Here is a 45,170-nt window from a genome sequence, read left to right as displayed (position 1 = left end):
ACACGGAAGTTAAGCTTCTCAGCGCCGATGGTAGTTGGGACACGCGTCCCTGTGAGAGTAGGACGTTGCCAGGCAAACGAAGGATAACCATTTAAGGTTGTCCTTTTTTATTGGTTTTAAATATACAAAAAAGGGCAATGACCTCAAAAATCATTGCCCTTTTCCACACCTGAACTATCGAAGGCTACCGTTTCAATCTTCTTAATACCTTATCTTCAAAATCAGCCTTATTTATATCCAATCCCATAACTTCATTTCTAAAAGTCTTAAAACGTCCATTTTCTACTTCCAGAGTGAAATATCCTCTTTCACTTAAAAGGTTAATGTCCCCAATAATATTTTTCCTGAGAATAGGATCAAATAAATTTACTAAGTTAGGGTTACTTGGATGAGGTTTGAACACGCATCCTTGTTCCACACATGTTCTTATAATATTTTGGACCTTAGGATGGGCAATACTTTCAATTTTTTTGTTTACTTCGGTACTATACATATTCAATCGTCTCCTTTCCCGTCTTAAAACGATATGCAAATGACTAAACTAATATGCTTACCTAAAATAGCAATATATTAGTCTATGCTTATATTAAAAGGATATATGCTTTTTCATGTTAAAATAGATAAACGCTTGTATTAGATTCTACTTTGGTATGAAGTCAAATTCATAAATTGTACAAAGTCTGTTGGTTAATCTTATTGAAATTTATGATTAATGCGAGGGATGACAAGAAATGAGGTATCGGTATGATTCACATTGTAAACGGGGATGTAGTGGGTAGTAAGCTAGGAAATCTTCCTGGAGATGTTCTAGTTTGGCGGGAAATGTATGATTTTGGTCCATTATCCGAAGATATTTCGGAGGAAAATTGGATCAATCGCAGGGCCGGTTTTTTTGAAAAAAAATTAGCTATTCCTGCTGAGTTATTTAGTCGGAATTGTAAAGACCAAAATCGATACCTTGATGAAATCCCTAGAGAGAAAGAGATTGTACTATGGTTTGAGCACGATCGGTATGATCAAACGATGTTAATGTATTTGCTAAACGAACTATCAAAAAAAGAGTGTATGAACCTTTGGTTGGTGACTATTGATGAGTATGAGGGGGTAGAACCTTTTTATGGGCTTGGTCAATTATCATCTCAGCAATTGGAAGGACTTTATTATCAAAAAAAACAACTAGTAACAGATCAACAAATAATAGAAGCTATTACTGGTTGGAGAGCTTATACATCTAAGAATCCGATAGATATTGAAAAATGGATGGCTTCTTCAAAAGAAAAATTACCTTTTTTAAAACAGGCATTTCAATCACACTTAAGCTACTTTCCCTCAGTGTATACAGGTCTAAATAAAGTAGAAACCTTAGTATTAAACTATCTTGATAATAATCCATGCTCGTTTGGAGAATTATTTCAATCGATAAGTATGCAAAGAATTAATGATGGGATAAGTGATCTTTATTTTGCGACCATGCTAAATGAGCTGATGCATGGACCCTATCCATTGGTGGAATGTGATTATCCATTACTCAACTATCAAAATCCGGAACCCAATGCAAAGCTAAGGTTAACTTCCCATGGTTTAGATGTTTTAACTGGACAAAAAGTTCATTGTGAATTTGTGGAACGTGATTGGTGGATTGGGGGGGTATTTCAAAAAGAGAATAAATGGTTTTGGGATGGGAACAAACTTATTAAAAAGGGTGATTAAAAGTAGTGGGGGACTGACCCTTTCTAGTTAATAACAAAGAGCGAGGCCCACGGCCACGCTCTTTGTGTGTTTATTTTTAAATTATTCTTTAATGAATTCTTTTGTACTTCGTAGGGTATCAATTGGACGAACCAATTTCTCGATTTGTTCCCGTTTTGGTTCTAGGAATGGCGGTAATGATAATTTTTCACCTAGTGTTTCGTAGGGCTCATCTCCCATAAATCCTGGGCCGTCTGTGGCAAACTCAAATAGAATCTGTGGTGCAACTCTTGTATAAAGTGATCCGAAAAAGTAGCGATCGACGAATCCGGATGTTTGGAATCCAAAGCTCTCCATATGCCCAATCCATTCTTCTAGAACGGAACGATCGTCGACACGGAATGCCGCATGATGTACCGTCCCAAATCCTTGGCGTGCCTGAGGAAGAACCGCATTATATTCGACTACTACCTGAGCGCCATTGCCGCCTTCACCTACTTCAAATAAATGAAACGCTCCTTCTTGCACAATCTCTTTAAATAGAAGAACTTTTTCCATCATTTCTTTAAAGTAATCAAAATTAGCGACACGAACAAAGATCGGGCCTAATCCAGTAATCGCATAGTCTAAAGGAATCGGCCCTTTTTGCCAAGGAGTACCGGCTGCAACACCTTCATTATTTTCATCTGAAATCAATTGGTATTGCTGGTCATCAAAATCAACAAACGACAGTGTTTTTTTACCAAATTGCTCTTTAATTCCTGTATGTTTTACCTCTAAACGGTCAAAGCGTTTCACCCAATATTCGATCGCCGCATCCGTTGGGACACGGAAGGAAGTCTTTGAAATTTCATTGGTACCATGGACCCCTTTAGGAATGCCAGGAAAGTCGAAAAAGGTCATATCGGTTCCAGCACTGCCAATATCATCGGCAAAAAATAAGTGATAGGTTTGAATATCATCTTGGTTAACGGTTTTCTTGACTAAGCGCATCCCTAATACATACGTAAAAAACTCATAGTTTTTTTCTGCGCTACTCGTAATGGCTGTTACGTGGTGCATACCTTTTAATCCATTCATAATGAATCCTCCAATTTATCCTCTATTTTGATTATTTATATTCAAATAGACTTATTTATTAAGTATCTTCTAAACTAATTTGAAATATTATCTTTAAACTAATTATCTTTAATTCGAGATAAATATAACATGAAATTAATAAACTGTCAAAAAGTTTTTCCTTAAAGTTTTCTCAATTACCTTGTTACTAATGATGTAAATCACAAACAAACAGTTTTGGAAGTGTTAACTTATTAATGAGAATAAATATCAAAAGTAATTTGCAACAGTGAAGGAGAATCCTGATATGAGTGAAATCATTAATAACCGTGAACAATTAACTAGTGAATATACAGAACGTGTAGCGATACTAAAACAACTTTTTATTGATCTTCATAATGGACGAAATCTTGATGAGGTCAAAGCACATTTTGATGCGTTTATCGGGAAAATAACCATCGATGAAATAACCCAGTTACAACATGATTTTGTCGAAGAGGGAAGTATATCTGCTGCTGAACTTAAGCATATCTACAACCAGCATTCAGCCATTTTTCAAGGAACGATTAAAGAAGAAGACCATCAAAACGGAAGACCTGAAGACCAGGCAGGTCATCCAGTTCATACCTTTAAACTCGAAAATCAAGAGGTTGATAAGCTGTTAACCACCAAGCTTCAAGTACATTTAGAGGAGTTTGTCAAAGAAGATTCAGCTGAAAATATCTATAAGCTAATCGAAGATATAAATCTATTGCTTGATATTGATAAGCACTATAGCCGTAAAGAGAATTTGATTTTTCCCTATTTAGAAAAGTACGGGATCTACGGCCCCACAACAAATATGTGGAGAATCGATGATTTCATCAGAGACTCGATTAAGGACGCCAGACAAAAACTTGCCCATTATCACGGCGACAAGCAGGCTGTTATCGGGGTTTTAAATTATGTCATTCAAGAAGTAGCGGGAATGATTTATAAAGAAGAAAACATTCTCTTTCCTATGGCTTTGAAGAATTTAACAGAAGATGAATGGGTCAAAATTGCCCATGAAAGTGATGAAATTGGCTTTTGTCTGATCGCTCCTGCAGCAGAATGGAAGCCTGAAAGAAAAGCACTAGATGAACAAGCAATCTCTGAAGGCTATATTAAGATGGAAACCGGTATTCTTTCCTTAAAACAGCTAGAGCTCTTATTAAACCATTTACCCGTTGACATCACCTTCATTGACCAAGATGATGTGGTTCGGTATTTTTCACACGGAAAAGAAAGAATTTTTGCGCGGACGAAAGCAATTATTGGTCGTACCGTTCAAAACTGCCACCCGCCTAGAAGTGTCCATGTCGTAGAGGAACTGTTGGCAGATTTTAAGTCCGGCAAAAAAGAGTCTGAGGATTTTTGGATTAAGTTCAAGGATAGGTATGTCTATATCCGTTATTTTGCTGTTCGGGATGAGGACGGGAAGTACATTGGCACCCTTGAATTCACGCAAAATATTGATCCAATCAAAGCAATTGAAGGGGAAAAACGAATTCTAGAATAATATATAAAAACTGTCATCCACCGATGAGATCAATCGTCGAGAAATGGCAGTTTTTTTATAGATTGGTCATATTTTCATTGTTTGAATTTACGACAATTCGAGACAAATACAGAGTTTGCGTCACTCTTAGTGTCGATAAAAAAGCAGGGCAATTTCACAAAGCTGTAACAGGTTAACCGGAAAAATGGAAGAAAACGGAGATAATAAGAGTATAAGAAGTTCCAATGACAGTCTCATTCAAAAAAATTTTACGAGGAGGGGAACAATGAAACAAAAATGGATTGCTTTGCTATTGGCTGGAGGAAGGGGAACAAGATTAAACCTGCTAACAAAATCACTAGTTAAACCAGCAGTACCATTTGGTGGGAAATACCGAATCATTGATTTTGCCTTAAGTAACTGCAAGAATTCCGGAATTGAGACCGTTGGAATTTTAACGCAATACAGACCTTATGTTTTGCATTCACATCTTGGCCATTGCAATTATTGGAACTTGTATAATCGATATGGGGGCCTAACGATTCTCCCGCCATTTCAGCGCAGTAACTCTGGGGTAGAATGGTATGAAGGGACGTCACATGCTGTCTTTCAAAATATTGAATTTATTGAGCAGCATAAACCTGAGCATGTGCTCATTCTATCTGCTGACCAAATCTATAAAATGGATTATTCTTTGATGCTTGAGCAGCATATTGAAACAAAAGCGGACTGTACCATGGCTGTCGTAGAAGTTCCGTGGGAAGACGCGAGCCGCTTTGGTCTCGTAAAAATTGATGATGAAAGCTATAAAATTATCGATTTCGAAGAAAAACCGGAAAATCCGACCACGAATTTAGCATCGATGGGTATATATATTTTCAAATGGTCTGTTTTAAAAGAATACTTGCTACAAGAGGAGCAAAAAGAATTTACTCATCGCGATTTTGGCAAGGATATTATTCCGTCGATGCTAGGTGCAGGAATGGAGTTATTTGCCTATTATTTCAATAACTATTGGAAGGATGTAGGCACCGTTCGTAGTTACTGGGATGCCAATTTAGATCTTTTGCATAGGGAAAGTAACATCTTCCTCCAGAATCCTGAATGGAGAATCCATACCGTCGAAAGTAATGCGCCCCCGTTATTTGTGGATGAGTCGGCTAAGGTTCACAATTGTTTACTGAGTGAAGGCTGTGAAATTTACGGTACGATCGAAAAGTCCGTTGTGTATAGCGGTGTGAAGATCGGAAAGGGGGCGCGAATTAAAAACACAGTCATCTTGCCAAATACCATTATTGAAGAGAACGCATGGATTGAAAATGCGGTCATTGGCAGCCAAACGGTAGTCAAGAATGGTGTCATCATTGTCTCGAAGGATCCCAATGGGCATTTAATGGTTGTGGGAAATAATGTAACAGTCGACCCGTCGATTCATGATATTGGATCCAAAAACAATGTGTTAACCGTATCTTCCTAAGAAAATATCTTGATGCTTGTAACACTCGATTATCGGTTCCCTTCCCTAATAAATGAATAAAAAATTAACAATTATATATTTTCAATTATTAAAATGGTAAACTAGTAAAAATATCTTTTATACAAGGGGAAGTTTACGATGATTAAAGCGATTTTTTTTGATTTAGATGATACACTGCTTTGGGATCAAAAAAGTGTGAAGGAGGCTTTTGCTGCTACGTGTAGAGTAGCTGAGGAACGGTATGGGGTCGATGCGGACCAACTCGAAGAGGCCGTTCGAGAGGCAGCAAGGAACATTTATACTTCCTATGAATTTTACCCTTTTACGCAAATGATTGGGATTAATCCGTTTGAAGGGTTATGGGGTAATTTTTTAGATGATCAGGATGATTTTAAAAAGATGAAGGAAATGGTTCCTACCTATCGAAAGGACGCTTGGACAGCTGGTTTGAAATCATTGGGCGTGGATGACACCGATTTTGGATTCGAGTTAGCGGAACGGTTCCCACAAGAGCGCAGAAACCTGCCGTTTGTCTATGAGGAATCATTTAAAATTCTTGATACGTTAAAAGAGAATTACCAGTTGCTGCTGTTAACAAATGGTTCACCCGATCTACAAAAAACAAAACTAACCATAACACCTGAACTGGTTCCATATTTTGATCAAATTGTTATTTCAGGGGATTTCGGCAGAGGGAAGCCTGATCCGACCATTTTTGAACACGCACTCTCGCTTATGTCGGTTCAAAAGGATGAGGTCCTTATGGTGGGGGATAATTTAATGACAGACATTCTAGGAGCGAATCGGGCAGGAATCAAAACGGTTTGGATTAACCGTCATGACAAAGCCAGAAATGAAGTTATCCCTACTTATGAGATTACCCATTTGGAAGAACTTTTTCCATTATTAGAGGAATTAAAGAAAAAATAGAAAAAACAAACTAGTTGAAGATTGCCGTATATATAGGGAGTTTCCTATATATACGGCAATTTTTTGTATAGATGAAAATGGTGTGCAACAATTTATTTAGTAATCATGTAACATTGTTCCGCTTTTTGGCGACTATATGGCTGAGACCAATAAATTGCCTTTTGGTAAAGGGGGAGATAAGAAATGCGAAACAATAAATGGTTTTATATTATGAGTTCAGCATTGATGATTGGCCTTTTAACAGGATGTGGAACAGGTGCGACTACAAAAGGGAGCGCAGAAGGGACTAAGCCAGCGCTGCCAAAACAGAATGAGATTGTAGCTAAATTTCATGCAACGATTGAAACAAAAGCAGTGAATAATACGATGATTATCAAATACAAGGTTAAAAATCTATCAGGAAAACCACAGAAACTTACGTTTACTAGTGGCTTAGAGGCAGATTATATTGTCTATGACTCAGAAGGGAAAAAAGTCAAACGATATTCCGATGAAGTCATGTCAACGCAAGCCATTAAGGAACTAGAGTTAGCAAATAATCAAGAAATCGCAAAAGAATTTACTATTTCAGATCTTCCCAATGGCCAATATAGAATCGAAGTGTTCTTAACAGCAAAAGAAGAGGAAGCTAAAGTAGTGACAGACTTAATCGTAAAAAATTCGTTTAGCAAAGGAACCGGTGTTCTGGTTGGCCAAATGGATCCCCATACGATTGAAATCGATATGGAGGGCAAGAAGGTAGCCTTCCAGTTAACAGAGGATGCCATAAAGCAATTATCATCTTTAAAGGAAGGTGAACAGGTTTCATTTTTATACAAGGAAAATGAAACTGGGCAAAAGCTGATCCAAAAGTTTATCTTGGAAAAGGAATAAATTAATTAAAATAGCTAAAAGGCCTTTGCTGACTGAAATCAGACAAAGGCCTTTTAATTGATAGGAATTCTATGATAATTATTTTTCTAGAAAAGTATTGATGAGAAAAATGAAAAATATACAATTTTCACAACTTTTTACCAAAGGCTTATAATATAAGTCAATAAATGACATTTTACCTTTCGAAATTATCTAACTAATCACAAAAATAGGTTGTATTTATCTAAAGAGGATAGTAATATTATTCTACGAATATATCATTATATAATTTTTTTTTAGATTCAATTAATTAGGAAGAGAACATCTAGGCGGGAGTAGCTAATATGCAAAATAAATTACCATTTTCAAGGTATTTCGTTATAGGAGTAATGTTGTTTGCCTTGTTTTTCGGGGCAGGGAATTTAATTTTTCCAGCAGCACTTGGTCAAAATGCAGGGTCAAATGTGTGGATGGCGGTGACAGGCTTTTTAATTACCGGAATTGGGCTTCCGTTTCTTGGAATCCTGGCAATGGGGTTCTCGGGGAGCAAGAACTTAGAGGAGCTGGCAAGCAGGGTCCACCCGCTCTATGGGGTTATTTTCACATCGCTTCTTTATTTGACGATTGGGCCATTTTTTGCCGCACCTAGGACGGGCGCAGTTGCCTATGATATTGGGATCTCACCGTTTTTAAGTGAAAGTTTTGGTCAAATTGAATTATTTGTATTCACTGGTTTGTTTTTTATTGTGACCTTGTGGTTTTCATTAAACCCAGCAAAGCTTGTGGACCGTGTGGGGAAAATCTTATCTCCTGCTATTATCATTTTAATTTTTATCTTATTAGTAATGGTTATTGTCAAGCCACTCGGTTCAATTGAGGCACCACAAGCAACCTATGCAAACGGGGCGTTCATGAAAGGATTTATGGAAGGTTATAACACAATGGATGCACTTGCATCGCTTGTATTTGGGATCATCGTTATCAATTCAATTCGTTCGATGGGTGTAACGTCTACACGAGGTATCCTTATAGCATCAGCTAAGTCTGGACTGATTGCGACCATTTTTCTTGGAATCATCTACGTTGGCGTTGCTTATTTAGGGGCGTCAAGCACAAGCGCGTTCGGACTTTTTGATACTGGAGGTCCTGTTCTGGGGAAGGCATCTTCCTATTATTTTGGAACATTTGGTACGGTTATGTTGTCGGTTATTATCATACTCGCTTGTCTAACAACGAGCATCGGCTTGATGACAGCTTGCGGCGAATACTTCCATACACTGGTACCGAAAATCAGTTACAAAATGTGGGTGCTTTTCTTTTCGCTCATTTCGTTTGTTATCGCAAACTTTGGTTTAGCGAATATCATTAATTTTTCCATACCTTTATTAATGTTTTTATATCCATTGTCGATTGCCTTAATGCTGCTGACTTTTTTGTCCAAGCTGTTTAACCATTCACGGATTGTTTATGTATCTGCCATTTCAGTTACCTTTATGATCAGTATTATCGATGGGCTTAAAACATTCTGCGATCTGGTTGGCATCGATTATTTTAGGTGGCTAGCGCAGATTGTTAAGTTTTATGATCGAGTATTGCCTTTTTATAACAATGGGCTCGGCTGGCTGCTGCCTGTTTTGGTTACCATCTTAATAACAGGGATTTTTGTCAGTGTGCAGAATTTCTCCGCACACCGCGTAAAGAATAAGACTGAAAGTGCCTTATAGCATTGTAAAAACATCAAAAAATAAAATTAATCCTAAATACCTATTTGCATTCCTTACTAATCTCTGTTATAGTAAAGAAGAATTATTTTTGTTAGTCGGTAGGATAATAAGTGCTAAACTTTCTGTCTTGAAGATCTGAGCAAGGATAGTAACACAATGTGTGCACAGCACACGAGGAGGAAACAACAAATGGAACAAGGTAAAGTGAAATGGTTTAACGCAGAAAAAGGATTCGGATTCATCGAACGCGAAGCAGGAGACGATGTATTCGTACACTTCTCAGCTATCCAAAGCGAAGGTTTCAAATCTTTAGACGAAGGTCAAGCTGTAACATTTGAAGTAGAACAAGGTCAACGTGGACCCCAAGCTACTAACGTTCGTAAAGCATAATAAGACCCAAAATATAAAAAGACTCTCTTTATGGGAGTCTTTTTTTGTTTGTAAAATTCGGGGCAAATAAAAAACCCTACTCTGCAGTTGAGTAGGGCGGTCTTATGAAAACGTAAAGTAAATGGTAAACAAAGTATAGCATACATTCCTTCCGATCCCTAATTTTTTTAAATTGATAGAAAATTACTAACTATAATTCCTTTATAAGTTCATATAGGATGAATATTTAAGGTGAAGGTTCAATAAGTTAAGAAGTAACTCGGGTTTGTTTTTGATAACGTGTTTTTAAGATTCCTGTTGGCTTTTCCCAAAAGTAAGGCAAGTGGACAGTATTTTGATTGAATATTTCTATTAATTCATAAAAATTCTTCATTTCATATAAATTAAAGGCGACACCATTTTCGGTTTTTACCTGAAAATAACGTGTTGTTGTGTTATTTTCACCTGCAGATTCTCTTTCGTAATAGTGGGTTTCGGTAACTTGCTCCCAGGCGTAGTCGTTTACAAAGATTCCTTTTCGCTTATTAATGATTGTGACAGTGAATCCTTTTTCACGACAGGAAACGGTGGTGTCGTTGCCAAAGTATCGCATCCACAAAAAAATGACAACTCCAATCACAAAGAAAATCGAACCGATCCAAATATTGAGAAACATGAATCCAATCCCTATAACACCAAAAATGATTCCAAAAACAACGGAAGATTTGGAAGACGTTTTATTCGAAAATTCTCTGTTAATGAAAATCCCCCCTTTAGTAAGAAGGGTATGCAGTCCTTGGTTTTAAATGACTGGACGTGCCTTACAGACAATATAAAAATTAAACGACAAAAAACTGCATCCCCCATTTTGAGGTGACGCAGTTGTTTAAGCAGAAAAATTTCAGTTTTTTAATATAGATCGTTGCTCTTCTGTGTTCAATAATTGTAAAAGCTCTCGAACAGCATAGGCAAAACCATCTTCGTCATTAGTCTTTGTGATGATATCGGCTTTTTGCTGAACATGGACAGGGGCATTTCCCATGGCAACTGAAGTGGTAGCTACTTCAAACTGGGCAAGGTCATTGCCGCCATCCCCAAAAGCGAGTATTTCATCAAAAGAAAGATTCAACATTTTTTGGTAACGTAATAGAGCTTTTCCTTTATGTGCTTCGTTTGAAGTGATTTCCACATTATTTGGAAATGAGGATGCGATCGAAATATCAAATTTCCCTGCTAATGCCGCTTTAACCTCTGCTATCATTTCTATTTGCTCTGGGTGTACCAAGGCAATAAGTTTATAGATTTTTAGATTGTCTTTTTCAAGAATTTCATCATAATTGAATTCTTGAAAAAGGGTATCGAGCTCTTGTTTACTTTTCCCATGCAATGGAGGCAATGTCGAGGGAAAACCGCCATAATTGGTGTAAACCAAAATACCAACGCCGAGTTCTTTTAATATCGTAAAAATACTTTTATAGGTTGAAACTGTTAATGTAGCCTCGTACAGCATTTCTCTCGTTTCTGAATATAAAACGGAACCATTGATACAAAAAATCGGAATCTCCATATTTTGAACGGCTTTTAATTTAATAACATCAGCGTAAGCACGACCTGTGTTCAAAATAAGGCAGTGGCCTGAGTCCTTCAATTCGTTTAAGGCCTTCACATTCTCCACGCTTATTTCATGCTGAGAGTTTAATAAGGTACCATCTAAATCGATTGAAATACATTTCATATTTGTCATATTTCCTTTCCATTCCATCATAAAACTACTATAGCAGATTTTAACCCGAAAATGTGTTTCCAAATTTATGTTGGTGCCTGACACCATTTTACACGAAAGGATGTTTGGATATTTACCATGATCGTTGAATTAACTTTTTTATCTTCTATAATGAAAACAATAACTTAATGGAGGATGATTTTTTTTAAAAATCCTCACGTTCCTTTTTCACGAATCGTTTTTACCGATTAAAAGTTAAGGGGTGACTGGTGATGATTTTGAGAAGTAGCGAAATTACTGGATTTCTAAATCATTTTGATAAGTATGCTAATTGGGATGGGACGAAATATTTTCTTACCTTAAATACAGTCAGTCCGAATGGAACACTTACGATTATGAAGTATCCTGATGGAAAGTTTACCTACCACCGAAAAAACGAACATTATTGGGACATTAGAGAAATAGATATTGAATTAGAAATGCTCTCGGACATTATTTGGGGATTTAGGAAAACCATTAATAAACTTATTTTAGAAAGTACGATCGTCCTTTAATTGTTCTGATAAAGCGAAGCCTTTGACCCTTCAAGGGCTTTTTTTCTGATCAAATTCCTTACAGATGGAAAGTATTTTTTCGGGAATTATTGGTTAATATAAAGTCGAGGTGATGGAATGGCTACGGCAAATATTGGCGATGTTATTTCCTTTAGTCGTGAAGGAAAAAATCATGAAGGTGTCGTTTCTGGTATTAGGGAAAATTCTGTTATGGTCCAATATGGTTATTCGAAAGATAAGGATGAACCACTTACTACCATTGTAAACCATAAAAATTACAAAATTAAGAAGTCGAAAAGTTGACCCATCAGGTTTACATAATAGTTTGATATAAACCCCTAAATGTAAAATAAGCCAGAAAAAACCTAAGTGAAAAGAAAAAATGATAAGTACAAAATTCGAGTGAGGGACTAAGTCTCTACTCGATTTTTTTTGTGATGAAAGTAGTTAAATATTAATTCAGAAAAATTAAATTATTAATTGACAAATCCCTATTTTGGGGACAAGAATAGAATTGTGATGTATACATCAAAGGGACCAATACGCGAAAAAATTACCCATCACTCTCATTTAATAAAAGAGGAGTTGGTTATATGTTTTCCCCGTTAACCCCATTAGACTGGAAACGCCGGGCGGTGAAGTATTATCCGAATAAAACAGCCGTCATCGATGGAGAAAAGGAATTTACATATCAAGAATTTGGCAAGCGAGTCGATCAGCTTTCTGCTGCTCTCCTTCAAGCAGGAATCATCCAAGGTGATCATGTAGCAGTCATGTTGCCTAACACGCATTATATGCTGGAGTGCTTTTATGGAATCTGCCAGCTTGACGCGGTCATGGTACCGCTAAATTACAGGCTTACTGCGGATGACTTAGAGTATATCATTCGTCACAGTGATGCGAAAATGTTAATTGTCGATGAAGAATTTTGCGGCCCGATTGAGAAAATAATCGATAATCTTTCCCTCGAACAAATTATAATCGTATCTGTACCGGGACAGGATACTTCTTTAATGGGCATCGATTATGAGGATTTTTTGCAACATACTTTGGAAACGGTTACACTTCCAGAGGTGATTATTGATGAAAATCAACTGCTAACTTTAAATTATACGAGCGGGACGACTTCAAAACCCAAGGGAGTCATGCTTACACATCGAGGGAATTATTTAAATGCTGCTAATTTCATGTATCATCTAGGTGTCAACCATGATGATGTCTATCTCCATACACTACCGATGTTTCATGCAAATGGCTGGGGCGGTGTTTGGGCGATTACGGCTACAGGAGGTACCCATGTATGTCTCAGAAAAGTTGACCCGCCCCTTATACTTGAATTATTTGAAAAGAAGAAAATCACGCTTTTATGCGGTGCGCCAACGGTCGTGAATATGCTGGTCAATGAGCCAAAGGCAAAAGAAATTAAGATTACTACAAACCCACGGATGGCGACAGCCGGCGCACCTCCTGCAGCAGTACTGATTCATAAAGCACAAGAAATTCTGGGTTTAAATATGATACACGTCTATGGTCTAACGGAAACCTCTCCGTTCATCCTTTACTGTGAGTGGAAAAAAGAATTTGATGCAATGACAGCGGATGAACAAGCAGCGATAAAGGCAAGACAAGGGATTGAACTTGCTTTCAATGGCGAAACAAAGGTTGTACATCAAGATGGGGAAGAAGTGGCCTGGAACGGAGAAGAATTAGGGGAAATCATCACGCGTGGTAACGTCGTCATGGCAGGTTATTACAAGGATCCAATTACCACTGCAGCGGCAATCAGGGGCGGCTGGTTCCATACGGGAGATTTGGCTGTCACTCACCCAGATGGGTTCATCGAAATACGAGATCGTGCCAAGGATTTGATTATTTCTGGTGGAGAGAATATCTCTTCTACAGAGGTTGAAGGAGTTCTCTATAAGCACCCGGCTGTCTTGGAAACTGCCGTGATTGCGATCCCGGATGAAAAGTGGGGCGAGGTTCCAAAGGCGATTATCGTGTTAAAACCTGAGGCGAAAGTAACGGAAGATGAAATCTTCCTGTTCTGCCGGTCAGAGTTAGCACATTTTAAAGCACCGAAGGCAGTTGAATTCGTAGAAGCTTTACCAAAAACAGCAACCGGTAAATTGCAAAAATTTCGTTTAAGAGAAATGTATTGGACCGGTCCAAAGAGAGTCAATTAATTAGCTTGAATTTGGAGTTCTTTTCCCTCAGTGAGGGGAAGGACTCCTTTTTTATTAAAGCTTTTTCCGTTATGTAAAAAGTAACAAAACGAATGAACCTACAAATAAGGTTCATAATAAGTAACAAAAAGGAGGGAGAAGTATGGACCAGAAGTATAATACGGATGATGATGCCAATATTGAATTAAAGAAGGCGTTAAGCAAAAGTCAGCCCAGAAGTAATCCAAACATGAGTGAGGCAGAGCAGAAACTAAAATTTCAAAACAAGAAGAGCTAACGGACGATCATAGTGATCGGCCCTTTAACTTGGAGGTGAGACAATGCCAAAGAATAATCCAATTGAATATACTGGGAAAGTTCTAGACCAGAGAAATGACCTTACAGGTCCAGATGAAGGGAAGGCTTCCTATCCAAATCGACCAAAGCATGTTCCAATTCAGGACCCAGCCAGCAATAAAGGTAAATAATTTATGAGGGTAATGAACGGAATTTCTTAGTTAGACTAGAAAGGAGGAATAGATCTTGGAAGCGTCTTTGAATATTGGCGAGATGGCCCCAGACTTTTCATTATCGGCGACGACAACAGAAAAGATTGCCTTGTCTGATTATCGAGGGAAGCAAAACATAGTTGTTGCCTTTTATGGAATGGATTTTACCCCCGGCTGAATTAAGGAAATATCCTCTTGGAAAGAGGATTACAAACGATTCGAGCAATTAGATGCTGAAGTACTAGCTATTAGTGTGGATCATATCCACTCCCATAGAGTTTTTGCAGCGAGTATGGGAACCCTGCCATATCCTTTATTGTCAGATTGGTTTAAACAAACGGTAAAAAGTTACTATGTACTTAACGAAAAAGGCGGAACGGCGATTCGTTCAGTCTTTGTGGTGGGTAAAACTGGCGTGATAACCTACATAAACACCTCATTTAAAGCTGATAAAAAAGAAGATTATGAAGCGGTTTTTAAAGAACTTGAAAAGTTAACAAACCAGTGAATTGAAATAAAGTGTCAGGCACCCAATATGCCTGACACTTTATTATTTCTGCTTAATCAGTAACTATGAAACCTCTTTCAAGGAAACCTTCAATGACTTCACTTATTTGGTAGGAAACTTGAGGCGAATCATAATTTTCAAAGGTATGTTCACAACTGTTTTTATAGTTCATGGTTTCATCATAATGGGCCATATGGCGGGCAATGTCTTGATCATTATCTTTGCGTTCCTTTTGTCTCTTAATAACCGTATCGCGGTCGGCATAAATGAAAAAGCGCATGACACGATCACCATACATCTTCTTTAATTTTTCTGTTCCCTCAGGATTTAATGTTAGGTAGACAAGGGTATGGGATTCAAATGCCTTAACAATATCCTCTTCGCGAATGCCATAGTGTATTCCATCGATGTCAACGCATTCAAGAAATTCCTGGTTCTCTTGCATTTTTTTGAATGTTTCCTCGTTAATAAAATGGTAGTCTTCCCCATTTTTTTCGTAATGACGAGGAGAACGAGTCGTGTAAGAGAGCACCGTTTCCATATCAAACGCGGTCGCAACCATTTTGGCAACCGTTTTTCTCCCTGAACCATCTGGTCCTGTGTAAATGAATAGCTTTTCTTTATTTTTGATTTTATACATAGATAACCTCCTGAAAATGGATTATATAAAAAAGAATCTACCTGAAGGCAAATGCTTTTTAGTATTACACCATAAAATGGTTGGATTGGGATAATTTAATTATAACAGATAGATAGCGAATGGAAAGTTTGACCTTTTTGATTTTTATTTGTGAATTGCGTTGTTCCTTAAATATATTCAATACTAAGCAGTCCGATTGCATCTACGTCTTAAGTCTGAGGGGAAAATCAAGCTCAAGCGCAATTATGAAAATGATTGAAAAAAGGTAAGATGAAATCAAGATAAAGAACGAAGGAGGAAAATAACATGAAAAAATTAGGTTTACTTTTAGCCGGCGGACTTGCAGCGGTCATCTTACTTAAAACAATTGGTCCGATTATAGGGTTACTCGTAAGTCTAGCGATTCTCTACTTCATTTATAAACAGTTTCTGAAGGCAGAATCAACTGGTTGGAAAATTGGGTTAGTCATCATCGGCTTAATTGTCCTTTCAGCAACCATCCACCATATTCCAGCACTCATCGGAGTCGGAGCAGCTTATGTACTGTTCCTTGTTTATAAACAGTGGAATAAAAACAAAAAGCCGCCTGTGAACAAGGAATCCGATCCATTTGAAAATTTTGATAAACAATGGAATGAATTAAAAAAATATTAATTTAAAAGGGGAAAAGTGAAAAATGGCAAACTTATTAACTAAAATTAAAGATCTCATTATTGCTGATTTGAATGAAACTCGTCAACACAAAGAAAAACAAAATCCGATTGATTTGCTCAATCAATACCTTCGCCAATGTGAGCAGGAGACGGAGAAGGTTGGCAAGCTTATCGAACGTCAATCTAGTTTAAAGGAAGAATTTACAAGAGAATATCATCAATCAACTGAGCGAGCAGAAAAAAGAAAGTACCAGGCAGAGATTGCTTCAAAAGCAGGAGAAACAGAGCTTTATCAATTTGCTTCAGCGGAGCATCAACAATATATAGAGCGTGCAGAGCGCCTGAATGCTTCTCTTGCACAAGTGACAGAGCAGTTAACTGAATTAGAAAGAAAGCATGAAGAAATGAAGCAAAAGTTAAAGGATATGCATCTTCGCCGGATGGAATTAATGGGCCGGGAAAATGTAACACGGGCTAATATTAAAATAAATCAGGTATCAGAGTCAAATTCATATTCGGACCAATTTACATCAAAGTTTAAGGATATTGAAAACTATCTGGAACGATTAGAACACAAGGTGAACCATTCCTACTTCCAAAGTACAATTGATGCACGGGTGGAGCAGTTAGAAAAAGAAATGAATAAACAGGATGATCATCCTGTAAACCTAACAAAAGAATAATCATAAAAGGGCAGTGATTTAGGAATTACTGTCTTTTTGTCCACTAAAAGAAGTACACATCCGTTCCATTTGAACAATTGATCCTGATCTGGTTGGGTACTAATTTAGAAAAACCTACGTAAAGTAGTATGAATAATTAAAAATCCCGTTATTTGAAAGGGGAATTTATTTTGTTGCATTATCCCAATAATGTAAATGGTCCTTTTAATATTTATAGTTACTTTGTAGGTTCGAATCCGGTAACTTCCGTAAATCCCACACCAATTTTTCCAAAAATAAATAAAACGGCATTTTTAAGCCCGTTCACCTATATTGTCGGCGACGTTACGATTCGGAATAATACGTATGTCGGTCCCTTCGTCAGTATCCGCGCAGATGAAGGAACGCCTTTCTTTATCGGTAGCAACTGTAATTTGCAGGACGGAGTAATCCTTCATGGTTTGAAAAACAAACATGTAGAGGTTAATAATAGGAAATATTCAGTCTATATTGACGATGAGGTATCCTGTGCCCACGGAGCATTGATCCATGGTCCCTGTCAGATTGATAAAAAGGTATTTATCGGTTTTAAGGCAATTGTTTATCATGCCCAGGTCGGAGAAGGAAGTTTCATCGCATCGGGAGCAGTTGTTACTGGTGGAGTAACGCTGAGACCTGGCAGCTTTGTTCCACCAGGCGCTCATATTGATAATCAGAAAAAAGCCGATTCCTTATCAAATGTTCCTAAAAATGAACAGGAGTTTGCTCAAGAGGTCCAGCGGGTAAATCAAGAATTTCCATCTGCTTATTCGTTTGTTTTTGGAAAAAATCGCTGTACTTGCGGTTTATCGTGCTAATCAATGAATTTAATAAGGGGAAAATTAACTTTTTGAAGGTTTTAGATCATATTTTGTTGAAATAAGTACCTAAAGAAAGAATTTTTGGGTGAGGTGGGAGAATGAACGATATCCAATTCGCGTTTATTGATGAATCTGGTGATTATAGTTTTGATTTTGAAAATAAAGATGTCTCGACCCACTTTATTATCGTTTCTATTCTAGCAAAAGAGTCAAATAAAGAGTTGTTAGAACAGGAAGTTGAAAAGGTGAGACAAAAATACTTTCAAACCGACGAAATGCATACTGATAAAATGGATAACCCTCATCTAAGAATTCAACTATTAAATGAACTGAAAGATTTACCGTTCAATATATATGCATATGTCGTCGATAAAAGAAAAATTAGAGAAGATAGCGGCATCACGTTTGAAAAGACGTTTATCAAATTTATGAATCGGTTAATCTATGATGACTTAAATCGAACGTTTGACCAACTGGATCTTGTGTTAGTGGAACAAGGAACGAAAGAATTCATGACTGAATTTAAAACGTATATAGCAGAAAAAAGTGTTCCAGATTTATTTAATTATTCCACCTTTGGGTTTAATCACAGTAAATCAGAAATACTTCTTCAACTGGCAAATTTAATCGCTGAGACGATTGCAAAAGGTTATGATCAAACCCAGTACTCAGAACATTATCCGCTTTTTCATAAAGTCATCAAAAAGAAAATCATCGCCATTAATTTATGGCCGCAAAACTATAAAAACTATTTACATGATTACATATCAAGGAATCAGGACTCTCAATTTGATGAGGTTATTTTTAAACAATCGGTTAATTTGGCCCTTCAATATCTTGAAAAGAATAAAAAGAGTGAGGATGCGGATGAAAAAATTAGGATAGATTTACTCAAGTTCCTGTTATTTAATCTGCGAGAAAATCCTAATGAATATGTCTATACCCAAGAAATTTTAGATAATTTAAATGCAATCAGAGTGAACAAAATTAATCATCATTACTTTAGATCGAACATTGTTTCCAAACTTCGTGATAGCGGGCTGTTAATTGCCAGCAGCAATAAGGGATATAAACTGCCAGTTTGTTTAACAGACTTATATGATTTTGTTCATTTATCGAGCCTAACCATACACCCGATGATTCAAAGAATATCCAAGTGTCGAAATCAAGTTCTACTTGCCACCAACAATGAAATTGATATTCTCGAAAACAACGAATATGAATATCTAAAAAAAATTATTGAAATGGAAAAATTAGCGGTTACTGAATAAAGGGTCAGTCCCCACAACATCCATAGTTGTGCGGGCCTGACCTTTTTTTAGATTGACCGAATACGACAAATTTGTTATTCTATAATTAACTTTTTTTCTTATAAGAAAACTTTTGAAGATAATTTTTTCATAAATAAATATTACCAGAAGGTGAATAAATTGAAGCTGCAGGCAGATGTTTGTATTGTGGGTGGCGGACCAGCAGGGACATTACTAGGGTTTTTATTGGCTAAAAACGGTGTATCAACTATTTTAATAGAACGTTCTACTGGAGTTAATCGGAAATTTAGAGGTGAACATATAAATTCTGAAACAGAAGCCATTTTAAAAGCACATCAATTGTTTGAAAAGATAGAAGAGCTAGGCATACTTAAAATGAAAAAAGTTGAATTCTTTGCTGGCAAACATATCGTCCAAACAATTATCCCTTCAACCGATGAGGATCACGTAGGAATTCATGTTCCTCAAGCTAATTTACTGAGTGCAATCAACCAAGAATCAGAACAATATAAAAACTACCGTCTTCTTTTTAACACAACAGTAACCGAATTAATGCAGGATGAGCAGGGAGTCTATACTGGTGTGAAAGGAATAAAGGACGGTCATGAAATAATGATTTCGAGTTCCGTTGTCGTTGGTGCGGATGGCCGCTTTTCAACTGTCAGAAAGCTTGCAAAGATACCAACGGTCGAGTTGTTGCATGGATATGACGTATTGTGGGCCAAAATTCCCGCTCCTGCAGGATGGGAGCCAACAACAAGAATGGTGCATGTCAATGGACATCAGCTTGCCTTGTTCACGCAGACGGGAGGATTCATCCAAATTGGCTGGAATATTGAAGAAGGATCCTTTCCTTCGTTAAGAAAACAATCATTACAGCCATTTCTTGAACCATTGATTGAAAGCTTTCCGGAATTGAAAGAGTTGGTCTTACAGCATCTAAGTACCTGGAAGAACTTTGTTCCCTTAAAGGTGCAAAGCTCCCGTTCTGAAACGTGGGTAAAGGACGGATTAATCATCATCGGAGATGCAGCGCACACAATGACTCCTACAGGTGCAATCGGCATTAATTGTGGGATGAAGGACGCGCATGTGCTAGCGCCGATCTTAACCGAAGCCCTTATGGATAAAAACATCACAACACAGAGATTAAAAACATTTGAAGTGAGTAGAAAAACTGAAATTAAAGTACAACAAGAAATGCAAATACAACAAGAAGCGTCATTTTCGGAAAAATTTGCTCAGTTTGCTCTTAATTAAATAATGGACCTTCACCTACATCTTTTAATGGAGTGGGAGAAGGTCTTTTTTTATTTGTGAGAACCTGACCTCAAAGTTGAAAAGAAGGAATGGATTGTTTTACGATAATATCAAAGCCTTGAGAGGAGTTATTAAATTATGATGAATTCTGATTCTAAAGGAGTACAAGCAGTTTATAAGAAACTTTTGGATGCGTGGAATGAACGCAGTGCAGAGGGGATGGCAAAGTTATTTACGGATGATGGCGAGAGTATCGGATTTGATGGAAGTCAATCCATTGGCAGACAAGAAATATTTTCACACCTACAGCCAATTTTTGAACACCATCCAACGGCACGGTTTGTAAGTAAAGTGAAGGATGTACGTTTTCTAAGTTCAGAGATCGCTATTTTGCGGGCAATTGCAGGAATGGTGCCACCAAAACAATCAGACATTAACCCTAACGTGAACACACATCATACGCTTGTTGTTGTAAAAGGAGACGGGAACTGGCGTATTCAATTGTTTCAAAATACTCCAGCTCAGTTTCATGGCAGACCTGAATTAGTGGAAAAAATGACTGATGAGCTGAGAGAGTTATTAAAATAAAGCTGCTTGTTCTTGTACTTAAGTACATAAATGTCACTTATTATTATTACTATAAAAAAGTTTCGGAAAGAAAAGGGTGTCAGGCACCATGTGAAGAATTCACATGGTGCCTGACACCCTTTCCCTGCTAAGCATATATTTTTGATTTATGCCTTCCTATTGTTACTATAGTAGTAATCTCTCTAAGGAAAGGAATTATAAATATGGCAACAATTAATATACCTATATCTGTTTTGAATTTAGCTCCGATCCGGAAGGGACAAAACCCAAGCCAAGCGATCGAGTCAATGGTCGACCTTGCCCAAGCAGTCGAGAAAATGGGCTATCAACGCTATTGGATCGCAGAACATCATAATACAGCTACACTTGTCAGTTCAGCTACATCCATATTAATAAAACATGTATTAGAACATACGAGTACCATTCATGTTGGATCAGGTGGGATCATGCTGCCGAATCACTCACCGCTAGTAGTGGCTGAACAATTCGGTACTATGGCCACGATTTACCCAAATCGTGTGGACCTCGGTCTGGGCCGTGCACCTGGAACAGATATGATGACGGCAAGTGCCCTAAGACGATCGAAAAATGATCCAGTTTATACTTTCCCAAATGATGTCCAAGCATTACTTACGTATTTTGGCCCAGCAGATCAGCAAAGCTATGTGAAAGCCTATCCTGGCGTTGACACGAATATTCCGATTTATATACTCGGTTCTTCCACTGATTCAGCGTATTTGGCGGCAAGTTTGGGTCTTCCTTATGTATTTGCGTCCCACTTTGCACCAAGATATATGGAAGAAGCAATCTCAATCTATCGGAGTCGTTTCCAGCCTTCTGAATATTTGGATAAACCATATATGATGGTTTGTTTAAATGTTATTGCGGCCGAAACGGATGAGGAGGCACAATTTTTATCGACAACCATGCAGCAGTTTTTCCTAAATGTTGTTCGTGGTACACAAAATCCGTTACAACCGCCTGTTGAAAACCTGGATGAGCTTTGGAACTCGATGGAAAAAGAAATGGCGGCATCGAAGCAAAGTGTGACGTTGATAGGGAGCAAGGAAACAGTCCGCCAACAGTTGACTAAGTTCCAGGACCATTATAATGTCGATGAACTCATGGCCGTATCGTATATTTATGACACTGAAAAACAAAAGCGTTCGTATGAAATATTGAAAGAAGTAGTTGACGGCCACTAATCTAAACGAAAAGGACCAGAAGAGACAATGTATCTCTTTCTGGTCTTTTTCGTTTACACAGATTCGTGGGAGGTTTTTGTACAGCCTTATTGAATTCGTATGCTCCCCTTTCTATAATCAATACAATAATACGATGGCAAATTCCAAAATGAATTAGAATAGTTTAGTGCCCTCGATTAATAGTTGTGTCCTTTTTGAGAATATTCACCAACTAGTCAAAATTGAGATAAAGGTTTAAATAGTTGAGTATAGAAATATATTTATGGAGAAACAGGTTGATAATTAGGGGGATGGGAAAATGCGTAATCAAGAGATGCTGCTAATACCCGGGCCAACGCCGGTAGTGGATTCAATTTATGATGCTATTGCACAGGAAACTAGGGGACACACAGACTCGAGATTTGTCGCTATCTACAAAAATGCGATCCAGAAAACAAGGGAAATGCTGAAAACAGATGGTGAAGTGTTTGTTATTTCCGGCTCTGGAACTGTAGCTATGGAAATGGCTCTTGTCAATACAGTTGCCGCTGGGGAAAAACTTTTAGTGATCAGTCACGGTTATTTCGGAGATCGTTTCATTAAATTAGGAAAGGCATTTGACATTGAAGTAGAAGTACTCCAGGCAGAATGGGGTACTCAGGTATCTCCAAGTGATGTCGAAGCGAAATTAGTGAGTGGCAATTTTAAGGCGGTTACAATTACCCATGCAGATACGTCGACAGGAGTAGCTGCCAATTTAGACGTACTTGTGCCGATTATTAAAAAACATGGAGCACTCGTCATTCTCGATGGTGTTTGTGCGACTGCCGCAATGGAAGAAGATATGAGTAGGCAATATCATGGGTCTGATGGGAAAATCGATGTCATTTTAACAGGTTCACAAAAAGCAATTGGCGTGCCGCCTGGTCTAGCCATCGTTGCCTTTAACCAAACTGCTTTAGCTGCACGTACCAAAATGGAACGTGTTCCTGCTTATTATTGTGATATCTATAATTGGATTCCGATTATGAACGATCCAGGAAAGTACTTCGCCACACCTCCAGTCAATCTTATCTATGCATATGACGAAGGGATGAGATTGGTATTGGAAGAGGGGATGAAACGAAGATACCAGCGCCACTCCGCATTTGGAAAAGCGGTTAGATCGGCCCTTGCCGTATACGGGATGAAGGCGTTAGCAATGGAAGAAGTCGCTGCCGCCACACTTAGTTGTATTCTTTATCCTGATGGAATGGACGATGCTGCTTTCCGTTCTTCACTTGCAAAAAAAGGAGTGATTGTAGCTGGATCACTAGCCCATTTGGCAGGAAAGGCTTTCCGGATTGGACATATGGGGAATACGACGGAACAAATGCTCGAAGATGCGGTCGTTTTGATCGGAGAAACGATGAATGAGCTGGGATATCCGGTTGATTCAGAGAAAGCGGTAGATTGCTTTAAAAAGCAAGTGGCTATTCGCATTTAGTGTTCGTTTATAAAGCCTGTTTGACTGGAAAAATCACAACCAAGGTAAGTAAGAGAGGTTTATAAAGCCTGTTTGACTGGAAAAATCACGACCAAGGTAAGTAAGAGCGGTTTATAAAGCCCGTTTGACTGGAAAAATCACGACCATGGTAAGTAAGAGCAGTTTATAAAGCCCGATGAACTGAAAAAATCACCCTCTAAAAAATAAAGAGGGTGATTTTTTCATTAGCTATTTTCTGCTTGGAATTGAATCATAAACTCCTTGAATGCCTTACATGCCTCAATTGGAACAGCATTATAAGCTGATACACGGCATCCGCCGATCGAGCGATGACCGTTTACGCCAACAAAGCCTTCTTGTTTCGCTTGCTCGAGGAATTTCTTTTCTAGGTCTTTGGATGCTAAGTTAAAAGTAAGGTTCATGAGAGAACGACTGTCCGGTTCAGCATGGCCAATGTAAAAACCATTACTTGTATCAATTGTTTCGTAAATCAGACTCGCTTTTTTATCATTAAGCTCAGCAATCGCAGATAAGCCACCTAACTCACGAGCCCAGTTTAAGACCTCGCCCAGCATATAAATGCCGAAGGTTGGCGGTGTGTTATACAATGAATTATTTTTAGAATGTGTACTGTATTTTAACATTGTTGGGATATTTGTGTTTGCTTGTTCAAGCAAATCCTTGCGAATAATCACAACCGTTACGCCTGAAGGACCAAGGTTTTTCTGGGCACCAGCATAAATTAACGCAAACTTGCTGACATCAATCGGCTTAGACAGAATATCACTCGACATGTCTGCGATTAACGGAACATCGCCAGTGTCAGGGAAGTGCTTCCATTGGGTACCATAAATGGTATTGTTGGAAGTTAGATGTAAATAAGCATCCGATGGATCGTACTGTATTTGATCAAGCGTTGGGATGCTGCGGTAGTTGCCTTCTTTCGTGGAAGCCGCATGATAAACATCACCAAATAGTTTTGCCTCCGTGAATGCTTTCTCTGACCAAGAGCCTGTCATTACATATCCGGCTTTTTTTCCAGATTGTAAAAAATTCATCGGAATCATTGAAAACTGAAGACTCGCTCCGCCTTGCAAGAAGAGTACTTCATGGGTATCAGGAATAGAAAGCAGTTCCTTCAAGTTGTAAATCGCTTGATTATGTACTTCTTCATATGCTTTGCTTCGATGGCTAAGCTCCATGACTGACATCCCTGTACCTCGAAAATCAATCAGTTCTTCTTGAGCTTTTTCTAAGACGGAAATAGGTAACGCGGAAGGGCCTGCATTAAAATTATAAGCGCGTTGGACTTGCAGTTTCATTTTTATCACTCCATTTTTCTTTTATATGACTATAACATACTTATAAAATTCCGAAAATAAATTTAATTGTGAAATCGTAAAAATTTTGCTTTTTTTATTAAAAGAAATCAAAAAGGGAAAAGGATGGCCACTGGCGAACCAGAGACAGGTTTCCTTTTTCCCTATACTTTTTGTCAAAAACTCTAGCTTTATTCAGTCATTCTCTGATTACTACGAGACCAGATCACGACTGGGATCAGCAGTAAGGAAAGGATCCCTCCAGCAAATGATAGTCCAGCATAACTCGTTTGTGCAACCACCATCCCGGAAAGCGCTCCCCCGGATGCCCCAGCTAAAGCAATTAAAACGTCTACTGTTCCCTGTGTTTTGGCCCGGTTAGAGGGGGATGTTGAATCGACAATCAGTGCCGTGCCGCTAATTAACCCAAAGTTCCAGCCAAGCCCGAGCAAAACGAGTGCAATGATAAGAACCAGCATGGAATCAGCAGGTGCACTGCCAGCAAGAATACCAGCTGCAAGGAGCGTGGCACCGGAAGCGATGGCCATTGTAGTTCGGCCTATCTTATCTACGAGAATACCTGTTACTAGTGAGGGAAGGTACATGGCACCTATATGGAAGCCGATTACCATTCCGACTTCTCTTAGACCATGCCCATGATGTTTCATGTATACGGGTGTCATTGTCATGATGGATGTCATGACAATTTGAGTTAAAACCATAATGGTCGCAGCAACCACGATTCCTCGTTTATTGATAGCTAGATTACTAGATTGCTTCTCTAAGGGATTACTTCTATGCATTTGCTGTTCAACTGCAATCGCTTCTGCAACCATCAGAGGATCTGGGCGCAGGAAAGCTAATAGGACTAACCCCGCAAGGATAAAGGCAGTCGCGCCAAGTATGAACGGACCGGCAAGAGAAGGGACACCGATTGACGTGGCAAATCGGCCCATTACATCGACCAAATTCGGTCCCGCCACAGCGCCGAATGTGGTTGATACCATGGCAATACTGATGGATGTCGCTCGCTGTGTGGGTTTTGCTAAGTCGGTTCCGGCATAGCGGGCTTGTAAGTTTGAAGCTGAGCCTGCACCATAGACCAGAAGCGAGGCGAAAAGAAGAAAGATATTACTTGTGATGGCCGAAACGATCACTCCAATCGCACCGATCCCACCAGTCAAGAATCCTCCCGCAAGTCCTATTCGGCGGCCGAAACGTTGTGAGACTCGACCGATAAGCAACGCTGCTCCAGCAGAACCCAATGTTAACAATGCTGCTGGGATCCCTGCATAGCTATCCGTCCCTAACATATCTTGGGCAAGAAGTGCGCCAACCGTAATTCCAGCAGCAAGTCCAGCCCCACCGAAAATCTGTGACATGACAACGATCAGTAATGTCCGTCGATATAACTTTTCCTTCTTTTCTGGTGAATCTATGTAACTCTTCAACCAATCTGGTTTTGAATCGACCGGGTTATGTGCCACACGAAACCTCTTTCTGAAGGACAAACCCTTCTTCATTTGATTTTTATTTTATCAAGAAAAAATAGCAGTTTATATAGAAAAATGTCGAAAAAATCAATATTTGTTCATATGAAGTAGGCGGTGATGGAGTTTATTTATGATAGGATAATAGTGGATGTATTACTATATGTTTACAGCTAATAAATTAGAAAAAGGAGTTAGAACATGGGACTTGATATGTATTTAGTTTCTTTACCTATAATATTTTACCAACAAGACCTGGTTGTTTTTTCGGTAACCTCTCTTATGATTCCTATTATTACAGAGAAATTGAAGAGACCCAAGCCTTATTATCAGCCCTCATTAATCACTTCAATATTGAAACCCACTATTTGTTGTACCAATGTTCTTGGTAAACGCACAAACAACCACTATAACTTTACCTTTAACGCACAAAACTAATCGTCAATCACACACCACCCAATCAATAATGCCGATATTACTTTTCCCAATTTCAAATGGTATTAACAATATTTTTCCACTGAACTTTTTTGTGGGTAAGGGAACATTATTTCTGAGTACTTTTGTTGAGGTGAGGGACGATGAAGCATGATGAAGCACGTGATTATATAACGATTGAAGATGACCACGGGAATCTTAAAGAATTTGCTGTTGAAGCCTTGTTTGATATGAAGGATGAATCCTATGCTCTACTAAATGCAGAGGATGAAACCATCGTAATGAAGATTGAGGGTGAGGAAGGTAACCAAGACTTAGTGGGTATTAATAACCCCTCTGAAAGTGAAGCGATATTGGCTGCATACCAAATCGCCGTGGAACATGCTCCGGCAGAATAAAACATAACGCAACGAATGGTACCCCGGATAATAGGGGGTCCTTTCGCTGCGTTTTTTTATCAATAGTAATTAAAGCCAAGATAGATGATATAAATAATGATAGCTGCAATGGCGATAATCCAAACAAGAAACACAGGATTCAGTAAATAAGGATGTCTTTGAGTTTTTTCATTGATTTGCGTATCAAATTCACTTGATCTAGTACTGACCATTCTTCCAGTTCCTAATGTAAAAATTAAACCGCCAATCAATACTAACAATGCAATACCAGACAAAATGAGATGCCAATTACTCATTTATATAACCACCTTTTTTTCATATAATTTGAAAAAAAGTAGAGAAATATGCATTTATCTTTTTGATAATTAGGAATAAATTTTATCAGGTAAACATGATTGATTATTCATTCATTTTTCGATACAGTTAAATAAAGTATTTTGAAAATTCAAAAAAGAAAGGTGTGCATTATAGATTATGTTAAACGTATTAACGAATGAGGACGTATTATGTATAGAAGGAAATGTTCAACAGTCGGGACTCAAATTAGGAACGGTTTATTCTTTTTTGGTAGACGGAATGCTAATTGATTCAGGGCCCCAGTGTCTTGAAACAGAGCTTATCCCTATTTATAAGAATCTTAACTTTGAGATAGTAACATTGACACATAGTCATGAAGACCATTCTGGTTTAGCCCCATGGATTCAGAAGCAAAAAAAAATTCCAATCTATTTACATCCAAAAGGTATTAGTATCTGTAATGAGCCTTATCCCTATCCTAAGTACCGCAAGCTTACCTGGGGAATGCGGACGCCGTTTCAACCCTTGCCGCTTGAGGACGTGATTCAATCTCGTAGTCAAGAATGGAAAGTCATCTATACGCCAGGACATGCCGATGACCATGTCTCTTTTTTTCATGAAGAATCTGGCCGATTATTTTCAGGTGATTTATTCGTAACACCGAAAACGAAGGTCATTATGGACAGCGAATCCATTCCGGTTATTATCGATTCGATTCGCAGGCTGCTCAGCTTTGACTTTCAAGCCCTGTTTTGCTGTCATGCTGGTTATATTAAGGATGGAAAAAGCATGATGAAGCAAAAATTAGATTATCTTGAGAATCTTTCCGGTGAAGTAGGAAATCTCCACAAGCAAGGTCGCTCGATTGATGAAATTACTCAAATGCTTTTCCCGAAAAAATACCCAATCATTTCTTTTTCCGAAGGACAATGGGATTCTCGGCATATCGTCGCTTCCATTGTTTCATCATTTTTAAGGTGAGAAACTAATAAAAATCAAAAGAAAACGGCGGTGATTGCTAAATCACTGCCGTTTTGACCTTTAAGTCATGCTGATTGTAATTTTCTTCTAAAAAGTTTCGTGTTGGTTCCAATATATACCCCGGTTAAAACAAAGGCGGCACCTATCCCTTGAGCAATTGTAAAGGTCTCACCTAAAAAGAAGGTAGCCATCAAGACAGCTGATAACGGCATCACATTAATAAAGATAGAAGCCTTCGCAGCACCAACCTCTTTTATGCCGTAATAGTACATGATAAATGAAACAACCGTTACAAAAATGCTCATATGTGAAATGGCGATCCAGGTTGAAACACTAGCGGTTTGTACATCGTGCCAGGATGTTTCCAGGTATGCAAACGGAAATAATAATATGGTACCAAATGCAACCGCATAAGTGGTGGATTCCACCGCACTGTATTTTTTTAAAACGACTTTACCAACCACACTGTACAATGCCCAGCTTATTACTGCACCTAGTAAAACAAAGTCAATCGTCTCAAAACCGTATTGGAACAGTGAGAGTAGGTGACCATCGGTAATAATGAAGGTAACCCCAGTTAGGGCAATCACCATTCCAATCATATGGTTTTTGGTGATTGTTTCTTTTAAAAATAATCCTGATAAAAGGACAATCAGTACTGGGTTTGAGGCAATAAATAAGGAACTCTTAATAACCGGTGCATGTTTGGTAGCCATAAAAAAACAAATATTATATATTGCAATGCCTGTTAATCCAAGAACGGCAAATAATCCATAATCTTTGAGAGTGGGCTTCTTTCGATTTTTTTCCATCAGCCACATAAGCGGAAACAATAGAATAGCAGCCCCCAAAAAACGTAAAAAAGCAACGGTTGCTGGTTCAAAGTCTTTTACGGCGACTTTACCAGCAAGAAACGCACTTCCCCATATAGCCGTGGCAAAAAATAACATCCCATAAATAAGCCATAGTTTCTTATTCTTATTCATCCAATCCCCTCCAATCTATTTCAATTTAATAAATAGATTTTAACATCTTTTTCGGATTTCGAAATAAATTTTAGTGAAATATTTAAATTATTTAATCAATTAGCTGTTTTAATGGTCATTGTTGATTTTATGGCCAAGTTGATTGGAGTGGAAGGCGCGAAGACTCCTGCGGGAGGACGGGTCCGGGGAGACCCCGCAGGCGCTTAGCGCCGAGGAGGCGGTTAGTACCCGAGGAAAGCGAAGCGCCTGGAGCGGAAATCAACAGCCTAGTTTAACACAGCCACGCATTAAAAAAGCTGGTAAAGGAGTTTTTCCTTTTCCAGCTTTATCTTTTAAGTTAGATTTATTAATTCTGATAAATGAACCAATTGTACATTATGAACACTTTCTATTTCTTTAATCTCGCAGTATCCAGAATCGTACGTATAAAGGATAATATATTTCTTTCCATTGTAAAGAACATGCTCCATAGTATCTCCATCCTTTGATCATGTTAATATTATTGTATATTTGCAATACAGATTAATATATGAAGTTCATTTTAAGATTATGTAAATTTTTTCAGTGCTGTATTGAAAAATAATTGTGTTAAGATATCAATATTAGTGTCAAAGTCATAGGGGGAAGAAAGATGAACAGAAAACCAATTATCGGCATAACGGGTGCCTATGTTAAACATAACGACTATATGGAAGGTGTTTATGTGCACCATGATTACCATAAAAGTGTTGTCGCTAACGGAGGGATCCCTATTATCCTTCCATATATTAACCCCGAAATTTCTTTAGAAACGCTTGGTTTATGTGATGGAATTATCCTAAGCGGGGGAGAGGACGTGGATCCTAAACTTTTTAATCAGGATCCACATCACCACTTAGGTCCAACTACACCAGAGCGGGACTTGGCAGAGATCGCGATTGTTAAATATGCGCTTGAGAACGATATTCCCCTTCTTGCGATTTGCAGAGGTGTGCAAATTTTGAATGTCGCATTGGGAGGAACCTTAATTCAGGATATCCCGAGTCAAGTCATTGAACCAATCCAACACTCTCAGAAGATTGATAGGAGTCAAGATACCCATTGGGTGACCATCTCCAAAAATAGTAGATTGTTTGAAATAGTAGGATCTAATCGAGTCCGAGTCAATAGTCTTCACCATCAAGCAATCGGTGAGGTAGCCAAGGATCTTCGGATCGTTGCACAATCATCCGATGGAATCGTTGAAGCAGTAGAATATACCCATCCAACCACATTTACGGTGGGTGTTCAGTGGCATCCTGAATCCATGGCAAGTACAAACGCTGAGATGAATAATTTGTTCTTAGAATTTATTAAAAACAGTGCAAAGGTCATGGTTTAATCATCGGTTCAGAAGTGGAAGGGAAGGAATCAATCGATGGAAAAAATTTATCTTGATTACAATGCCAGCACACCTATGGCTCCTGAAGTAGTAGAGGCCATGAAACCGTTGCTAGATAATTTTTATGGGAATCCATCCGCCTTACATTGGGCGGGGAGACCTGTAAAAGAATTATTACATAATGCCCGAAAACAAGTTGCTGAGTTAATTGGATGTTCCCCTAGAGAAATTATTTTCACAAGTGGCGGCAGCGAAGCCAATAACCTTGCATTAAAAGGTTTTTATTTTAAAAATCGGCATAAAGGCAACCATATCATTACTTCTAAAATTGAACATCCTGCGATCATGAATCCATGCAAATTCCTCGAACAAATAGGGGCAAAGGTCACATATGTAGACGTGGATCGGACTGGGAAAGTTACACTAGAAGAAATAGAAAAGGCGATTACCAAGGAAACGATCTTGATTTCGATTATGCATTCCAATAATGAAACAGGTACCTTACAACCAATCCAAGCGATCGGGGATATAGCTAAAGAGCATGGGATAGCTTTTCATACGGATGCTTCTCAATCGGTTGGAAAAGTCCCGGTCCATGTGGATGATTTGAAGGTAGATATGCTCACGATTGCTGGCCATAAACTCTATGCTTCGAAAGGAATTGGAACGCTCTTTATACGAGAGGGAATCCAACTGGAACCACTTATACACGGGGCGGGGCATGAGTTTGGACTGCGTGCCGGCACGGAAAATACTTTACTAGCAGTGGGATTAGGAATGGCTTGTGAAATTGCTAAACAAGAGGTAGGAACTCGTGGCATAAAAGATTTGACCGACTATTTTTGGCAGCAATTACAGGATGCGTTTGGAGACCAGGTAGTATTGAATGGACACCCTGAGGAACGTCTGCCCAATACTTTAAATGTAAGTTTTGTAAGAAAAATCGGTCAAGACTTGTTGTCAGCCATCCCATATTTAGCGGCTTCAACTGGATCAGCCTGTCATGCCGGCAGCATTGAATTATCACCGGTATTAAAAGAGATGGATGTTCCTGAAGAGGTGGGGATGGGTGCGATCCGCTTTAGCTTAGGCCGGTTTACGACGAAAGATGAGATTGATCAAGTGATGGAATCGTTAAAAGGAATATTGTAGTTTTTTCGGTCAGGGACTAACTATTCGCAGTTAGTCTTTTTTCTCTGGGATTAAAGGTTCCTATCTTTGCATAAGCTTTTAGAATCGCTCTATCTTACTGATGTCAGATAATTTATTGGGTTAGGGTAAGAAAGAGGTGCTTTATCTTTCCGAAGTTAGATAATTTATCGGGATAGAGTAAGAAAGAGCCGGTTTATCTTACCGAAGAAAGTTAGTTTATCGGGTATAGGTAAAATAGAGCCTCTTTTCGATATTCACTAGTATTTTTATCTCATTTACTCAATGTAATTGGCGTATTATAATGTTCTTAATACGGAACGACATGAAGGAAGGTGTGTTGGAATGCAAAAAAGAATATTAGGTAAAACTGGGCTGGAAGTATCGGCGCTTGGACTAGGTTGTATGGGGATGTCGGATTTTTACAGTGGGAGAGATGACGACGAGTCTATTAAAACAATCCATTGTGCCATTGAAATGGGGATTACGCTTCTCGACACAGCTGATATGTATGGAGTAGGTAAAAATGAAGAACTACTCGGACGGGCAATTAAAGGTCGTCGGAATCAAGTGGTTGTTGCCACTAAATTTGGAAATGTAAGATCTGAAGATGGAGCATTTCTGGGAATAAATGGCCGCCCTGAATATGTCAAAGAAGCCTGTGAAGCTAGCCTTCGCCGCTTAGGTGTGGATCATATCGATCTATACTACCAGCATCGAGTCGACCCAAACACACCAATTGAAGAAACAATCGGCGCAATGTCGGATTTAGTTAGGGAAGGGAAAGTGCGCTTTCTAGGTATGTCAGAAGCAGCCGCCCAAACTATTAGACGTGCTTTTACTATTCATCCGATTACCGCTATTCAGACCGAGTATTCCCTTTGGAGCCGTGACGTCGAAGATGATATTCTGCCCACTTGCCGGGAACTGGGAATCGGTTTTGTCCCTTACAGTCCATTAGGAAGAGGATTTCTAACAGGGCAGATTCAGAAGTTTGAAGACTTAGCAGCCGATGATTACCGCCGCTTTTCTCCTCGATTCCAAGGAGAAAACTTCCAGAAAAATTTGGAACTGGTCAATAAAATTAACGAAATAGCACGGGAAAAAGACAGCCAGCCTTCCCAACTTGCCCTTGCCTGGCTGCTAGCTCAAGGAAATGACATTGTTCCAATCCCAGGCACGAAGAGAGTCCAATACTTAGAGGAAAATGTTGGTGCACTTGATGTATCATTAACAGAAACTGACTTAGCACGTATAAACGAAGTTGCTCCTCGGGGTGTTGCAGCTGGAGAACGTTACCATGAAGCTGGCATGAAAGGTGTTAATTTGTAATAAGAAGGTAGATATTTGGGAGCAGCATAGGTGAAAAAAGAGGTGTAAATCCATAACAGGTTAAGTTAACTCTCGCAAAACATTAAAAATGTAATGTAAAATGACCATCAAATTGTAAGTTAATTTGATGGTCATTTTTTATTAATAGTTGTGAAAGTTTGTACTTAAGCTTTGGTTCGTTAGTTTAAGAAGGAACATTAACTTTCACAGAGAATATATGAATTAAAAGAGAGGAGAAAAATGTAAACCGAGGATTCTTAATCAATACGATGTAACACCTGATTGGGTTATCTACCATCTCGTTTAACACGAATCACATCATAGAGGACAGATTTTCCAGATGATTGCGAATTTAAAGAATAAATAAAAGCCAACTTATAAGGAAAGATTGGGTGGTATTAATAGTAAAGCAAATTAAATTTTATATGAATGACCAAACTGAAGAAATTATCATCCATAAGCTTCGGACTTCTGGTAGTGTTTTTGCAGAAGAAGAGGCACAGCTACTTATATCTGAAGCACCGACTTTGGATGACCTTATGAAAATGGTCGAAATGCGAACAGAGGGGATACCTCTTGAACACGTCATTGGGTACACAGAGTTCTGTGGTCTGAGGATAAAGATAGACTCTGAGGTCTTCGTGCCTCGCAAACGAACAGAGTTTCTTGTCCGTCAGGCAGAAACCCTAGCTTGTTTAGGGGATATCGTTGTTGATATGTGTTGCGGGTCAGGAGCTGTAGGTGCAGCTCTTGCAGCAACTTTAGGACGGGTAGCCTTGTACTCTGTTGACCTCGACCCCGCTGCAGTAAGCTGTGCTGGCGGTAACATAACAGCTTTTGGTGGCCACGTTTTTCAAGGGGACTTGTATACAGCCCTACCCCACTCCCTTCAAGGCCGTGTGAACATCGTAGTTGCTAATGCTCCTTACGTACCTACCGAGGCGATCAAGCTGCTTCCCCGGGAGGCTCGCCTGTATGAACCAAAACTGGCCCTTGACGGAGGGAAGGACGGACTTGACCTACAGCGTATGGTAGCGAAAGAGGCACCTCTCTGGTTAGCTCCGGGAGGGCACCTTTTGTTAGAAACGAGCGAACAGCAAGCATACCAAACCCTTGAAATTTTTTCTAGTATGGGGCTTATCCCTAAAGTAGCCAGAAATGATGAATTGGACGCCACGGTGATCATCGGTACTAAACCTAGCCTCTAAAGCAAATAGACAACTAGACCTAACCTAATATGATCATTGCTTGGTAGGATACACAATGAAAAATCCTCACGCTCTAAATGATAAATCACTACATAATAAAAGCTTGTAGAAAAAAGTCCAAATGGACAGATTCTACAAGCTTTTATTATTTTTTCTTCTTCGTAAAACGGTTATAAAACCATCCAAAATTTCATGACTAACAGAAAATCCTTTACGTTTATAGAATTCTAAGGCGTCAGCATTGCCATTTGAGACAAAGATAAAATAATCTTCGATATCATCAAAATGTTTCAACCATTCCATAGACATATTGAAAAGTTTAGAACCAACTCCTAATTGTCGGTACTCATCTTTAATATAAAATTGCGATAAACATCCAACATTATTTCTATAAACAGAAGAAAGGTCAAAAAAAGTGGCAAAGTCATTTGAATAAGCCTCTTTGGGAGAAATATTGGAATAGACATAACCGACGATTTTTTCATCATCTTTCACTACCACAATGTAATTGTGTAAGGCGCTTTTTATAGAAGGAATCATTCGTGTGTCAAAACTCATGCTGTCAAACAATTCCGGTGTTATGTATGCTTTTGATTTTTGATAGGCCATGAGTTCATTACATAAATCTCTACAATACTCCATTTTTTCATCAGGGATAATTTCATAAGTTAAATTCATTATTTCACTCCTTGTTCCCTACTAGCCATATGGATTTTTTTTAAGACCTACATTTGAAAAGAAAAGGGCGCGACGATTAAATTAAACCGAGGCGCTTTAATCCGTAGCGAACTCCGTCTTCTTCAGCGGAGAGTGTGACCATATCGGCTACTTGTTTCAATTCATCGCGGGCATTTCCCATGGCTACTCCCATTCCGACCAATGACAGCATTTCCATATCATTTAAACCATCTCCAAAGGCAACAGCTTCATCAGGTGCAATGCCGAACCTTTCCAACAATTTAGTCAAACCAACTGCTTTATTGGAATTGGACAAATTCACGTCACAGGTTCTTGCTCCTGAACTCCATCTTCTGAAATCTAATTCCGGAATCTTTGTTTGATAAGAAGCTTCTTCCTCCACGTCGCAATGAAGGAACATTTGATAAATATCCTGTTCGGTCCAAAATTGAGGCGGGGCAAGTTCGGGCTTCCACGGATCATGTTGGTACGCTTCCACGACGAATGGATGGCTTAGATCGGTAGTTTTAAAGCTCGTACCTCCCAAAAAAGTCAGTGGATGTTTATAATCATTGGACAAAAGATGTACTCTCTCTAAAACATGTTTTTCAATCGCATTCTTGTATATTTCTTTTCCTTCATGATAGGCATACGATCCATTAAAAAAGACCATCGAGTCGACCCCAGTTTCCGAAAGGATGGACTCTGAAAAATAGGGAGCTCTCCCCGTGGCTATAACCACGTTTATTTTTTTCTCTCGTAACCGCTGAATCGCATCCTTTGTGGCAGGACTTAGCGTTTTTCCATGCGGGACGATCGTTCCGTCAATATCTAGGATGACAACCTTGAAATTCATATAACACACTCCTACAATGCAATCTTGCTTTGTTACGCAGGTATACTGCACAGTATAACATATTGAATAAAAAACCTATAAAAGCAACGCTTATACATTTTAAAATGTAATAGGTAATATGATCAGATGGGTATATATAGATGAAAATTGTGTTGGTTAGAATTATTCAATTAAATATTACTGTAATAATATTATGTAAACTAACTTTTATTAGGCTTAGAAAAAAATCATTTATTGTTTTGGGGTGGTAGACCTAAAAAAAAGACTGACTAAAAATAGTCAATCAAAGGTGACGAAAGGTGCTTCCTTTCGTCTTAATATATAGTATGCAAGAGATAGGACAAGCGATACTATAAGCTTGATAAAATTTTCAAGGACTATCAACAACATCAATTATCTTATTAGTCCTCATCATTCCGCATTCCTGTAAACATTAGAACAAAACGAAGTAATTCAGCAACAGCTACTACAGTCGCAGCCACATATGTTAATGCCGCAGCATTTAGTACTTTCTTCGCCCGATACTCTTCTTCATTTCTAATCAAACCAGAACCAATCATTACATTCAGTGCTCTTGAACTAGCATTGAATTCCACCGGTAATGTAACAACCTGAAATAACACGGCCGCAGCCATTGCTATGATTCCTAATAATAAAAGGTTGGCTGAAGAAAGAAGTAACCCTATTAAAATTAAGATAAACGAAAAATTAGAGCCGATATTAGCCACAGGCACTAATGCATGTCTCACGCGTAACGGTACATATCGGTCCCTTTGCTGTAAACAGTGACCCACCTCGTGAATCGCAACGGAAATCGATGCAATCGAAGTACCATTGTAATTAGTGGAGGAAAGTCTAACACTTCTACTTTTTGGATCATAGTGATCGGATAAATGACCAGACACTTGTTCGACCGACACATCATACAAACCATTTTGATCCAAGATTCTTCTAGCCGCCTGGGCTCCAGTTAAACCCGAGGAAGCTCCTACTTTTAAAAATTTAGAATAGGTATTTCTCAAGTACATTTGCACTAATAGTGGAATGATCATAATTAGAACAAAATAAACAATAAAACCCATGAAAGATGCTCCTTCTTTAGATGTCTAATTTACATACATTATTATACTTTATAGTGGACTTTTTTAGTATTAATGTGCTTGTTTCATTAAGTCCTAAAGATGTCATGAGATATGGAGAAAGATAATAATTGAAGTGAAAGAAGACTAAAGTGCTTTTTTAAGGGAGAGATAAGCGATTTATACTATTTCCTTTGTTTATTCCTGAAAGCAATAATATTTGTTTTTAATGAAGCGTATGTTCCGATCGCTGCATATCCATAAAACCAACCCATAAATATTCCCCCAAGGGTGTTGTGCTTGTGACTAATAAAAATTGAGATTCCCAGCCCAAAAATAAGTGCAATCGTCGGTACAAACCATTTCGGTATTTTGAAAAAAACCTTAATTAGTTGAGTTAACAGTATAATGATTGGAATCGCAAATATTGCATCCCAAAAATTCGTTTTAATAGTGGGAAAATCCATCGGCAATCACACCTTTTTTTAGTTAATATGTGCAAATCGCATAGATTTATTAATCACTATTATAGGAAAAGTAATCAAAAAGCAGCGAAAAACCCCTAGCTTCAGCTATGGGGATACTCATAAATGTTTAGTTCATCGTAATATACCAAGCCAATCCTCCGATTGCACCTAAGATGACAATCACATAAATAGCCGTCAACCGTACTGTGTTTTGTTTTGTTGAACCTTTATAGTCCTCATCAGGTTTTCCTGTTAGCGCAAGTGTACCAATCAGGGCAGCTACTAAAACGATAATAATAAGAGTCATACCAAACTTCATATGTTTCATCCTCACTAAGATTAATAATCAAAAGAAACTGAATTATTTAATAATAAATAATTTTTTTGCCAAAATTTTAGACTTTTCATTAATGTTTCAATGGATGATTCTTATATTAAGGTTTATGATATAGAAAATAACCATCCAATTAACAAAAAATTTGACCATCCACTTTTGACTTATTGATCAATACTAACTCGAATTATTATCCAGTCACAGTTAAGGAGTTCCAAATGGATCCGAAAAATAAATGGAATAGCAAATATAAAGAACGTATAAATCAATTGGAAGCACCAATGCCGAATGAGAGATTAGCAATCCTGTCACCTTATTTTACCGGCGGGTCTGCGCTCGATCTTGCATGTGGGCTTGGTGGAAACAGTCTGTTTCTGGCACGATTAAATTTTCAAGTACAAGCGATTGATATATCAGATGTAGCTGTCAACTATCTCGCGGAAATAGCAGGAAAGCAAAAGTTTGCTATTTTTCCTTGTTTGTGCGATCTGACGGATATGACCCACCTTAATTTGAATAATAGTTCTTTTAGTTTGATTGTCATCACGTATTATCTTGATCGATCACTATTTCCGCTGGTTAAATCAATCGTTAAAGACAATGGATATTTCTTTATGGAAACCTTTTATAAGTCTCCAAAAAAAGAGAGTCAGGGAGTATCCGATCAATATAAACTGCAACCTGGAGAATTATTGGCTGAGTTTAGTGATTGGAAAGTTCTTTTTTATGAGGAAAATGAACATGAGGGACGACAGACGATTTTTTGTCAGAAACAAAAAAGTGTCTGAAACCATTAGAACAGTCACTAAGTGTGAGGAACTTTCCATAAGAATAGGAATGAAATCGATTGTTTTTAATCTCTTAAAAGTTTACTATATTGTGTGGGAGGGATTACCATGATAGATTTTGTTTTTCAAAATAGTACAAAGTTAATATTTGGTAAAGATCAGGAGCAATTGGTAGGTCAAGAGGCCGTTGTTTATGGGAAAAAACTTCTCTTGCATTATGGCGGAGGAAGTATCAAGACTAACGGACTATATGATAGGATTCTGCAGTCATTGCTTGAACAGGGCATAGAAATATTTGAATTGGGCGGTGTAAAGCCGAACCCTCGAGTCAGCCTTGTTAGAGAAGGAGTTGCCCTTTGTACGGAACATAACATTGACTTTATTCTTGCTGTAGGTGGAGGAAGTGTAATTGATTCGGCCAAAGCGATCGCTGCTGGGGCGAAATATGATGGGGATGTATGGGATTTCTTTGAAGGGAAATCTACAGTTCAAGACTGTCTGCCAATCGGAGTTGTGTTAACCATACCTGCAGCGGGAAGTGAATCTAGCTCGGGCACGGTCATTACGAACGAAGATGGATGGTATAAGCGATCGACAGGTCATTCGACCATGCGTCCTAAGTTTTCCATTCTAAATCCTGTTCTTACATACACCTTACCATCTTATCAAACAGCATGCGGGATCACAGATATGATGGCGCATATTTTGGAAAGATATTTCACCAATGAAAAGAATGTAGAGTTAACAGATCGATTGTGTGAAGGGGCATTACGTGCCATTATAAATAATGCACATACAGTCATCGAGGACCCAACCAATTACGATGCAAGAGCTGAGATTATGTGGTCAGGCACAATTGCACATAATGATTTGTTAGGGACAGGAAGAGTTGGTGATTGGGGAAGCCACGATATTGAACATGAGATCAGCGGCATTTATGATATTGCACATGGAGCAGGTTTGGCGATTGTATTCCCAGCCTGGATGAAGCATGTGTATAAACATGATGTAAATAGATTTGTTCAATTTGCTAATCGAGTCTGGGATGTGGAAATTGACTTAAACAATTTAGAAAAAACCGCTTTAGCAGGAATCAAGAAAATAGAACAATTCTTTAGCTCCATCGGTATGCCGGTAACATTGAAAGAAGCTGGTATTGGTGAAGAGCACTTGGAGGAAATGGCTAAAAAGGGAACAGAAAGAGGACCACTAGGCAATTTTGTGAAGTTACATGAAGCTGATGTTATACAGATTTTACATTTGGCTAAATAAGAAAAACCCCTCGATTATTCGTTCCTGACTGATGGAATTGACTGAAAATGCTTTTTCGAAATATCCAAATTAAGAAGAAATTAAAGGGATTATGCATTTCTCAGGTGAAGGAAAATAGATAGTAGAAGAAGATTTAGATCTAAAAACAGCAACACCAGTCATTGCAATGTCATTAATAATGCGCTATCGTTCTCTAGAGGATGATACCTTTACAGGTAAAGTTGTAGCAGCATTAAGAAATGAGTTTGGTGGACATGCTGTCGAAAGGATTTAAAAAAAGCATTTATTTTATTAAAATTGGAGGAAAAAGATTATGAAATTTTTTATCGATACTGCAAACCTAGAGGATATCAAAAAAGCCTATAAAATTGGTGTGTTATCAGGAGTAACAACCAACCCTTCTTTAGTGGCAAAAGAGGGAGTAAAATTCGAAGACCGTATTGCTGAAATCCTTAATGCTGTACCTGAGGTTGAGTCTGTATCTGCCGAGGTAACGCCTAATGCTTTAACTGCTGATCAAATGATTGAGGAAGCAAACGAACTTATTAAAATTAACGGTGGCGATAAAAATATCACCATTAAACTTCCAATGACGTTAGATGGATTAGAGGCTTGCCGTTATCTAACGAAAAAAGGTGTAAAAACCAACGTTACCTTGATTTTTAGTGTAAACCAAGCATTGCTCGCTGCAAGAGCAGGTGCAACTTATGTTTCACCATTCTTAGGCCGTTTGGATGATATTAACGAAGATGGTGTAGAATTAGTCGCAAAAATTGCTAAGATGTTCCAGATTCAAAACTTGGATTCACAAATCATTGCTGCATCTGTTCGTCATCCAGATCATGTTACACGTGTAGCAATGGCAGGTGCGCATATTGCAACGATTCCATTCAAGGTAATTGAGCAATTATCAAAACATCCATTAACAGACCAAGGGATTGAAAAATTTGCTGCGGACTGGAAAACGACTGTTTAAAAACAGATTATTAATACGTATTTCTAAATAGAGTTATTTAAGCACCTTTATCTTAGTTAAATGATAAAGGTGTTTTTTTTAATATTCAAGAGCATTCAGCAACAGCAAAAAACCTCTCCATAATAAAATTATGGAGAGGTTTTTTACTCAATAACCATTTATCTGCCCATGCCTCAAGAGTCTTAAGAGATCGTCCAAGTTTGATAATTTCGCATAATCTTCTATAATAAAACAAAAAGAAAATCCTCTGAAATCAAGATAGTTTCGTGGTTTCCGGAGAGATAGTTAGTCCAAGCAATGAATTTATAGTATTAAAATTTTGCTGGATTTTCAGTGGATTACATTCTTACTTTCTGATTTTATTACATAGTTTTAAAGGATTCTGAAGGGTGATATTAGTGGATGAACTGATAAGTAAATGTTGGCTAATTAAAAATGCTTTTAATATTGATGTACAAGCGGTCGATCCTCAATTTCAAACGATTCTGCACATATCTGATGATAGTGAACCCCTAATTTTTGCAGAAGCTCGAAAGAAAATCTATTTGGATCTTAAAAAAGCTTTAGAAAAGGCAAATAAAAACAGTTTTTGTATTCATACAGATTCATTCCAACTATCGTATATGGCGATGCCTATAAACGAGGAAGAACTGTTTCATGGAATGGTTTTGGTTGGGCCTTTCTTGAATGAGAGGGTCACTGACCATTTTATCTGGAATGCGATGAGGGAAAATCATCTTGAAAATAATTGGGTAAAACCATTGGAGAATTTTTATAAATCCTTACCCTATTTGGGACAATCATACATAGCAATTGGCGATTTGTTAGTGAATCTATTAGCGAATCCGCGAGTTGACTCCCATTTCAGTACGACAAAAAAGCATAGTGAGCAAAATCAACCGGATGTACAGCCGCAGGATTATGGCCAAGATGGTTTGGAAGTTAAGCTAAGGTATGAGGCAGAAAAGAAATTTTTACATTTTATCGAAACTGGGGATAAAGAAAATGCAATGAAAGCTTTGATTGAATTCACAGGTGATTTTTCCTATAGAGTTCCAGGGAATCCTTTGCGGGCGAAAAAAAATCTTAGCTTTTCAAGTAATACTATGAATAGATTGGCTGCTGCTAAGGGAGGGGTTGAACCTCAATATTTACATGCTATTTCGGAAAAATTCGCACTTAAGATTGAAGCAGCGGTAGCAATGTCCGATTTAGATGCGATAAATTTCAGTATGATTGAAGAATATTGTGATGCGGTTAAGAATTTTGCTGTTAATGGATATAGTTCAGTTGTAAGGAAAGCATTAATGTATATAAATATCCACTTCAAGGAAACTATAAATGTGCAATCTGTAGCAGCTGAAATTGGATTTAATCGAGCATATCTTGCGAAGAAATTTAAAAAAGAATTGAATATAAGTGTCATTGATTATATTCATAAAAAGCGGATCGAAGAGGCAATTTTTCTTATGGAACAGGGTCATTTATCTATTACAGATATTGGTATTCAAGTGGGTTTTAGCAGCTATAATTATTTTTGTAAAGTATTTAAAGAAATAAAAGGAATGACAGCTACAGTGTATAAAGGGAGCAAACCATTAGAAAAAAAGGAGCATAATTAAAATCATTGCCTCTTCTAACGATATCTTTTTAATTTCATAAATTGGATTCAAATTACTAAATCAATTTTTTTATAAAAAATATTTTAAAATAGTGTGCAATTTTATATAAAAGTTAACAATAATGGATGTGGAAACGAACTCAAATTGCTAACATGAATCTATCACTTGTCCCAACTATTCCCGAAAGATGGGGATGAGCAAGTTAAGGAGGCATTCAAATGGAAGTTAACCATAAACAACCGAATTTAGAAGTTAGAGTCAAGAACATTATTGAAGTTGATGGATTAAAATTTAAAGATCTGAATAACAGCGGGAAATTAGATCCCTATAAGGATTGGCGCTTGAGTCCGAAAGAACGTGCAGAGAACCTAGTCTCATTGATGAATACCGATGAAAAGGTCGGTATGATGCTTATTAATTCTCGTCAGATGGGTCTTTCTCAAAAAGATAAGAGTAAGACAAGCCATGATGGCGTGTTAGATGAAGGAATTGTTGAAAAGGGCGAAACTATTTTTGCTTTGGCAAAAGTATATGGTACCACGCATACGATTGAAAACATGCATTTGCGGCACTTTATTCTAAGAGACAATTGGAGCCCATCCGAAATGGCAGAATGGGTGAATACCATGAATGAAGTATGTGAGGGGTCACGTCTTGGTATTCCATGTTTAATCGCATCGAATTCAAGAAACGAAAATACTGAATTCATCTTTGGTATGAATGATGCAGCTGGGATTTTTTCCACTTGGCCTGGAACATTAGGACTTGCTGCAGCGGCAAAAGGAGATATGAAAAATGGCGGTGATGCCTCACTTATAAGTCAATTCGCCCAAATCGCACATGATGAGTGGGATGCTGTTGGATTAAGAAAAGGATATATGTATATGGCGGATACTGTTACGGACCCGAGATGGCAACGGATATATGGTACATTCGGTGAAGACCCAGAATTTATTTCTGATGCTATCGGCCGCGTCATTGACGGCTTTCAAGGGAAGACCCTCGGTAATCATAGTATTGCTATGACGACGAAGCATTTTCCTGGCGGTGGACCAAGGGAAAATGGATTTGATCCACATTATGAAGAGGGAAAATGGAACCTGTACCCAACTCCAGGAAGCCTAGAAAAGTACCACCTGCCTCCGTTTCGTGCAGCGGTAGAACATGGGACTTCATCCATGATGCCATATTATTCGATTCCTAGTATCAAGAAAAGTGTGGTTCAAGAATTCGAAGGAGAAGACATTCCTTTCGAAGAGGTTGGTTTTACATTTAATCATTATTTCTTAAATACGATCCTTAGAGAAAAACTAGGGTTCAAGGGTTATATAAATAGCGACAGCGGCGTCACAAGTAAAATGAGCTGGGGCGTTGAAACTTTAAGCGAGGCGGAACGTTTTGCTAAAGCGATTAACGCGGGGACAGATCTTATTTCTGACACTAATGATATTGAAAACCTAAAAAAAGCGATCGAAAAGGGATGGATCAGTGAGAAGCGGATTAATGAAGCCAATGTACGACTGCTTACAGAAATGTTTACTTTAGGACTATTTGATGACCGTACGTATGTTTCACCGGACCATGCTTCTGAAGCGGTGAAAAATCCAGCAAACTGGGAAGCTGCTTATGAAGCGCATAAAAAATCGGTAACTGTGCTTAAGAATCAGAAGCAGACATTACCTTTAACAGCTGAAAAGCTTGAGGGTAAGAAGGTTTATGTGGAAGTTTTCCATAAGGAGACAGAACGAGCAACTTCATATACTGAAAAAGCTAGACAGGAATGTCAAGAGCTTGGTCAATTTACTTTGACCGATAACTATGAAGAAGCTGATGTAGCGATATTGTTTTTAAGTCCAAAATCTGGAGCTTATTTCAATGCGACACCAGGACTATTGGAACTTGAAATATGCGAAGATAAAACGGTAGCTGCTTTGGATGGTACATCCTATCAAGAAACGACATTGAGTGGGATGAATCATTTAAAGGAAGTGGCCGACAGTATCCATATTCGTGGTGGAAAAGTAATCATGAGTGTTAATGTCATTCTGCCATGGATCCTTGGAAATGTTGAACCATTGGCAGATGCATTGATCGCTGGATATGATACCTACTTTAAGGCACAGTATGAGGTTATGGCGGGCAATAGCTCACCAGTAGGTGTGTTACCGTTGACATTGCCAGCGAGTGAAGCGGTCATTGCGGTTGATGAAAATGGTGAGTGTGTGTCGAGAAATGATGTACCGGGTTATGTCAAGGACGAATATATGCCTGAAGGACTTAACTATGCTTATAAAGATAGCGATGGGAATATCTATAAACTTGGTCATGGATTAACATATTAATATAGCAAAGAGTCATAATGAAAAAACTCGCCAATATTATCGTGAACTATAACCCGAATAATGGACACTTTATAAAAAGTCCCTTATTCGGGTTTTTCTGTGTCCATTTCACAAAAACC

The 45,170-nt window shown here is 38.2% G+C and carries 47 protein-coding genes, 1 rRNA gene and 1 pseudogene; 34 read left to right on the top strand and 15 right to left on the bottom strand.

Features of this window, described 5'->3' with window-relative positions:
• Nucleotides 1-74: ribosomal RNA gene (gene rrf / locus AB7942_RS30610) — 5S ribosomal RNA — on the top strand; the annotation flags it as partial.
• A 110-nt stretch (nucleotides 75-184) separates the two neighbouring features.
• Here rrf and AB7942_RS26610 read toward each other — a convergent pair.
• Nucleotides 185-493 (bottom strand): hypothetical protein, encoded by a 309-nt coding sequence (locus AB7942_RS26610; protein WP_369449189.1) that lies wholly within the window; start codon nucleotides 491-493, stop codon nucleotides 185-187.
• Between the two features lie 251 nt (nucleotides 494-744).
• On the opposite strand from AB7942_RS26610, the gene AB7942_RS26605 reads away from it, so the two are divergent.
• Nucleotides 745-1,710: a DUF1835 domain-containing protein gene (locus AB7942_RS26605; protein ID WP_369449188.1), complete on the top strand. Its 966-nt coding sequence runs from the start codon at nucleotides 745-747 to the stop codon at nucleotides 1,708-1,710.
• Nucleotides 1,711-1,791: 81 nt separating this feature from the next.
• Here the strand turns inward: AB7942_RS26605 and AB7942_RS26600 are convergent, their stop codons facing one another.
• Nucleotides 1,792-2,769: a ring-cleaving dioxygenase gene (locus tag AB7942_RS26600; RefSeq protein ID WP_369449187.1), complete on the bottom strand. Its 978-nt coding sequence runs from the start codon at nucleotides 2,767-2,769 to the stop codon at nucleotides 1,792-1,794.
• Nucleotides 2,770-3,055: 286 nt separating this feature from the next.
• On the opposite strand from AB7942_RS26600, the gene AB7942_RS26595 reads away from it, so the two are divergent.
• The 6 genes from AB7942_RS26595 (at nucleotide 3,056) to AB7942_RS26570 (ending at nucleotide 9,640) form a co-directional block, all read left to right on the top strand.
• Complete coding sequence (locus AB7942_RS26595; protein ID WP_369449186.1) at nucleotides 3,056-4,288, top strand: DUF438 domain-containing protein; 1,233 nt, start codon at nucleotides 3,056-3,058, stop codon at nucleotides 4,286-4,288.
• 265 nt (nucleotides 4,289-4,553) lie between these two features.
• Nucleotides 4,554-5,744 (top strand): glucose-1-phosphate adenylyltransferase, encoded by a 1,191-nt coding sequence (locus AB7942_RS26590; RefSeq protein ID WP_369449185.1) that lies wholly within the window; start codon nucleotides 4,554-4,556, stop codon nucleotides 5,742-5,744.
• Between the two features lie 138 nt (nucleotides 5,745-5,882).
• The gene (locus tag AB7942_RS26585; RefSeq protein ID WP_088088476.1) at nucleotides 5,883-6,674 is read left to right on the top strand and encodes an HAD family hydrolase; all 792 of its coding nucleotides are present in this window, start codon (nucleotides 5,883-5,885) and stop codon (nucleotides 6,672-6,674) included.
• Between the two features lie 183 nt (nucleotides 6,675-6,857).
• Nucleotides 6,858-7,547, top strand: coding sequence for a BsuPI-related putative proteinase inhibitor (locus AB7942_RS26580; protein WP_369449184.1), 690 nt, complete (start codon nucleotides 6,858-6,860; stop codon nucleotides 7,545-7,547).
• A gap of 323 nt (nucleotides 7,548-7,870) precedes the next feature.
• A complete protein-coding gene (brnQ, locus tag AB7942_RS26575) occupies nucleotides 7,871-9,250 on the top strand; it encodes a branched-chain amino acid transport system II carrier protein (RefSeq protein WP_369449183.1) in 1,380 nt (459 codons plus the stop codon).
• Nucleotides 9,251-9,439: 189 nt separating this feature from the next.
• A complete protein-coding gene (locus AB7942_RS26570; RefSeq protein ID WP_007083691.1) occupies nucleotides 9,440-9,640 on the top strand; it encodes a cold-shock protein in 201 nt (66 codons plus the stop codon).
• Nucleotides 9,641-9,887: 247 nt separating this feature from the next.
• Here AB7942_RS26570 and AB7942_RS26565 read toward each other — a convergent pair whose 3' ends face one another.
• Entirely contained in the window at nucleotides 9,888-10,295 is a 408-nt protein-coding gene (locus AB7942_RS26565; RefSeq protein WP_088088474.1) for a hypothetical protein, read from the bottom strand.
• A 225-nt stretch (nucleotides 10,296-10,520) separates the two neighbouring features.
• Nucleotides 10,521-11,363: an HAD family hydrolase gene (locus tag AB7942_RS26560; RefSeq protein WP_369449182.1), complete on the bottom strand. Its 843-nt coding sequence runs from the start codon at nucleotides 11,361-11,363 to the stop codon at nucleotides 10,521-10,523.
• Nucleotides 11,364-11,614: 251 nt separating this feature from the next.
• Here AB7942_RS26560 and AB7942_RS26555 point away from each other — a divergent pair, with 251 nt between their 5' ends.
• The 6 genes from AB7942_RS26555 to AB7942_RS26530 all read left to right on the top strand — a co-directional run bounded on the left by AB7942_RS26555 (nucleotide 11,615) and on the right by AB7942_RS26530 (nucleotide 15,078).
• Nucleotides 11,615-11,896: a hypothetical protein gene (locus AB7942_RS26555; protein WP_088088473.1), complete on the top strand. Its 282-nt coding sequence runs from the start codon at nucleotides 11,615-11,617 to the stop codon at nucleotides 11,894-11,896.
• Nucleotides 11,897-12,013: 117 nt separating this feature from the next.
• A complete protein-coding gene (locus tag AB7942_RS26550; RefSeq protein ID WP_088088472.1) occupies nucleotides 12,014-12,199 on the top strand; it encodes a DUF2187 family protein in 186 nt (61 codons plus the stop codon).
• Nucleotides 12,200-12,489: 290 nt separating this feature from the next.
• The gene (locus AB7942_RS26545) at nucleotides 12,490-14,082 is read left to right on the top strand and encodes a long-chain-fatty-acid--CoA ligase (protein WP_369449181.1); all 1,593 of its coding nucleotides are present in this window, start codon (nucleotides 12,490-12,492) and stop codon (nucleotides 14,080-14,082) included.
• Nucleotides 14,083-14,224: 142 nt separating this feature from the next.
• Nucleotides 14,225-14,359 carry a hypothetical protein gene (locus tag AB7942_RS26540; protein ID WP_282599543.1) on the top strand — a complete coding sequence of 45 codons (135 nt, stop codon included), beginning with the start codon at nucleotides 14,225-14,227 and terminating at the stop codon, nucleotides 14,357-14,359.
• A 43-nt stretch (nucleotides 14,360-14,402) separates the two neighbouring features.
• Nucleotides 14,403-14,549 (top strand): hypothetical protein, encoded by a 147-nt coding sequence (locus AB7942_RS26535; protein WP_179195893.1) that lies wholly within the window; start codon nucleotides 14,403-14,405, stop codon nucleotides 14,547-14,549.
• 82 nt (nucleotides 14,550-14,631) lie between these two features.
• Nucleotides 14,632-15,078, top strand: coding sequence for a redoxin domain-containing protein (locus tag AB7942_RS26530; RefSeq protein ID WP_335719102.1), 447 nt, complete (start codon nucleotides 14,632-14,634; stop codon nucleotides 15,076-15,078).
• Between the two features lie 52 nt (nucleotides 15,079-15,130).
• Here AB7942_RS26530 and AB7942_RS26525 read toward each other — a convergent pair whose 3' ends face one another.
• Entirely contained in the window at nucleotides 15,131-15,718 is a 588-nt protein-coding gene (locus tag AB7942_RS26525) for a guanylate kinase (RefSeq protein WP_335713259.1), read from the bottom strand.
• Between the two features lie 306 nt (nucleotides 15,719-16,024).
• Between AB7942_RS26525 and AB7942_RS26520 the strand changes: the two genes are divergently transcribed.
• The 8 genes from AB7942_RS26520 (at nucleotide 16,025) to AB7942_RS26485 (ending at nucleotide 23,682) form a co-directional block, all read left to right on the top strand.
• A complete protein-coding gene (locus tag AB7942_RS26520) occupies nucleotides 16,025-16,372 on the top strand; it encodes a lmo0954 family membrane protein (protein WP_369449180.1) in 348 nt (115 codons plus the stop codon).
• 22 nt (nucleotides 16,373-16,394) lie between these two features.
• Complete coding sequence (locus AB7942_RS26515; protein WP_098933193.1) at nucleotides 16,395-17,054, top strand: PspA/IM30 family protein; 660 nt, start codon at nucleotides 16,395-16,397, stop codon at nucleotides 17,052-17,054.
• Between the two features lie 170 nt (nucleotides 17,055-17,224).
• Nucleotides 17,225-17,890: an LbetaH domain-containing protein gene (locus AB7942_RS26510; protein WP_369449179.1), complete on the top strand. Its 666-nt coding sequence runs from the start codon at nucleotides 17,225-17,227 to the stop codon at nucleotides 17,888-17,890.
• 101 nt (nucleotides 17,891-17,991) lie between these two features.
• Nucleotides 17,992-19,164 (top strand): DUF3800 domain-containing protein, encoded by a 1,173-nt coding sequence (locus tag AB7942_RS26505; RefSeq protein WP_335712982.1) that lies wholly within the window; start codon nucleotides 17,992-17,994, stop codon nucleotides 19,162-19,164.
• Nucleotides 19,165-19,314: 150 nt separating this feature from the next.
• Entirely contained in the window at nucleotides 19,315-20,424 is a 1,110-nt protein-coding gene (locus tag AB7942_RS26500; protein WP_483310924.1) for an FAD-dependent monooxygenase, read from the top strand.
• 138 nt (nucleotides 20,425-20,562) lie between these two features.
• A complete protein-coding gene (locus AB7942_RS26495; RefSeq protein ID WP_369449177.1) occupies nucleotides 20,563-21,012 on the top strand; it encodes an SgcJ/EcaC family oxidoreductase in 450 nt (149 codons plus the stop codon).
• A 203-nt stretch (nucleotides 21,013-21,215) separates the two neighbouring features.
• Nucleotides 21,216-22,217: an LLM class flavin-dependent oxidoreductase gene (locus AB7942_RS26490; RefSeq protein WP_369449176.1), complete on the top strand. Its 1,002-nt coding sequence runs from the start codon at nucleotides 21,216-21,218 to the stop codon at nucleotides 22,215-22,217.
• Between the two features lie 298 nt (nucleotides 22,218-22,515).
• The gene (locus tag AB7942_RS26485; protein WP_369449175.1) at nucleotides 22,516-23,682 is read left to right on the top strand and encodes a pyridoxal-phosphate-dependent aminotransferase family protein; all 1,167 of its coding nucleotides are present in this window, start codon (nucleotides 22,516-22,518) and stop codon (nucleotides 23,680-23,682) included.
• 224 nt (nucleotides 23,683-23,906) lie between these two features.
• Here AB7942_RS26485 and serC read toward each other — a convergent pair whose 3' ends face one another.
• Nucleotides 23,907-25,004: a 3-phosphoserine/phosphohydroxythreonine transaminase gene (gene serC, locus AB7942_RS26480; protein WP_369449174.1), complete on the bottom strand. Its 1,098-nt coding sequence runs from the start codon at nucleotides 25,002-25,004 to the stop codon at nucleotides 23,907-23,909.
• Nucleotides 25,005-25,192: 188 nt separating this feature from the next.
• Nucleotides 25,193-26,488, bottom strand: a complete 1,296-nt coding sequence (locus AB7942_RS26475; protein WP_369449173.1) for an MFS transporter — start codon at nucleotides 26,486-26,488, stop codon at nucleotides 25,193-25,195.
• A gap of 581 nt (nucleotides 26,489-27,069) precedes the next feature.
• On the opposite strand from AB7942_RS26475, the gene AB7942_RS26470 reads away from it, so the two are divergent.
• Nucleotides 27,070-27,324, top strand: a complete 255-nt coding sequence (locus tag AB7942_RS26470; RefSeq protein ID WP_369449172.1) for a DUF1292 domain-containing protein — start codon at nucleotides 27,070-27,072, stop codon at nucleotides 27,322-27,324.
• Between the two features lie 59 nt (nucleotides 27,325-27,383).
• Here the strand turns inward: AB7942_RS26470 and AB7942_RS26465 are convergent, their stop codons facing one another.
• Nucleotides 27,384-27,620: a hypothetical protein gene (locus tag AB7942_RS26465; RefSeq protein WP_088088439.1), complete on the bottom strand. Its 237-nt coding sequence runs from the start codon at nucleotides 27,618-27,620 to the stop codon at nucleotides 27,384-27,386.
• 178 nt (nucleotides 27,621-27,798) lie between these two features.
• Between AB7942_RS26465 and AB7942_RS26460 the strand changes: the two genes are divergently transcribed.
• Nucleotides 27,799-28,602, top strand: coding sequence for an MBL fold metallo-hydrolase (locus AB7942_RS26460; protein WP_369449171.1), 804 nt, complete (start codon nucleotides 27,799-27,801; stop codon nucleotides 28,600-28,602).
• A gap of 65 nt (nucleotides 28,603-28,667) precedes the next feature.
• Here AB7942_RS26460 and AB7942_RS26455 read toward each other — a convergent pair whose 3' ends face one another.
• Together AB7942_RS26455 and AB7942_RS26450 are read right to left on the bottom strand one after the other, a co-directional pair.
• Nucleotides 28,668-29,588: a DMT family transporter gene (locus tag AB7942_RS26455; RefSeq protein WP_369449170.1), complete on the bottom strand. Its 921-nt coding sequence runs from the start codon at nucleotides 29,586-29,588 to the stop codon at nucleotides 28,668-28,670.
• A 332-nt stretch (nucleotides 29,589-29,920) separates the two neighbouring features.
• Nucleotides 29,921-30,058: a hypothetical protein gene (locus tag AB7942_RS26450; RefSeq protein ID WP_369449169.1), complete on the bottom strand. Its 138-nt coding sequence runs from the start codon at nucleotides 30,056-30,058 to the stop codon at nucleotides 29,921-29,923.
• Between the two features lie 161 nt (nucleotides 30,059-30,219).
• Here AB7942_RS26450 and AB7942_RS26445 point away from each other — a divergent pair, with 161 nt between their 5' ends.
• From AB7942_RS26445 to AB7942_RS26430, 4 genes are all read left to right on the top strand, one after another.
• Nucleotides 30,220-30,948 (top strand): gamma-glutamyl-gamma-aminobutyrate hydrolase family protein, encoded by a 729-nt coding sequence (locus AB7942_RS26445; RefSeq protein WP_088088437.1) that lies wholly within the window; start codon nucleotides 30,220-30,222, stop codon nucleotides 30,946-30,948.
• A 36-nt stretch (nucleotides 30,949-30,984) separates the two neighbouring features.
• A complete protein-coding gene (locus tag AB7942_RS26440; RefSeq protein ID WP_369449168.1) occupies nucleotides 30,985-32,100 on the top strand; it encodes a cysteine desulfurase family protein in 1,116 nt (371 codons plus the stop codon).
• Nucleotides 32,101-32,442: 342 nt separating this feature from the next.
• Entirely contained in the window at nucleotides 32,443-33,429 is a 987-nt protein-coding gene (locus AB7942_RS26435) for an aldo/keto reductase (RefSeq protein WP_369449167.1), read from the top strand.
• A gap of 425 nt (nucleotides 33,430-33,854) precedes the next feature.
• Nucleotides 33,855-34,637: a putative protein N(5)-glutamine methyltransferase gene (locus AB7942_RS26430; protein WP_369449190.1), complete on the top strand. Its 783-nt coding sequence runs from the start codon at nucleotides 33,855-33,857 to the stop codon at nucleotides 34,635-34,637.
• Between the two features lie 132 nt (nucleotides 34,638-34,769).
• Here AB7942_RS26430 and AB7942_RS26425 read toward each other — a convergent pair whose 3' ends face one another.
• The 5 genes from AB7942_RS26425 to AB7942_RS26405 all read right to left on the bottom strand — a co-directional run bounded on the left by AB7942_RS26425 (nucleotide 34,770) and on the right by AB7942_RS26405 (nucleotide 38,036).
• Complete coding sequence (locus tag AB7942_RS26425; RefSeq protein ID WP_369449166.1) at nucleotides 34,770-35,315, bottom strand: GNAT family N-acetyltransferase; 546 nt, start codon at nucleotides 35,313-35,315, stop codon at nucleotides 34,770-34,772.
• A 76-nt stretch (nucleotides 35,316-35,391) separates the two neighbouring features.
• Nucleotides 35,392-36,171 carry a Cof-type HAD-IIB family hydrolase gene (locus AB7942_RS26420; protein WP_369449165.1) on the bottom strand — a complete coding sequence of 260 codons (780 nt, stop codon included), beginning with the start codon at nucleotides 36,169-36,171 and terminating at the stop codon, nucleotides 35,392-35,394.
• Between the two features lie 401 nt (nucleotides 36,172-36,572).
• Nucleotides 36,573-37,253 (bottom strand): zinc metallopeptidase, encoded by a 681-nt coding sequence (locus AB7942_RS26415; protein WP_369449164.1) that lies wholly within the window; start codon nucleotides 37,251-37,253, stop codon nucleotides 36,573-36,575.
• Nucleotides 37,254-37,435: 182 nt separating this feature from the next.
• Nucleotides 37,436-37,717, bottom strand: coding sequence for a hypothetical protein (locus AB7942_RS26410; protein ID WP_088088321.1), 282 nt, complete (start codon nucleotides 37,715-37,717; stop codon nucleotides 37,436-37,438).
• A 127-nt stretch (nucleotides 37,718-37,844) separates the two neighbouring features.
• Nucleotides 37,845-38,036 (bottom strand): hypothetical protein, encoded by a 192-nt coding sequence (locus AB7942_RS26405; RefSeq protein WP_369449163.1) that lies wholly within the window; start codon nucleotides 38,034-38,036, stop codon nucleotides 37,845-37,847.
• Between the two features lie 233 nt (nucleotides 38,037-38,269).
• On the opposite strand from AB7942_RS26405, the gene AB7942_RS26400 reads away from it, so the two are divergent.
• The 6 genes and pseudogenes from AB7942_RS26400 to AB7942_RS26375 all read left to right on the top strand — a co-directional run bounded on the left by AB7942_RS26400 (nucleotide 38,270) and on the right by AB7942_RS26375 (nucleotide 45,051).
• Nucleotides 38,270-38,839, top strand: a complete 570-nt coding sequence (locus AB7942_RS26400) for a class I SAM-dependent methyltransferase (RefSeq protein WP_369449162.1) — start codon at nucleotides 38,270-38,272, stop codon at nucleotides 38,837-38,839.
• A 108-nt stretch (nucleotides 38,840-38,947) separates the two neighbouring features.
• Nucleotides 38,948-40,111: an iron-containing alcohol dehydrogenase gene (locus tag AB7942_RS26395; protein ID WP_369449161.1), complete on the top strand. Its 1,164-nt coding sequence runs from the start codon at nucleotides 38,948-38,950 to the stop codon at nucleotides 40,109-40,111.
• Nucleotides 40,112-40,115: 4 nt separating this feature from the next.
• A pseudogene (locus AB7942_RS26390) lies at nucleotides 40,116-40,385 on the top strand (phosphogluconate dehydrogenase (NAD(+)-dependent, decarboxylating)); the annotation flags it as partial.
• 39 nt (nucleotides 40,386-40,424) lie between these two features.
• The gene (gene fsa / locus AB7942_RS26385) at nucleotides 40,425-41,087 is read left to right on the top strand and encodes a fructose-6-phosphate aldolase (protein WP_369449160.1); all 663 of its coding nucleotides are present in this window, start codon (nucleotides 40,425-40,427) and stop codon (nucleotides 41,085-41,087) included.
• Nucleotides 41,088-41,485: 398 nt separating this feature from the next.
• Complete coding sequence (locus AB7942_RS26380) at nucleotides 41,486-42,709, top strand: AraC family transcriptional regulator (protein ID WP_369449159.1); 1,224 nt, start codon at nucleotides 41,486-41,488, stop codon at nucleotides 42,707-42,709.
• 218 nt (nucleotides 42,710-42,927) lie between these two features.
• Nucleotides 42,928-45,051 carry a glycoside hydrolase family 3 protein gene (locus tag AB7942_RS26375; protein ID WP_369449158.1) on the top strand — a complete coding sequence of 708 codons (2,124 nt, stop codon included), beginning with the start codon at nucleotides 42,928-42,930 and terminating at the stop codon, nucleotides 45,049-45,051.
• The last annotated feature ends 119 nt before the right edge of the window (nucleotides 45,052-45,170 follow it).

It is taken from the genome of Neobacillus sp. BF23-41 (genome assembly GCF_041106275.1).
The sequence above is the reverse complement of the archived record's forward strand: the minus strand, read 5'-3'. Positions and strand labels throughout refer to the sequence as shown.

Bases quoted from the DNA above. Each gene is read 5' to 3' on its own strand.
- AB7942_RS26445 (WP_088088437.1), top strand. From the start codon at position 30,220: ATGAACAGAAAACCAATTATCGGCATAACGGGTGCCTATGTTAAACAT.
- AB7942_RS26470 (WP_369449172.1), top strand. From the start codon at position 27,070: ATGAAGCATGATGAAGCACGTGATTATATAACGATTGAAGATGACCAC.
- AB7942_RS26610 (WP_369449189.1), bottom strand. From the start codon at position 493: ATGTATAGTACCGAAGTAAACAAAAAAATTGAAAGTATTGCCCATCCT.
- AB7942_RS26545 (WP_369449181.1), top strand. From the start codon at position 12,490: ATGTTTTCCCCGTTAACCCCATTAGACTGGAAACGCCGGGCGGTGAAG.
- AB7942_RS26570 (WP_007083691.1), top strand. From the start codon at position 9,440: ATGGAACAAGGTAAAGTGAAATGGTTTAACGCAGAAAAAGGATTCGGA.
- AB7942_RS26405 (WP_369449163.1), bottom strand. From the start codon at position 38,036: ATGAAGTTTGGTATGACTCTTATTATTATCGTTTTAGTAGCTGCCCTG.
- AB7942_RS26540 (WP_282599543.1), top strand. From the start codon at position 14,225: ATGGACCAGAAGTATAATACGGATGATGATGCCAATATTGAATTAAAG.
- AB7942_RS26555 (WP_088088473.1), top strand. From the start codon at position 11,615: ATGATTTTGAGAAGTAGCGAAATTACTGGATTTCTAAATCATTTTGAT.
- fsa (WP_369449160.1), top strand. From the start codon at position 40,425: ATGAAATTTTTTATCGATACTGCAAACCTAGAGGATATCAAAAAAGCC.
- AB7942_RS26600 (WP_369449187.1), bottom strand. From the start codon at position 2,769: ATGAATGGATTAAAAGGTATGCACCACGTAACAGCCATTACGAGTAGC.
- AB7942_RS26465 (WP_088088439.1), bottom strand. From the start codon at position 27,620: ATGAGTAATTGGCATCTCATTTTGTCTGGTATTGCATTGTTAGTATTG.
- AB7942_RS26415 (WP_369449164.1), bottom strand. From the start codon at position 37,253: ATGGGTTTTATTGTTTATTTTGTTCTAATTATGATCATTCCACTATTA.
- AB7942_RS26450 (WP_369449169.1), bottom strand. From the start codon at position 30,058: ATGGAGCATGTTCTTTACAATGGAAAGAAATATATTATCCTTTATACG.
- AB7942_RS26460 (WP_369449171.1), top strand. From the start codon at position 27,799: ATGTTAAACGTATTAACGAATGAGGACGTATTATGTATAGAAGGAAAT.
- AB7942_RS26455 (WP_369449170.1), bottom strand. From the start codon at position 29,588: ATGAATAAGAATAAGAAACTATGGCTTATTTATGGGATGTTATTTTTT.
- serC (WP_369449174.1), bottom strand. From the start codon at position 25,004: ATGAAACTGCAAGTCCAACGCGCTTATAATTTTAATGCAGGCCCTTCC.
- AB7942_RS26420 (WP_369449165.1), bottom strand. From the start codon at position 36,171: ATGAATTTCAAGGTTGTCATCCTAGATATTGACGGAACGATCGTCCCG.
- AB7942_RS26440 (WP_369449168.1), top strand. From the start codon at position 30,985: ATGGAAAAAATTTATCTTGATTACAATGCCAGCACACCTATGGCTCCT.
- AB7942_RS26605 (WP_369449188.1), top strand. From the start codon at position 745: ATGATTCACATTGTAAACGGGGATGTAGTGGGTAGTAAGCTAGGAAAT.
- AB7942_RS26565 (WP_088088474.1), bottom strand. From the start codon at position 10,295: ATGTTTCTCAATATTTGGATCGGTTCGATTTTCTTTGTGATTGGAGTT.
- AB7942_RS26515 (WP_098933193.1), top strand. From the start codon at position 16,395: ATGGCAAACTTATTAACTAAAATTAAAGATCTCATTATTGCTGATTTG.
- AB7942_RS26550 (WP_088088472.1), top strand. From the start codon at position 12,014: ATGGCTACGGCAAATATTGGCGATGTTATTTCCTTTAGTCGTGAAGGA.
- brnQ (WP_369449183.1), top strand. From the start codon at position 7,871: ATGCAAAATAAATTACCATTTTCAAGGTATTTCGTTATAGGAGTAATG.
- AB7942_RS26505 (WP_335712982.1), top strand. From the start codon at position 17,992: ATGAACGATATCCAATTCGCGTTTATTGATGAATCTGGTGATTATAGT.
- AB7942_RS26395 (WP_369449161.1), top strand. From the start codon at position 38,948: ATGATAGATTTTGTTTTTCAAAATAGTACAAAGTTAATATTTGGTAAA.
- AB7942_RS26400 (WP_369449162.1), top strand. From the start codon at position 38,270: ATGGATCCGAAAAATAAATGGAATAGCAAATATAAAGAACGTATAAAT.
- AB7942_RS26425 (WP_369449166.1), bottom strand. From the start codon at position 35,315: ATGAATTTAACTTATGAAATTATCCCTGATGAAAAAATGGAGTATTGT.
- AB7942_RS26595 (WP_369449186.1), top strand. From the start codon at position 3,056: ATGAGTGAAATCATTAATAACCGTGAACAATTAACTAGTGAATATACA.
- AB7942_RS26525 (WP_335713259.1), bottom strand. From the start codon at position 15,718: ATGTATAAAATCAAAAATAAAGAAAAGCTATTCATTTACACAGGACCA.
- AB7942_RS26485 (WP_369449175.1), top strand. From the start codon at position 22,516: ATGCGTAATCAAGAGATGCTGCTAATACCCGGGCCAACGCCGGTAGTG.
- AB7942_RS26520 (WP_369449180.1), top strand. From the start codon at position 16,025: ATGAAAAAATTAGGTTTACTTTTAGCCGGCGGACTTGCAGCGGTCATC.
- AB7942_RS26585 (WP_088088476.1), top strand. From the start codon at position 5,883: ATGATTAAAGCGATTTTTTTTGATTTAGATGATACACTGCTTTGGGAT.
- AB7942_RS26560 (WP_369449182.1), bottom strand. From the start codon at position 11,363: ATGACAAATATGAAATGTATTTCAATCGATTTAGATGGTACCTTATTA.
- AB7942_RS26590 (WP_369449185.1), top strand. From the start codon at position 4,554: ATGAAACAAAAATGGATTGCTTTGCTATTGGCTGGAGGAAGGGGAACA.
- AB7942_RS26410 (WP_088088321.1), bottom strand. From the start codon at position 37,717: ATGGATTTTCCCACTATTAAAACGAATTTTTGGGATGCAATATTTGCG.
- AB7942_RS26490 (WP_369449176.1), top strand. From the start codon at position 21,216: ATGGCAACAATTAATATACCTATATCTGTTTTGAATTTAGCTCCGATC.
- AB7942_RS26375 (WP_369449158.1), top strand. From the start codon at position 42,928: ATGGAAGTTAACCATAAACAACCGAATTTAGAAGTTAGAGTCAAGAAC.
- AB7942_RS26430 (WP_369449190.1), top strand. From the start codon at position 33,855: ATGAATGACCAAACTGAAGAAATTATCATCCATAAGCTTCGGACTTCT.
- AB7942_RS26495 (WP_369449177.1), top strand. From the start codon at position 20,563: ATGATGAATTCTGATTCTAAAGGAGTACAAGCAGTTTATAAGAAACTT.
- AB7942_RS26535 (WP_179195893.1), top strand. From the start codon at position 14,403: ATGCCAAAGAATAATCCAATTGAATATACTGGGAAAGTTCTAGACCAG.
- AB7942_RS26435 (WP_369449167.1), top strand. From the start codon at position 32,443: ATGCAAAAAAGAATATTAGGTAAAACTGGGCTGGAAGTATCGGCGCTT.
- AB7942_RS26580 (WP_369449184.1), top strand. From the start codon at position 6,858: ATGCGAAACAATAAATGGTTTTATATTATGAGTTCAGCATTGATGATT.